Origin of the sequence: Phaeobacter sp. SYSU ZJ3003 (assembly GCF_041300735.1) — a bacterium.
In the GTDB taxonomy this organism is placed as follows: domain Bacteria; phylum Pseudomonadota; class Alphaproteobacteria; order Rhodobacterales; family Rhodobacteraceae; genus Phycobacter; species Phycobacter gallaeciensis_A.
Window position 1 is genome coordinate 1 of record NZ_PXNU01000027.1, and the last position, 48,013, is coordinate 48,013.

At 62.5% G+C, this 48,013-nt stretch carries 35 protein-coding genes and 1 pseudogene; 17 read left to right on the forward strand and 19 right to left on the reverse strand.

Features of this window, described 5'->3' with window-relative positions; all coding sequences use genetic code 11:
• Positions 1 to 872 precede the first annotated feature (872 nt).
• Together C6W91_RS10715 and C6W91_RS10720 are read right to left on the reverse strand one after the other, a co-directional pair.
• Positions 873 to 1,970: an AAA family ATPase gene (locus C6W91_RS10715; RefSeq protein WP_370570809.1), complete on the reverse strand. Its 1,098-nt coding sequence runs from the start codon at positions 1,968 to 1,970 to the stop codon at positions 873 to 875.
• Positions 1,971 to 2,291: 321 nt separating this feature from the next.
• The gene (locus C6W91_RS10720; RefSeq protein ID WP_370570810.1) at positions 2,292 to 4,586 is read right to left on the reverse strand and encodes an adenosylcobalamin-dependent ribonucleoside-diphosphate reductase; all 2,295 of its coding nucleotides are present in this window, start codon (positions 4,584 to 4,586) and stop codon (positions 2,292 to 2,294) included.
• Positions 4,587 to 4,936: 350 nt separating this feature from the next.
• Here C6W91_RS10720 and C6W91_RS10725 point away from each other — a divergent pair, with 350 nt between their 5' ends.
• Positions 4,937 to 5,368: a DUF1489 family protein gene (locus tag C6W91_RS10725; RefSeq protein WP_065271080.1), complete on the forward strand. Its 432-nt coding sequence runs from the start codon at positions 4,937 to 4,939 to the stop codon at positions 5,366 to 5,368.
• A gap of 53 nt (positions 5,369 to 5,421) precedes the next feature.
• On the opposite strand, the gene hisG is transcribed toward C6W91_RS10725, so the two are convergent.
• The 4 genes from hisG to C6W91_RS10745 form a co-directional block, all read right to left on the reverse strand.
• A complete protein-coding gene (gene hisG / locus C6W91_RS10730; protein ID WP_065271081.1) occupies positions 5,422 to 6,111 on the reverse strand; it encodes an ATP phosphoribosyltransferase in 690 nt (229 codons plus the stop codon).
• Positions 6,108 to 7,196, reverse strand: coding sequence for an ATP phosphoribosyltransferase regulatory subunit (locus tag C6W91_RS10735; RefSeq protein ID WP_347509252.1), 1,089 nt, complete (start codon positions 7,194 to 7,196; stop codon positions 6,108 to 6,110). The genes hisG and C6W91_RS10735 overlap by 4 nt, the downstream gene beginning before the upstream one ends.
• Before the next feature lie 4 nt (positions 7,197 to 7,200).
• Positions 7,201 to 8,688, reverse strand: a complete 1,488-nt coding sequence (gene hisS, locus C6W91_RS10740; RefSeq protein WP_065271083.1) for a histidine--tRNA ligase — start codon at positions 8,686 to 8,688, stop codon at positions 7,201 to 7,203.
• A gap of 140 nt (positions 8,689 to 8,828) precedes the next feature.
• Positions 8,829 to 9,632 (reverse strand): crotonase/enoyl-CoA hydratase family protein, encoded by an 804-nt coding sequence (locus tag C6W91_RS10745; protein WP_370570811.1) that lies wholly within the window; start codon positions 9,630 to 9,632, stop codon positions 8,829 to 8,831.
• Positions 9,633 to 9,781: 149 nt separating this feature from the next.
• Here C6W91_RS10745 and C6W91_RS10750 point away from each other — a divergent pair, with 149 nt between their 5' ends.
• Positions 9,782 to 9,976 carry a SlyX family protein gene (locus C6W91_RS10750; protein WP_065271085.1) on the forward strand — a complete coding sequence of 65 codons (195 nt, stop codon included), beginning with the start codon at positions 9,782 to 9,784 and terminating at the stop codon, positions 9,974 to 9,976.
• A gap of 95 nt (positions 9,977 to 10,071) precedes the next feature.
• Here the strand turns inward: C6W91_RS10750 and C6W91_RS10755 are convergent, their stop codons facing one another.
• Together C6W91_RS10755 and dnaE are read right to left on the reverse strand one after the other, a co-directional pair.
• Positions 10,072 to 11,670 (reverse strand): bifunctional diguanylate cyclase/phosphodiesterase, encoded by a 1,599-nt coding sequence (locus C6W91_RS10755; RefSeq protein ID WP_274836266.1) that lies wholly within the window; start codon positions 11,668 to 11,670, stop codon positions 10,072 to 10,074.
• 142 nt (positions 11,671 to 11,812) lie between these two features.
• On the reverse strand, positions 11,813 to 15,325 hold the full coding sequence (gene dnaE / locus C6W91_RS10760; protein WP_274832291.1) for a DNA polymerase III subunit alpha: 3,513 nt from the start codon (positions 15,323 to 15,325) through the stop codon (positions 11,813 to 11,815).
• Between the two features lie 393 nt (positions 15,326 to 15,718).
• Here dnaE and xdhA point away from each other — a divergent pair.
• The 8 genes and pseudogenes from xdhA (at position 15,719) to C6W91_RS10800 (ending at position 25,557) form a co-directional block, all read left to right on the forward strand.
• Positions 15,719 to 17,079, forward strand: a pseudogene (xdhA, locus tag C6W91_RS10765) (xanthine dehydrogenase small subunit).
• On the forward strand, positions 17,076 to 19,373 hold the full coding sequence (xdhB, locus tag C6W91_RS10770; protein WP_274837482.1) for a xanthine dehydrogenase molybdopterin binding subunit: 2,298 nt from the start codon (positions 17,076 to 17,078) through the stop codon (positions 19,371 to 19,373). The pseudogene xdhA and the gene xdhB overlap by 4 nt, the downstream one beginning before the upstream one ends.
• A complete protein-coding gene (gene xdhC, locus C6W91_RS10775; protein ID WP_274837481.1) occupies positions 19,363 to 20,325 on the forward strand; it encodes a xanthine dehydrogenase accessory protein XdhC in 963 nt (320 codons plus the stop codon). Before xdhB ends, xdhC begins: the two co-directional genes overlap by 11 nt.
• Positions 20,322 to 21,839, forward strand: coding sequence for an ABC transporter ATP-binding protein (locus C6W91_RS10780; RefSeq protein ID WP_065271091.1), 1,518 nt, complete (start codon positions 20,322 to 20,324; stop codon positions 21,837 to 21,839). Before xdhC ends, C6W91_RS10780 begins: the two co-directional genes overlap by 4 nt.
• Positions 21,840 to 21,878: 39 nt before the next feature.
• Positions 21,879 to 22,961, forward strand: a complete 1,083-nt coding sequence (locus C6W91_RS10785) for an ABC transporter permease (RefSeq protein ID WP_274837480.1) — start codon at positions 21,879 to 21,881, stop codon at positions 22,959 to 22,961.
• Position 22,962: 1 nt separating this feature from the next.
• Positions 22,963 to 23,883 (forward strand): ABC transporter permease, encoded by a 921-nt coding sequence (locus C6W91_RS10790; RefSeq protein ID WP_274832287.1) that lies wholly within the window; start codon positions 22,963 to 22,965, stop codon positions 23,881 to 23,883.
• A 71-nt stretch (positions 23,884 to 23,954) separates the two neighbouring features.
• Positions 23,955 to 25,028, forward strand: coding sequence for a BMP family ABC transporter substrate-binding protein (locus C6W91_RS10795; protein ID WP_065271094.1), 1,074 nt, complete (start codon positions 23,955 to 23,957; stop codon positions 25,026 to 25,028).
• 211 nt (positions 25,029 to 25,239) lie between these two features.
• On the forward strand, positions 25,240 to 25,557 hold the full coding sequence (locus C6W91_RS10800) for a hypothetical protein (RefSeq protein ID WP_274837479.1): 318 nt from the start codon (positions 25,240 to 25,242) through the stop codon (positions 25,555 to 25,557).
• Positions 25,558 to 25,602: 45 nt separating this feature from the next.
• On the opposite strand, the gene C6W91_RS10805 is transcribed toward C6W91_RS10800, so the two are convergent.
• Complete coding sequence (locus C6W91_RS10805; protein WP_274837478.1) at positions 25,603 to 26,217, reverse strand: CDP-alcohol phosphatidyltransferase family protein; 615 nt, start codon at positions 26,215 to 26,217, stop codon at positions 25,603 to 25,605.
• A gap of 129 nt (positions 26,218 to 26,346) precedes the next feature.
• Here C6W91_RS10805 and C6W91_RS10810 point away from each other — a divergent pair, with 129 nt between their 5' ends.
• The 5 genes from C6W91_RS10810 (at position 26,347) to C6W91_RS10830 (ending at position 30,117) form a co-directional block, all read left to right on the forward strand.
• Positions 26,347 to 27,303, forward strand: a complete 957-nt coding sequence (locus C6W91_RS10810; RefSeq protein ID WP_274837477.1) for an aldo/keto reductase — start codon at positions 26,347 to 26,349, stop codon at positions 27,301 to 27,303.
• Positions 27,300 to 28,376, forward strand: coding sequence for an FAD-binding oxidoreductase (locus tag C6W91_RS10815; protein WP_274837476.1), 1,077 nt, complete (start codon positions 27,300 to 27,302; stop codon positions 28,374 to 28,376). The genes C6W91_RS10810 and C6W91_RS10815 overlap by 4 nt, the downstream gene beginning before the upstream one ends.
• Positions 28,376 to 29,032: a DUF938 domain-containing protein gene (locus C6W91_RS10820; protein ID WP_274837475.1), complete on the forward strand. Its 657-nt coding sequence runs from the start codon at positions 28,376 to 28,378 to the stop codon at positions 29,030 to 29,032. The genes C6W91_RS10815 and C6W91_RS10820 overlap by 1 nt, the downstream gene beginning before the upstream one ends.
• Positions 29,033 to 29,102: 70 nt before the next feature.
• Entirely contained in the window at positions 29,103 to 29,441 is a 339-nt protein-coding gene (locus C6W91_RS10825) for a carboxymuconolactone decarboxylase family protein (RefSeq protein WP_065271100.1), read from the forward strand.
• 85 nt (positions 29,442 to 29,526) lie between these two features.
• Positions 29,527 to 30,117, forward strand: coding sequence for an HD domain-containing protein (locus C6W91_RS10830; RefSeq protein WP_065271101.1), 591 nt, complete (start codon positions 29,527 to 29,529; stop codon positions 30,115 to 30,117).
• A 6-nt stretch (positions 30,118 to 30,123) separates the two neighbouring features.
• On the opposite strand, the gene C6W91_RS10835 is transcribed toward C6W91_RS10830, so the two are convergent.
• The 7 genes from C6W91_RS10835 to C6W91_RS10865 form a co-directional block, all read right to left on the reverse strand.
• On the reverse strand, positions 30,124 to 30,855 hold the full coding sequence (locus tag C6W91_RS10835) for an LrgB family protein (RefSeq protein WP_274832279.1): 732 nt from the start codon (positions 30,853 to 30,855) through the stop codon (positions 30,124 to 30,126).
• Entirely contained in the window at positions 30,848 to 31,195 is a 348-nt protein-coding gene (locus C6W91_RS10840) for a CidA/LrgA family protein (RefSeq protein WP_274830849.1), read from the reverse strand. The genes C6W91_RS10835 and C6W91_RS10840 overlap by 8 nt, the downstream gene beginning before the upstream one ends.
• A 95-nt stretch (positions 31,196 to 31,290) precedes the next feature.
• Positions 31,291 to 32,529, reverse strand: a complete 1,239-nt coding sequence (locus C6W91_RS10845) for a sorbosone dehydrogenase family protein (RefSeq protein WP_274866612.1) — start codon at positions 32,527 to 32,529, stop codon at positions 31,291 to 31,293.
• A gap of 171 nt (positions 32,530 to 32,700) precedes the next feature.
• Entirely contained in the window at positions 32,701 to 35,208 is a 2,508-nt protein-coding gene (locus tag C6W91_RS10850; RefSeq protein WP_274866613.1) for an FAD-dependent oxidoreductase, read from the reverse strand.
• Between the two features lie 228 nt (positions 35,209 to 35,436).
• The gene (locus C6W91_RS10855; RefSeq protein WP_065271106.1) at positions 35,437 to 36,840 is read right to left on the reverse strand and encodes an FAD-binding oxidoreductase; all 1,404 of its coding nucleotides are present in this window, start codon (positions 36,838 to 36,840) and stop codon (positions 35,437 to 35,439) included.
• Between the two features lie 130 nt (positions 36,841 to 36,970).
• Positions 36,971 to 38,761 (reverse strand): gamma-glutamyltransferase, encoded by a 1,791-nt coding sequence (gene ggt / locus C6W91_RS10860; protein WP_274866614.1) that lies wholly within the window; start codon positions 38,759 to 38,761, stop codon positions 36,971 to 36,973.
• Between the two features lie 80 nt (positions 38,762 to 38,841).
• On the reverse strand, positions 38,842 to 39,828 hold the full coding sequence (locus tag C6W91_RS10865; protein ID WP_065273552.1) for a D-glycerate dehydrogenase: 987 nt from the start codon (positions 39,826 to 39,828) through the stop codon (positions 38,842 to 38,844).
• Between the two features lie 239 nt (positions 39,829 to 40,067).
• Between C6W91_RS10865 and C6W91_RS10870 the strand changes: the two genes are divergently transcribed.
• A complete protein-coding gene (locus C6W91_RS10870) occupies positions 40,068 to 40,583 on the forward strand; it encodes an SH3 domain-containing protein (protein WP_370570815.1) in 516 nt (171 codons plus the stop codon).
• Between the two features lie 30 nt (positions 40,584 to 40,613).
• On the opposite strand, the gene C6W91_RS10875 is transcribed toward C6W91_RS10870, so the two are convergent.
• Together C6W91_RS10875 and C6W91_RS10880 are read right to left on the reverse strand one after the other, a co-directional pair.
• On the reverse strand, positions 40,614 to 43,241 hold the full coding sequence (locus C6W91_RS10875) for an AAA family ATPase (RefSeq protein WP_370570816.1): 2,628 nt from the start codon (positions 43,239 to 43,241) through the stop codon (positions 40,614 to 40,616).
• Positions 43,238 to 44,398: an exonuclease SbcCD subunit D gene (locus C6W91_RS10880; RefSeq protein ID WP_370570818.1), complete on the reverse strand. Its 1,161-nt coding sequence runs from the start codon at positions 44,396 to 44,398 to the stop codon at positions 43,238 to 43,240. The genes C6W91_RS10875 and C6W91_RS10880 overlap by 4 nt, the downstream gene beginning before the upstream one ends.
• Before the next feature lie 398 nt (positions 44,399 to 44,796).
• On the opposite strand from C6W91_RS10880, the gene C6W91_RS10885 reads away from it, so the two are divergent.
• Positions 44,797 to 47,013, forward strand: coding sequence for an NADP-dependent isocitrate dehydrogenase (locus tag C6W91_RS10885; protein ID WP_274836278.1), 2,217 nt, complete (start codon positions 44,797 to 44,799; stop codon positions 47,011 to 47,013).
• A gap of 177 nt (positions 47,014 to 47,190) precedes the next feature.
• Here C6W91_RS10885 and C6W91_RS10890 read toward each other — a convergent pair.
• Positions 47,191 to 48,013, reverse strand: an 823-nt coding sequence (locus tag C6W91_RS10890) for a methyl-accepting chemotaxis protein (RefSeq protein ID WP_370570817.1), incomplete at its 5' end; no start/stop codon positions are given.

Consider the following 48,013-nt stretch of genomic DNA (forward strand, 5'->3'; position numbering starts at 1 on the left):
CGCGACGTGCTCGATATGGTCGCGTGAAATGAAGCTATAGGTCTCCGATGAAACCGGAGCGATTCAGTATGCCCCTCAAGGAAGAAGAATACATAGATAGGAGGGCAAAAAACGGGCATTGTTATATTCGGCGAGCATACGAATCCACATCGCCCTCTAAAGTGATGGGCCGACAGGAGCGAGAGACCCTGGCACTTCATCCATCCGAGTTGCCCCCAGCCCACGCCACCGTTTTTGCCAAGCGCCGCATCGATCTCCAAAAGAGAATTGCGGCGGATGCTATCCAGAACACATCGGCAAGGTCCTCGTTGCGTTTCCATCAGACTGATGCCTTGTCCAGATCTGCCCTCCCGAATGCCCCCAGCGCCCTCTATTCTTTGTGTCAGAATCTAAAAAGGGGACTTACCACACCTGCCAAGATCATGATTGTGGCAGCAAAGCGGCACATGCCTCGCATATGGTAGTCAGCCACCGCCAAGGTCTTTCTTCTTTGCTGGCTGAACGCCGCAATGCTCACAAGTCAGTGCCGCTTCTTTCTGGGCCTGAACTATCCGCTCGGAAGTACGGGCGTTCCCGCAATAGGCATACTACCGCAAACCTCCCAGCTTCTCCTTGACTTGTTGCAACTGAAAACGGCTCAAACCATCCTCGCAGATGATTGCGGCGAAGTCCACGCTCAGTCGCTCAATCAGAGGGTACCAGCCCTCGCCGCAGGTGAACCTCCACGCTAGGCTTGTGCTCCCAATGATCCAGCCCCCCATACACTTCAGGGAACCTCCCCATGATGCGTAATGCTTCCTCGGTGATATAGTGGTCTCGGTCCGGCATATGCGGCTCCTTTTCAGTGATGAAGTGGGCGCAGAACTGTGTGCTCAATGACGAATTCCAACCGCTTCCATCGCTTCCCCCCGTGTCAGCATTCGGATCACATGCCTCAGGTTCAACTCAGCACCTCGCCCAGCAATGTCCAACGCCTCGACCACGGCCTCTACCGAAGTTTGCGTTAGTCCACGCCTCCTGCCCTCGCGGTGGGCAAAATCGGTCAGCTCAGTAACAGGAATCGCTGGCAGGCGCATAACCTCCAGACGGCTCAGCAAAGGAGCAGGCAAAGTCGCCAATGTGTTGGAGGTCAGCACCCAGCTAATCCAGGACATGTCGAACCCCACCTGGTAAAAGGGGCACTGCCACAGGATCGCGGAAGATGGCTCCAAGAGGGACAACAACCCCTCGGTCAGGCCAAAGCTGGTCCCTTTGGTCGAGTTGGCAACCCCGGCCTTTTCAACTTCATCCACAACGACCACCGGGTTGGCAATCAGATGTTTCAGGATTGTCGTCAATGGGCGTCCCGGAATTGCGCTGGCCCAGCCGCGCTGCGCCCCCACGATGCTAAACGACGCCTGCTCTGCCGTCGCCTCCACACCACAACGTGGCACACCAAGTTCTGTGCTCAACTGGCGGGCCCACATGCTTTTTCCGATCCCCGGCGGTCCGTCGAGGAGAACCGGAGGAAGGCGGAAGCCCGCGTCACCATTGCGAACTGAGCGCCGCATCGACTTCCAGAGGAAATCTGTCGCGGGCGCCATCCAAGGCATGTTTTCGTGGATCCCGGCAGCGATTTCATCCGCCTGCTGCTCCGACCGGATCCGGATCAGCTCCGCACCGTTGCGCAAAACCTTCAGGGCCTTCAAGTCATCGTGCTTGAGATGGGAGAGGCCTGCGAGCGCGGCCCGCATTTCCACCATCCTACCAGCCCGGCGATCTATCCGCCCCTCAACTTCGCGCCCGATCTCAACAAAGGCCAAATCGCTCTCCCAACGCAGGAGATCACTCGGAGCATCCGGATCAGGCGGCGCGACCCCGAGCCCTGGAGCGCGGCGTACTTTCAGGAACCGTTCCAGGCGCCGCCGAATTGCTCGCTTGTCTGCATTGGCATCATAAAAATCCGCGTCAATGAATTTGATCTTAGTCATCATTGGTCCTTTCCCGACGCACCGCGCCGTTTGGTTCCCGAATACAAGGAAGTACGTTCGGGAAGTTTGGGGAAGAACCTGGCCAGGTATTGAGTTCAGTCCTGCTCAATACGGTTGCCTCGGTCAACAGGTGCCTTTGTTGCTCAAGGCAGTAAGGCCTCCTTCAGAAGGCAAATCGGGGGTCTCATCTAAGCCATTGTTTAAAAACAAAACCACCGACTGCGACGCAGCCGGTGGCAGTTTATCTCGTGCGGGAATGGCAAAAGACCCCCATCAATGGCAGTTTATTAGTGGTCCCGACAACTTTTGGTTACCCCACGCTCAGCCGCATTTGGAATGGCCACAGCTGCGGCAGGTCATGCAGCCTTCGACCATCTGCATTTCAAACTGGCCGCAGCTTGGGCAGGCCTTGCCGCGCGGGGTATTCAGAGTGACGACTTCCGCCTTAGGATCCGACTTCAGCCCCATACCCTCCCCTTCGAGGAACCCGGTTGCTACCATGTGGGTTTCGATCACGCCGCCGATGGCCGCCAGGATCGAGGGGATATATTTGCCCTGCACCCAGGCCCCCCCACGTGGGTCAAAGACGGCTTTCAGTTCCTCCACCACGAAGGATACGTTGCCACCACGGCGGAACACGGCCGAGATCATCCGCGTCAGCGCCAGCGTCCAGGCGTAATGCTCCATGTTCTTGGAGTTGATGAAGACCTCGAACGGGCGACGGTGGCCTCCAATGATGATGTCGTTGATGGTCAGGTAGATCGCGTGCTCGCTGTCGGGCCATTTAAGCTTGTAGGTATGGCCTTCCAGGCTTTGCGGACGGTCCAGCGGCTCGGACATATAGACCACTTCTGCGCCGTTCTCTGTGTCGCTTTCGTGCGGTGCATCCGCAGTTTCACCCGGCGCAGTATCGGCGCTTTCGCTGACCGACAGGACAGATCCTGTGACATCATTGGGGCGGTAGGTGGTGCAGCCCTTGCAGCCCTGGTCCCAGGCCTGCATGTAGACATCCTTGAAGTCATCGAACGAGATGTCTTCCGGGCAATTGATGGTCTTGGAAATGGAACTGTCGATCCACTTCTGCGCCGCTGCCTGCATCTTGACGTGATCCGCAGGCGCGAGGGTCTGGGCGTTGACGAAATAGTCGGGCAGTTCCGCATCGGCGCCGAACTTGTCGCGGTACATCTTGACCGCATAGTCCACCACTTCCTCTTCGGTGCGCGAGCCGTCCTTTTGCAGCACCTTGCGGGTATAGGCATAGGCAAAGACCGGCTCGATCCCCGAAGAGACATTACCCGCGTAAAGGCTGATGGTGCCGGTGGGCGCAATCGAGGTCAGCAGCGCGTTGCGGATGCCATGTTCACGGATCGCCTCGCGCACGTCCTCGTCCATGTTCATCATGTTGCCCGAGGCCAGATATTTCTCCGCATCGAACAGCGGGAAGGCGCCTTTTTCCTTGGCCAGATCCACCGAGGCCAGATAGGCGGCGCGGGCGATCTGGTGCAGCCACTCGTCGGTCTGACGCGCCGCCTCGTCCGAGCCATAGCGCAGGCCCAGCATCAGCAGCGCATCGGCCAGCCCGGTGACACCAAGGCCGATCCGGCGCTTGTTCTGGGCTTCGGCAGCCTGCGCGTCCAGCGGGAATTTGGAGACGTCGACGACGTTGTCCATCATCCGCACCGCCGTGGCGACCAGCTCCTGCATCGCATCAAGATTCAGCTCGGCATTGGCTTCAAACGGGTTCGACACCAGCCGCGCCATGTTGACGGAGCCCAGAAGGCAGGCCCCATAGGGCGGCAGGGGCTGCTCGCCGCAGGGGTTCGTGGCGCAGATTTCCTCGACGTAGGAGAGGTTGTTGGCCTTGTTGATCCGGTCGATGAAGATCACGCCCGGCTCGGCATAGTCATAGGTGGCCTGCATGATCTTGTTCCACAGATCGCGCGCCTCAACCGTGTGGTAGACCTTGTCGCCAAAGACCAGATCCCAGGAGCCGTCAGCCTTGACCGCATCCATGAAATCATCGGTGACCAGAACCGACATGTTGAACATACGCAGCCGCGCCGGGTCGGATTTGGCAGTGATGAACTGTTCGATATCCGGGTGATCGCAGCGCATGGTCGCCATCATGGCGCCGCGGCGCGAGCCTGCGGACATGATGGTGCGGCACATGGCGTCCCAGACATCCATGAAGGACAGGGGGCCGGATGCATCTGCCGCCACGCCTTTTACGTCGGCGCCGCGCGGGCGGATGGTCGAGAAGTCATAGCCGATGCCGCCGCCCTGCTGCATTGTCAGGGCTGCTTCTTTCAGCATGTCGAAGATACCCGCCATGCTGTCGGGCACTGTGCCCATCACAAAACAGTTGAACAGGGTCACCTGACGCGCGGTCCCCGCCCCTGCGGTGATGCGGCCTGCGGGCAGGTATTTGAAATCTTCCAGCGCCTCGAAGAACTTTTCCTCCCAGACATCGGGCTTGTCCTCGGCCCGAGCCAGATCGCGCGCAATCCGGCGCCAGCTGTCTTCGACAGTGACGTCAATCGGGGTCCCATCCGCCTGTTTAAAGCGGTATTTCATGTCCCAGATCTGCTCGGCAATGGGGGCGGCAAAGCGGCTCATACAGCGAATCCCTCGTGGCTGGTCGTTACGGCGTGGCGCTCTCGATACTACACGGTTTAGAGAAGCCTCAACGCAAATTTACGATTTCGACATAGATTTTTGCCCTTGACCCTACCACATATTGACGCCTGCCCCCAAACGAAACACTAGATGCTGTTGCCTGCGGGGAGAAACCTGTGGGCAGCCTGTGGATAACTGTGGGAGAATTTTCGAACGCCTCGCCCGGACCTGCACATGACAGCAGCGCAGGTGTCTCCCACGCAAAAGCGATTTGCAGTCGCTTGCCGTGCGCGGCAAAAGGCCTAGACTAACGAACCCTGTCACTATGACTGGGCACTTGGGGGACGACCTTGGAAAAACACATCAATCTGGTCAAACTTTCGGTCGGAACCGAAAGCGTGGAAACCCTTCAGGCCTGGCAGGAGCAGTACCGCCAGACGCTGCCCGAAGGCCTGCCCCGCCACGTGACCCGCATGTGGCCGAAACGCGAGGCCGAGCTGCTGAATGGCGGCTCGATCTTCTGGGTGATCAAGGGACTGATCCAATGCCGCCAGCGCATTCTGCGACTGGATGAAGTCACCGGCGAGGACGGAATTCGCCGCTGCGCTATCGTGCTGGACCGCGACCTGCATCGCACCAATACCGCGCCCAAACGTCCCTTTCAGGGCTGGCGCTATCTGAAGCCCGAGGACAGCCCCGCAGACCTGCCCGAGGGGCGCGAAGAGGAACAGCCCCTGCCCGCCGAATTGTCGCAAGCGCTGGCGGAGATCGGCGTCCTGTAACGCGCCCTGCCCCGGCCCCCGCGAACGCGGGAGCCAAGGGCCGACGTGAGAGTTTAACCAATCATGTCCAGCAGGGTATTCAGCGCGGCCTTTTCATCGGCGCTGTATTTTGCCTCGCGGCTGCGCCACAGGGTGGCCTGGGATTTCAGCACCAGACCGTCGCTCAGCAGCTTCAGGTGGTTGGCCCTGAGGGTTTCCCCGGTCGAGGTGATATCGGCGACCATTTCCGCGGTCTCGTTCTTCACCGTGCCTTCGGTGGCGCCTTGGCTGTCGACCAGCTGGTAATCGGCTACACCGGCCTCGGTCAGGAATTCACGCACCAGCCGGTGGTACTTCGTGGCGATCCGCAGCCGGTGTCCATGGGTCTGGCGAAACGCCGCCGCGACCGCGTCCAGATCATCAAGCGTATCCACGTCGATCCAGAACTGCGGCACCGCCAGCACCAGATCGGCAAACCCGAATCCCAGTGGCTCCAGCTCTTCGACCTGCTGTTCCCAGCGGGGCAGTTTTTCCTGCACCAGATCGGTGCCCGTCACCCCAAGGTGAATCCGCCCCGCCGCCAGTTCGCGCGGGATCTCTCCGGCGGACAGCAGCACCAGCTCCATCCCCGGCACGCCTTCGATTGCCCCGGCATATTCACGCTCTGACCCGGTGCGCGACAGGGTCACGCCCCGTTTCGCAAACCAGTCAAAGGTCTTTTCCATCAGCCGCCCCTTGGACGGCACGCCAAGCTTCAGGCTCATGACTGCACCTCCTCGAGCATCAGCATCAGATCGGGGCGCAGTACCCCGCCCACCGCCGGGATTTCATCTCCCTGCCCCAACTGCCGGGTCAGCGCATCATAGCGTCCGCCACTGGCGACCGGCGGCAATCCGGGTTTGGTTTCGGCATAAAAACCAAAGACGAAGCCGTCGTAATATTCCATCGAGGTGCGCCCGTAGGAGGCTTCGAAATCAAGGCTGTCGACATCGATGCCACGCGCCTTCATCGCGGCGCTGCGCGCCTCCAGCCGGTCCAGCGCGGGCAGGATCTGTGGCAGATCCACCGCGATATCGCGCATCTGCTCGATGGCATAGGGGATGGTTTCGCGCACGGCCATCAGCGCTTCCAACGCCAACAGCTCATGCTCGGAAATCGGCGGCATGGCGGCATCGGCGCGCAGCAGCTCAACCCGTGCGTCAACCTCGGCGGCGCGGCGTTTGCCAATCGCGGGGGCGGATCCGCTCAAGGAACCTTCGGTGGACAAGAGCTTCTTACGGCTTTCCGGCACGGTGCCCCGCCCGGCATAGCGTTCCAGCAGGCTCCGGAACCGGCGCGGCCGCCAGATATGCCGCATCAGCGCGGATTTACGCTTGTCGGTGGTGTTGAGCCCCTCTACCGCAGCCATCAGGATACCGATATCGCCAGTCGCGGCGCGCAGCGGCAGGCCCCGGAGCTGCAGGGCGATCAGGGCAAAAACCTCAGCATCAGCCCCGGCGGGATCAGCGCGGTCAAAGACCTCATAGCCGACCTGCACATATTCATTGGCGCGGTCCGGATCATGTTCCTGACGGCGAAACACCTCGCCCGAGTAGGTATAGCGGGCCGGATCTGCGCCTTGGCGCATATGCATCTGCACGACGGGCACGGTGAAATCGGGGCGCAGCATCTGTTCGCCGCGCAGCGCATCCGAGGTGATATAGGCGCGGGCACGGATGTCCTCGCCGTAAAGATCCAGCAGCGTTTCCGCAGGCTGCAACAGCGGCGGCTCGACTGCCTGGGCACCGGCCGCCTCGAAATTCATCCGCAACCGTGCGGCGCGGGCCAATATGTCTGAACGTGTGGGCATCGGACTATCCCTGACTTTCGAGGATCTCGCGCACCTTCGCGACAAGATCCGTGCGCGGCACTTCGAACTGGCTGGGCCGTTCTTTCCATTCTTCCAGCGTGGCGTTTTCGGCAATCTTTGCCCCAAGGATCAGGTCCTTGATCTGCACCACACCGTTTTCCTTTTCGTCGCCACCTTCGATCACGGCGACGGGGGAATGGCGTTTGTCCGCGTATTTCAGCTGGTTGCCGAAATTCTTGGGATTGCCCAGATAGACCTCGGCCCGGATGCCTGCGTTGCGCAGTTCGGTTACCATCGCCTGATAATCGGCCATGCGGTCGCGGTCCATCACGGTGACCACCACGGGCCCGGTCGGCTGGGTAGCAAGACGTCCCTTTTCGCGCAGCGCCGCCAGCAGACGGTCGACACCGATGGAGACCCCAACGGCCGGCACTTCCTGCCCGGTGAACCGTTTCACCAGCCCGTCATAACGACCGCCGCCCGCAACCGAGCCGAACTGCCGCTTGCGGCCCTTTTCATCAAGGATTTCAAAGGTCAGCTCGGCCTCGAACACCGGACCGGTGTAATAGCCAAGACCGCGCACCACCGAGGGGTCGATCTCGATCCGGTCGGGGCCATAGCCACCCGCCGCCAGCAACGCGCCAATCTGCTCCAGCTCGGCAATGCCTTCGGCGCCGATCTTGCTGTCGCCCACAGCAGCGCGCAGGTTTTCCAGCGTTCCAGCGGTGTCGGCAGCCTTGGAGGTCAGGAAGGCAAGAACCGGCGCGGCCTGTTCTTCGCTAAGGCCGACACCGTCGATATAGGCACCGGAGGCATCAAGCCGTCCCTTGGTCAGCAGCTGGCGCACGCCCTCTTCGCCGACCTTGTCGAACTTGTCGATGGTACGCAGCACGTCATCGCGGGAGGCAGCGCCTTCCTCAAGTCCCATGGCCTCAAGCACACCGTTCAGAACCTTGCGGTTGTTGACTCGCACCAGATAGTCGCCACGCGGAATGCCGACGGTTTCGAGCGTGTCAGACAGCATGGCGCAGATTTCGGCGTCCGCCGCCATCGAGGCGGTGCCGACGGTATCGGCATCGCATTGGTAGAACTGGCGATAGCGGCCCGGTCCCGGCTTTTCGTTGCGCCAGACCGGCCCCATCGCATAGCGGCGATAGGGGGTGGGCAGATCGTTGCGGTGCTGGGCATAGACCCGCGCCAGCGGCGCCGTCAGATCATAGCGCAGCGCCATCCAGTCGCCCTGGCCGCTTTCGTCTGTCTCCTGCCAGGCAAAGACACCCTCGTTCGGGCGGTCCACATCCGGCAGGAACTTGCCCAGCGCCTCCACCGTTTCCACGGCCGAGGATTCCAGCGCATCAAACCCGTATCGATGGTAAACCCCGGCGATCGCATGCAGCATCTCGGTGCGCTGGGTGACCTCGGCGCCGAAATAATCGCGGAAACCCTTGGGCGTGATGGCCTTGGGGCGGGGTTGTTTCTTGACTTTGGCCATTGTGGCCTCCTCACGGGTGTCGTTGGTCTGATACGTGCCGCGGGGTCTAGCCGATGCATGTAACAACGGCAAGGTAACGATACGCGCGAAGGCAATGTCGCGGCCTTTGCGCCTCAGCTGCGATTGAGTACGACAGCCTGTCAGATACTGGCAAAGTCTCCGCCACGACCCTTCCCTGCGGCAAAGCGCGCCGCACCGTCGCGCCCTTCGGCCACGAAACTGGCGCGCGATTGCCATTCGCGTTTCAGTGCCGCCGCCAGTTCCCCCGGTGCCATACGGGCGGAGAGGTGATCGGCCAGCATGCAGGCCTGCGGATAGCGCACCAGATCGGCGGCCAGCGCCTGCGCCACCTTCAGGGCGGCCCCCGGTGCGCAGACCCGACTTGCCAACCCCATCGACAGCGCTTCCGATGCCTGCACCGGGCGTCCGGTCAGGATCAGATCATTTGCGCGTCCCTGCCCCAGAATACGCGGCAGGCGCACCGTGCCGCCATCGATCAGCGGCACACCCCAGCGACGGCAGAATACACCTGCGGTCGCGTCGTCGGCCATCACGCGCAGATCGCACCATGCGGCCAGTTCCAGCCCCCCGGCGACGGCAGGTCCTTCGATGGCAGCGATCACCGGTTTGCGCAGCATCAGCCGCGAAGGTCCCATCGGTCCGGGCAGCGGATCGGCCATCGGATCAGACCACCCTTCAGGTTTATCCAGCCCGGCAATCCAGGCATCGGCAGCGCCCGATCCTGCGGATTTCAGGTCAAAGCCCGCACAGAAATAACCGCCTTGCCCGGTCAGCACCGCAACACGTGCATCGGGATCAGCGTCAAACGCCAAAAAGGCCTCGAACAGCGCGCGGGCCGTATCCGGATCTACCGCGTTGCGTACCTCGGGGCGGCAGATGGAGATGGTGGTGACCCCATCCCGTGTTTCGCTGCTGACTGTCATGACCTGTCCTCCCTGTCGATCCTGTGCCTAGTCGATCCTGTGCCAGACGGCCGTCTCCCGTCGGCCCACCGCGGTAGCAGGTTGGCGTTTCCCCCATGGACCGGCAAGCCCGGCGCGCGTATGACGTTGCGCAGCCAAGGAGACACATCATGCAGCACCTGGAAGAACAGATCGCGCATCTTACCCGCACCGTTGACGAGCTGAGCGATGTGATTGCCCGTCAGCAAACCGAACTGGATCGCCTAACCCACCGGGTTCAGATGCTGTTCGAACGCGAGGCAACCCGATCACAGGAAGGTACCGGCGGGGTGATTTTCGGAGATGAGCGGCCGCCGCATTACTGAGCTGCTATAGGATTGCAGGCAAGGCTGGAAAGCCCCTTCCCCGGCCACGGTCACCCGTTTCCGCCCCGCCGCTGCGGCGTTTCAGGCACGCGGCGCTAACCTGCCTTGGAGAACCGGTCCTGCTCCGGATCAGAACTGGAGCGCATGCGCCGCAGCGATGACCACTTTGTTTCCAGCATCCAAGCCACGTCTTCCCCCGACATGGGGCGGGCGAAATGATACCCTTGCCCCATTTCGCATTTCACCGACTGCAAGAAGTCGAAATCCGCATCGGTTTCCACTCCTTCCGCCGTCACTTCCAGATCCAGCCCATGCGCCAGGGCCAGGATCCCCGACACGATTCGCTGGTTTTCGGGCCGATCCTTGATGTCGGAAATGAAGCTGCCATCGATCTTGATACTGTCGAACGGCAATTGCCGCAGGTTTGACAGCGACGAGAACCCCGCCCCGAAATCATCCAGCGCCACTGTGACGCCCAGTGCATGCAGCTGTCTTAGAGTGGATTGCGCCATGGCAAAATCCGACATGATTGCGGTTTCCGTCAGCTCGATTTCCAACCGACGGGGATCAAAGCCCGTTTCCTCGAACACCTCTTTCATCCGCTCGACCAGATGACCGTCGCGGAACTGGGTCGGCGATACATTCACCGCCAGCCGCACCCGCGGATCCCAGCTGCGCGCCACAAGGCAGGCCTGGCGCAGGACGCTCCAGCCCAGCGGGGCAATCAGCCCGACATCCTCGGCGATTTCAATGAAAAGATCGGGCGGCACCACGCCGCGGGTGGCGTGGGTCCAGCGCGCAAGCACCTCAAAGCCGCGCAGCCTGTCGGTGGCAATGTCAAAGACGGGCTGAAAGAAGGGTGCGATTTCGTCATTCGCTACGGCCTCTTTCAGATCCAGCTCCAATGCGCGCCGCTCCCGCGCCTCCTGTTCCAACTCTGCGTCGAACCAGGCAAATTGCCCACGGCCGCCTTTCTTGGCCGAATAGAGCGCCTGATCCGCGTATTGCAGGGCGTCTGACGCCTTATGCCGGGGTGTCAGCAAGGCCAGTCCGACACTGGTGCCGACGGACAGCCGGATACCATCCACAAGAATCGGCTGTGAAATCGCAGTCAGCAAACGCCGGGCGACGCTTTCAGCGCGCGTCGCGGTGGTCTCTGGATCCAGCGCGATTGCAAATTCATCTCCGCCCAGACGCGCGACAAGATCATCCGCAGTGAGTTCTGCCCTCAGCCGCGCTGCACACTCCATCAGGACCAGATCGCCATAGGCATGTCCGTGGATGTCATTGACCGCCTTGAACCGATCAAGATCCAGCATCAGCACAACCCCGCCCGATGCCCCGTCTGCACTGTCGAGCGTAGCCAGGTGATCGACGAACGCACGCCGGTTCGGCAGGCCCGTCAGGGGATCATGCCACGCGAACTGCTGCGCCTCTTTCTCGGCCCGGTCCCGTTCCCCTGCAACGCGGGCCAACTGGCGGGACCTTACGATCAGCGCAACAAACGACCCGAAGGCCAGGTTGAGCACCAGAATGGCGATCTCGTCCAGCTCCCAGTCCTCATGCGCGCGACTATACTCGTAGAAGGTATCAAATGCATCGATTTCAACGCTGATCACAAAGGTTACCATCGTCCCTGCACAGATCAGCAGGTAGACCCAGTAGTCTTTCAATCTGGCGAAAAACAATGACACGAAGCAGCCCTAGTGCAAAAGGTTTCCCTTTGACTATGCCAGTTATCCTAAAAACACGTTCAGCAAGAAGAAGACGTTTATCTAAAGCTTTAACGGTTCCCTCCCCACATCCCGGCGCGGTGGTTTCCCGCCGGGTCTGGGGTTAGATTTCCTCGACGTCCAAAACACCTTCCAGCGACTTCAGCGCGCCCTTGATCTGCGGGTTGATCGGAAAGATCTGCCCCAGATCCATTTCCACATCGCCCGGAAGACCGGGATCCTGCAGATACATCAGCACCTCGCCCCGGCTGGCGTTGCGGGCGGCGGATTTTGCATCCTCCAGCACGCGGGCCACAGTGCCGATGGCGCTGGCATCACTGACATAGACCCTGAGCGAGCTTTTTCCGGCATCGGCAATGGCCGCATCCACTGGCCCGACCGAGCGCACCAACAGTTTCAGCTGGTCGCTTTCCATGGTCGCCTCGGCGGTGATCACCACCTTGGCACCGGTCTCAAGGAACTCGCGCGATTTTTCCAGAACTTCGGAGAACAGGGTCACCTCATAGGCGCCGCTGGTATCGCTGAGCTGGGCAAAGGCAAACCGGTTGCCGCGCGCCGATTTGCGCTCCTGCCGCCCGGCGACAACCCCGGCCATCTTGGCCATGAAGGGACCGCGCTCGGCCTTGGCGGTGACCTCATCCAGGGTCATCACGTCCTTGCGTTTCAGGGCGGGCATGTAATCGTCCAGCGGGTGACCGGACAGGTAGAAACCGATCGCCTTGAATTCCTCGCCCAGCCGTTCGGCAGGCAGCCAGTCCGGGGTGCCAGCAAGGCGCGGCTCGGGCAGATCGTCGCCCGCCTCACCAAAGAGCGAGACCTGATTTGAATTCTTCTGTTCGTGGATCGCGGCAGAATAATTGACCAGCCCCTCGAGGCTTTCGAACAGGCGTCGGCGGTTGCTGTCGAGCTGGTCAAAGGCTCCGGCCCGCACCAGCATTTCCAGCGGGCGCTTGCCCACCTTTTTCAAATTCACCCGGCGGGCAAAGTCGAAAATGCTGACAAAGGGCCGTTCCGTGCCATCCTCGCGCCGCGCCGCTGTCACCAGCCGCATGACATCGACGCCGACGTTCTTGAGCGCGCCCAGCGCATAGACCAGTTCGCCGTTCACCACGTTGAACGTCGCCTCTGACCGGTTCACGCAAGGCGGCACGTAGGGCAGGCTCAGCCCCTTTCGAACCTCTTCGAAATAGATCGCCAGCTTATCCGTGAGGTGAATATCGCAGTTCATGACACCGGCCATGAACTCGACCGGGTGGTTCGCCTTCAGCCAGGCGGTCTGGTAAGACACCACCGCATAGGCAGCCGCGTGCGATTTGTTGAAACCGTAGTTGGCGAATTTTTCCAGAAGGTCGAAAACCTCCGAGGCTTTCTTCTTGTCGACGCCATTCTCCGCCGCGCCCTTCTCGAATTTCGGGCGCTCGGCGTCCATCGCCTCCTTGATCTTCTTACCCATCGCGCGGCGCAACAGGTCCGCGCCGCCAAGCGAATAGCCCGCCATGACCTGGGCGATCTGCATCACCTGTTCCTGATAGACGATGATGCCTTGGGTTTCCTCAAGGATATGGTCGATCAGCGGATGTACCGAGGTGATCTTGCGCTGGCCGTTCTTCACCTCGCAATAGGTTGGAATATTCTCCATCGGACCGGGACGATACAGCGCCACCAGCGCAACGATATCCTCGATGCAGTTCGGCTTCATGCGCTTCAGCGCATCCATCATGCCGGTGGATTCCACCTGGAACACGGCAACCGTCTTGGCCGAGGAATAAAGCTTGTAAGAGGCCTCGTCATCCAGCGGGATGGCGTTGATCTCGTTCACCGCGCCTTCGGGCGGCTCATAAAGCTGGGTGCCATCGGCTGCGATGTGCAGATCGCGCCCGGACTGGTTGATAAGATCCACCGCGTTTTGAATTACGGTCAGCGTCTTCAGGCCCAGAAAGTCGAACTTCACCAGACCGGCCTGTTCCACCCATTTCATGTTGAACTGGGTCGCGGGCATGTCCGACCGCGGATCCTGATAAAGCGGCACCAGCGCATCCAGTGGCCGGTCGCCAATCACCACCCCCGCCGCGTGGGTCGAGGCATTCCTGAGCAGGCCTTCGACCTGTTGACCGTATGTCAGAAGCCGGTCCACCACAGGCTCATTGCGGGCTTCTTCCTTCAAGCGAGGTTCGTCCTGCAAGGCCTTTTCGATGGAGACAGGTTTCACCCCTTCCACCGGGATCATCTTGGACAGGCGGTCCACCTGGCCATAGGGCATCTGCAAGACACGCCCGATATCGCGCACCGCCGCCTTGGATAGCAATGCACCGAAGGTGATGATCTGGCCTACTTTGTCGCGGCCATATTTTTGCTGCACGTAGCGGATCGTCTCTTCACGCCGGTCCATACAAAAGTCGATGTCGAAGTCGGGCATCGACACCCGTTCCGGGTTGAGGAAGCGTTCGAACAGCAGGCTATAGCGCAGCGGGTCAAGGTCGGTGATGGTCAGCGCATAGGCCACCAGTGAGCCCGCACCCGAGCCACGGCCAGGCCCGACAGGGATATTGTTGTCCTTGGACCATTTGATGAAGTCCGCAACGATCAGGAAGTAACCGGGGAAACCCATACCCTCGATGATGTCCAACTCGAAATCGAGCCGTTTCTGGTATTCCTCGACGCTAACCGCATGCGGGATCACCGCAAGCCGGTTCTGCAGGCCCTCGTTCGCTTGTCGCCTGAGCTCCTGCACCTCGTCATCGGCAAATTTCGGTAGGATCGGGTCGCGCCGATAGGCCATGAAAGCGCAACGTTTGGCGATTTCCACCGTGTTCTCGACCGCCTCCGGCAGATCGGCAAACAGCGTCACCATCTCCTGCTGGCTTTTGAAATAATGCTGTGCGGTCAGGCGGCGGCGCGGCTCGGACTGGTCCACATAGGCGCCTTCCGCGATGCAGATCATGGCATCATGCGCCTCATACATCTCGGTCTTGGGGAAATAGACGTCATTGGTGGCGACCAGCGGCAGTTCCATCGCATAGGCCATTTCCACATGGCCGCGTTCGGTCAGCTTTTCCGCATCGGGCTGCCCGTCCTCGCCCGGATGGCGCTGCAATTCTACATACAGCCGATCCGGGTAGATCGCCTTCAACCGCTGCATCAGCGCTTCGGCCGCTGGGCGCTGTCCCTGCTGCAAAAGCTGTCCCACCGGCCCGTCCGGCCCGCCGGACAGACAGATCAGACCCGCCGAGTTGACCTCCAGATCCTCCAGCGTGACCTGCGGCAGCTGCCCACCCTTGTCCACGTAAAGACAGGAGGACAGCTTCATCAGATGCTCGTACCCCTCCTCGTTCTGGGCCAGCAAAACGATGGGGGCCGGCGCTTTGGGGCGCTCTCCCGGTTCGGTCTTCTCGAAAGTCAGATCCACCTGACAGCCGATGATGGGCTGGATCCCGGCGCCGGACAGGGTGACCGAGAACTCCAGCGCGGAAAACATCGCGTTGGTATCCGTCACCGCAATGGCAGGCATATCGTTTGCCTTGCACAGGTCCGGCAGCTTCTTCAGCCGCAGCGCCCCCTCCAGCAAAGAGTATTCGGTGTGGGTGCGCAGGTGAATGAATCGGGGAGCGTTGGTCATGGCTGCAAGCTATCCGATCCCACGCGCAGGAGAAAAGCGCATTCGTGCCGCGCCCGGCAGTTTGCGCGCTGCCGCCTGTCACCGCAGATTCTGTCTTTTCGCCTGAATAATGGGCTGTATTCTTCGCCTCTTTTTGAAAGTGTTTTCAACAGGCGCGGCAAGCCAGCGCTCTCAAATTCCCGCTACCGCACTAATAACAAATGGAAATCATTCGACCGGACGATTTCACGGCCAAAAGCTTTTGCCGCCCGTAGTGTCGCTTTTTCTTGCCAGAATCCGCTTGGGCTTTCTAGGCTATGCTTAACAAGCATGCATATATCCCGCTGGCTCTTCTACGTCGCATCGAAGGGTTGGCAGTACGGGAAAACAGGGTAAGGCGACGGGTTTCACAAGATGACAATCACCTTTCATCTGAACGGTGAGGAGGTAACGCTGAGCGATGCGAATTCGTCGGCGACGCTGCTCGATTGGCTGCGCGAAGAGCGCGGCCTGACCGGCACCAAGGAAGGCTGCAACGAGGGCGACTGCGGCGCCTGCACGGTGATGGTGACCGATGAACAGGGCGCAAAGCCGCTGAATGCCTGCTTCTGTTCCTGCCACAGCTGAACGGCAAATCGGTGCGCACCGTCGAAGGCGCTGCCGGGCCGGACGGCAGCCTGCACCCGGTCCAGGACGCAATGATCAAACATCACGGCAGCCAGTGCGGGTTCTGCACCCCCGGCTTCGTCATGTCGATGGTCACCGCACACAAGAACGGCGCCCACGATTTCGACGACCAATTGGCCGGAAACCTGTGCCGCTGCACCGGCTATGCGCCCATCATCCGCGCGGCCAAGGCGGCAGCCGACCAGCCAGTGCCCGACTGGATCGCATCCGAGGCCCCACCTGCGGCCACACCCCTTGATAACATGCCGACTTCATCCGACGATCTCGCCGCGCTCTTCGCCGCTAACCCCGAGGCAACGCTGGTGGCCGGGGCGACGGATGTCGGTCTCTGGGTGACCAAGGGCCTGCGCGATCTGGAGCACATGATTTTCCTAGACCGCTGCACCGACCTGAAACAGATCGAGATCAGCGAAGAGACCGTGCGCATCGGCGCCATGGTCGACATGAACCGGATGCGGGCCGCCATCGCCCCGCTGCACCCGTCCTATGCCGAGATGATCCGTCGCTATGCCTCGCAGCAGGTGCGCGCGGCTGCCACGGTCGGCGGCAATATCGCCAATGGCTCCCCCATCGGGGACAACCCGCCCGCGCTCATCGCGCTTGGCGCCACGCTGCATCTTCGCAAGGGCGACACCCGGCGCGATCTGCCGCTTGAAGACTTCTTCCTTGAATACGGCAAACAGGACCGTCAGCCGGGCGAATTCGTCGAGGCGGTTTCTTTCCCGCGTCGGCCCGATACCCTGCGCGTCTATAAGCTCTCCAAACGCTTTGACCAGGACATCTCGGCCGTGCTCGGCGCTTTCAATGTCACGGTCGAAGATGGCATCGTGCGTGCGGCGCGCATCGCCTTTGGCGGCATGGCAGGCATTCCCAAGCGCGCGTCCAATGTTGAGGCCGCTCTTATCGGGCAACCCTGGACACCGGCAACCATTGCCCTTGCCCAAGCGGAATTCGACAAGGACTTCACCCCGATGCGGGACATGCGCGCCTCGGATGAATACCGCCTCGACTGCGCCCGCAACATGCTGCAACGCTGTTTCGCGGATCTAGCGGGCGAAACCGTCAGCGTGCTGGAGGTGGGCCAATGAGCGTTGCAAAACCCCTGCCCCACGACGCCGCCCGCCTGCATGTGACCGGCGCCGCCCGCTATGTGGACGACACCCCGACGCCGCGCGGCACCCTACATCTGGCCTTCGGCTTGTCGCCCATCGCCAAGGGGCGCATCACCAAGATGGACCTGGAGCCCGCCCGCCAAAGCTCCGGCGTGGTCGCGGTGCTGAGCGCCGGTGATCTGCCCTTTGACAATGATGTCTCCCCATCGAACCATGATGAGCCACTACTGACATCCGGCGCGGTCAACTATGTCGGACAGCCGGTGTTTCTGGTGGTGGCAACCAGCCACCGGGCCGCGCGCATCGCCGCCCGCAAGGCCATGATAGACTACGCCGAGGAAACACCCCTGCTGACGCTGGAGGCCGCATTGGCCGCCGACAGCCGTTTCGAGGAAGGCCCGCGCATCTATCAAAAGGGCGATGCCGCCGCAGCCATCGCCGCCGCCCCGCGCATGGTCGAAGGCAGCTTTGACCTTGGCGGGCAGGAACATTTCTATCTGGAAGGCCAGGCCGCGCTGGCCCAGCCACAAGAGGATGGCGGCATGCTGGTCAATTCATCGACCCAGCACCCGACCGAGATCCAGCACAAGGTGGCCGAGGCCATCGGCCTGCCAATGCATGCGGTGCGGGTGGAAACCCGGCGCATGGGTGGCGGTTTTGGCGGCAAGGAAAGCCAGGGCAACGCGCTGGCCGTCGCCTGCGCCGTGGCCGCGCGCCACACCGGGCGCCCGTGCAAGATGCGTTATGACCGCGATGACGACATGGTCATCACCGGCAAACGTCATGCATTCCGCATTTCCTACCGGGCGGGTTTTGACACGGACGGCCGCCTGATGGGGGTGGAGTTCAACCATCTGGCGGATTGCGGCTGGGCGCAGGATCTGTCGCTGCCGGTTGCCGACCGCGCCATGCTGCACGCTGACAACGCTTATGCGATCCCCGCGATCCGCATCGAAAGTCATCGCCTCAAGACCAACCGGCAAAGCGCCACCGCCTATCGCGGCTTTGGCGGCCCTCAGGGCATGGTCGGGATCGAACGGGTGATGGATCATATCGCCCATGATCTGAAGCTGGACCCGGTCGAATTGCGGCAACGCAACTACTACGCCGCTCCCGGCACCGCCACGGGCGACAACACGACCCCCTATGGCATGGAGGTCAGCGATTTCGAATTGCACGAGATGACCGCGCAATTGCTGGAGAGCGCGGATTATGCCGCCCGCAAGGCAGAAATCGCCGACTGGAACCAGAGGCAGACACACCTCAAACGGGGGCTTGCCTTCTCTCCGGTCAAATTCGGTATTTCCTTCACCCTGACCCACCTCAATCAGGCCGGGGCACTGGTTCATGTCTATCAGGATGGCTCGGTCCACCTGAACCACGGCGGCACCGAGATGGGACAGGGATTGTTCCAGAAGGTCGCGCAGGTGGCCGCCAGCCGGTTTGGCATCCCACTGGAGAAGGTGAAGATCACCGCCACCGACACCGCCAAGGTGCCCAATACCTCCGCCACGGCGGCCTCTTCCGGGTCTGACCTCAACGGGATGGCTGTCAAGGCCGCCTGCGACACCATCCGTGCCCGCATGGCCGAACATCTGGCCAACCTGCATCAGGCAGCGCCTGCGGATGTGGTCTTTGCAGATGGCGTGGTTCGGATCGGCGACGCTCTGGAGCTCAGCTTCGATGCGGCGGCGAAACTATGCTACGAGGGGCGGATCAGCCTGTCGTCGACCGGCTTCTACAAGACCCCAAAACTGGAATGGGACCGGATCAAGGGACAGGGACGCCCCTTCTTCTACTTTGCCTATGGCGCCGCCCTGACCGAGGTTGTGGTGGACCGGCTGACTGGCGAAAACCGCATCTTGCGCGCCGATATCCTGCATGACGCAGGCGCCTCGCTGAACCCGGCGCTGGACATCGGCCAGGTCGAAGGCGGCTATGTGCAGGGCGCCGGATGGCTCACCACCGAGGAATTGGTCTGGGACGACAAGGGCGCTCTGCGCACCCATGCGCCTTCGACCTACAAGATCCCCGCCTGCTCTGACCGCCCGGATGTCTTCAACGTGGCGCTTTATGACGGGCAGAACCGCGAAGAGACCATCTACCGATCCAAGGCAGTGGGCGAGCCGCCCTTCATGCTGGGGATTTCGGCTTGGCTGGCGCTGTCGGATGCGGTGTCCGCCTTTGGCGCGACCTATCCTGCCCTTGATGCACCGGCCACCGCCGAAGAGATCTGGCGCGCGGCGCGGAGGACCAGTGATGGGGGTTGATCTGGACGGGCTCAAGGCCGCAGTAACAGCACACGGTCGTGTCACCCGCGTATTGATCGCCGCCATCCGCGGCTCCTCCCCGCGCGAAGTGGGCGCCGCCATGCTGGTCTGGCGCACAGAGGACGGTTTTGCCCAGTCCGGCACCATCGGCGGCGGAGCGCTTGAATATGAAGCAGCGCAAAAGGCCGTCGTGCAGGACCGGGCATCGGTTCTCAGCACCCACGCGCTTGGCCCCGATCTGGGCCAGTGCTGCGGCGGATCGGTAACGCTGCTGAGCGAAGTCTATCAGGCGGATGACCTAGAACGCCTCGACACCGAGGTGATCGCGCGTCCTGCGGGACAGGACAGCCCGATGCCGCTCACGGTGCGGCGTCTGCTGACCCGGCAGCGCAATCAGGGCCAGCGCCCGGCCCCACAGTTGATCGATGGCTGGATGATCGAAGCCAGGCACCAGCCAGAGCACCCGCTGTGGATCTGGGGCGCGGGCCATGTCGGGCGCGCGCTGGTCGATGTTCTGGCGCCCCTGCCCGATCACGACATCACCTGGGTCGACACCGCCCGAAACCGGTTTCCTGAGCATATTTCGGACACCATAACCCCCGTATGGGCTGAAAATCCGTCGCTTTTGGTGGCTCACGCGCCGTCAACTGCCCGACATCTGGTTCTGACCTATTCCCATGAGCTGGATCTGGCGCTATGCCACGCCCTGCTGAAACATGACTTTGCCTTTGCCGGGCTGATCGGCTCCGCGACCAAATGGGCGCGCTTCCGTTCCCGGCTTGCTGCCCTAGGCCACGCCCCCGCGCGGATCGACCGGATCACCTGCCCAATTGGGGATCCGGCCCTGGGCAAGCACCCGCAGGCAATCGCGGTCGGTGTGACGGCGCAGCTGCTGGCGCTGGATGCAAGAGGCAGCGCAGAACAGGAACTAAGAAAGGACCGGCACGCGTGACTGTACCCCTTCTGAGCCTCCAGGGCCTGACCAAGGCCTACCCGGGCGTCGTTGCCAACGATCAGGTGTCCTTCGACATCGGCGAAGGCGAGGTCCACGCCCTTCTGGGTGAAAACGGCGCCGGCAAATCCACCCTTGTGAAAATGATCTACGGGCTGGTGAAGCCGGACAGCGGCCAGATGCTGCTGCGCGGAGCGCCCTTTGCCCCGGCCGAGCCTCGCGCCGCCCGCGCCGATGGCATCGCCATGGTATTCCAGCATTTTTCCCTGTTCGATGCGTTGAACGTGGCGGAAAACATCGCCCTTGGCATGGAAAACCCGCCGCCGCTGCGCGATCTGGCCAGCCGCATCCGCGAAGTCTCTGAAACCTATGGTCTGCCGCTCGATCCATTCCGCACCGTGGGCGATCTCTCTGCCGGGGAACGCCAGCGGGTCGAGATCATCCGCTGCCTGCTGCAGGACCCGAAACTGCTGATTATGGACGAGCCAACCTCGGTGCTGACCCCGCAGGAGGTCGAGATCCTGTTCGAGACCCTGCAGAAACTGCGCAGCGAAGGCACCTCGATCCTTTATATCAGTCACAAGCTGGAAGAGATCCGCACCCTGTGCGATCACGCCACCATCCTGCGGCTGGGCAAGAATGTCGGCGAATGCACCCCATCCGAAACCTCGGCCCGCGACATGGCCGAGATGATGGTGGGTACCGCTCTCAAGACCCCGGAACGCGCTGGCCGGGATCTGGGCGACGTGGCGATGGACATCAGCGGCTTGTCGGTTCCCGCACCTTCGGCCTTTGGCACCGCGCTGAAAAATGTCCACCTGAGCGTGCGCAAGGGGGAGATCCTTGGCATCGGCGGTGTGGCCGGCAACGGGCAGGATGAACTCCTTGCAGTTCTGTCGGGCGAGACCCTGTCGGTTCCGGATGCTGTGAAACTTCACGGGAAGCCCATCGGCAAGCTGGGTCCGGTTGCGCGGCGCCGCCTTGGGCTACTGTCGGCCCCCGAAGAACGCCTTGGCCATGCGGCAGCGCCGGACATGAGCCTCACGGAAAATGCCATGCTGACCGCCGCCGTGCGCGAAGGCCTGGTCAGCCGCGGTTTCCTCAATTGGCCCGCCGCCAAGGCGTTTGCCAAACGCGTGATTTCCGAATTCGACGTGCGCACGCCGGGACCGGAAAACGCGGCGCGCTCCCTGTCCGGGGGCAACCTGCAGAAATTCGTCATCGGCCGCGAGGTGCTGCAACGCCCCGAGGTGCTGGTGGTGAACCAGCCCACATGGGGCGTCGATGCCTCTGCCGCCGCCGCGATCCGACAATCGCTGCTGGATCTGGCCGCAGGTGGCACCGCCGTCATCTGCATCAGTCAGGATCTGGACGAGTTGATGGAGATTTCCGACAGTTTCGCCGCTCTCAACGAAGGCCGCCTGAGCGCCCCGCGCCCGGCTGCGGGGCTGACAGTGGATGAAATCGGCCTGATGATGGGCGGCGCCCACGGCATGGAGGTGGCGCATGTCTGATCTCCGCCAGTATTTGACTATCAATGAAGGAGCCGACGCATGATCCGGCTTGAGAAACGGCCACAGCCGTCGCGCGCCTGGTCGATGGCCACGCCGCTGGTGGCGGTGCTCGCAACGATGATCGCGGGCGGGCTGTTGTTCGCAATCCTGGGCAAGGACCCGGTCGAGGCGATCCGCACCATCTTCTGGGAACCGCTGTTTGGCGAGTTTGCCTTCTACTACCGCCCGCAGTTGCTGATTAAAGGCGCGCCGCTGGTCTTGATCGCCATCGGGCTGTCCTTGGGCTTTCGCGCCGGGATCTGGAACATCGGCGCCGAAGGGCAGTACATCATGGGCGCGCTGTTCGGCGCCGGGATGGGGCTGGCCTTTTACCCACTCGAGGCCTGGTACATCTTCCCGCTTATGGTCCTCGCAGGGGCCTTTGGCGGCTGGATCTGGGCGATGATTCCGGCCTTTCTGAAGGTTCGCTTCGGCACCAATGAAATCCTTGTCTCCCTGATGCTGGTCTATGTGGCCGAGCAGTTCCTTGCCTCCATGTCGCTGGGATTGCTCAAGAACCCCGAAGGCTTTGGCTTTCCGGGCAGCCGCAACCTGCAGCAATACGAAAGCGCCCATAACGCCGATCTGATCGCCGGAACCGGTATGCACTGGGGCGTTGTGGCAGCATTGATCGCGGTGATCTTTGCCTATGTGCTGCTGAACCGGCACATGCTGGGCTATCAGATCCGCCTGACCGGCGAAGCCCCGCGCGCCGCGCGTTTTGCCGGCGTGAACCCGGCGCGGCTGGTGCTGTTCTGCCTTGGCACCTCCGGCATGCTGGCCGGCCTTGCGGGCCTGTTCGAGGTCTCCGGCCCGTCGGGTCAGGTTTCGATCGATTTCAACGTAGGCTATGGCTTCACCGCAATTATCGTGGCCTTTCTTGGTCGCCTGCATCCCGTCGGGATCCTGCTGGCAGGAGGGCTGATGGCGCTGACGTATATTGGCGGCGATATCGCGCAATCGAACATGGGCCTGCCCTCGGCAGCGATCCAGGTCTTCCAGGGGATGCTACTCTTCTTCCTCTTGGCCTTTGACCTGCTCACCAATTTCCGTATCGCAATCGGCAAGCCGGAGGTGGCGTAAGATGGATCTATCCGCAATCAACCCGGTCCTGCTGATCGCCTCCCTCATGGTGGCGGCTACGCCGCTGCTGCTGGCCGCCGTGGGCGAACTGGTGGTGGAAAAGGCAGGCGTTCTGAACCTTGGCGTCGAAGGCATGATGATCACCGGCGCCATCGCCGGCTTTGCCACCGCCGTCGAAAGCGGCTCACCGCTCTTCGGCTTTGTCATCGCCGCAGTGGCGGGGGCGACGCTGTCCACCCTCTTCGCCATCCTCACCCAGTTTGCCAAGGCCAACCAGGTCGCATCGGGCCTGTCACTCACGCTCTTCGGGCTCGGAATCTCGGCGCTGATGGGACAAAGCTATGTCGGCATCAAACCGCCGCAGATGCAGGACATCCACATCCCGGTGCTGAGCGATCTTCCCGTTGTCGGCCCGATCCTGTTTGGCCATGACATCATCCTCTATTTCGGCATTGTCCTGACAGCGGTGGTCTGGGTGGTACTGAAATACACCCGTGTGGGTCTGATCCTGCGCGCGGTCGGGGAAAACCACGATGCGGCCCATGCGCTTGGCTACAAGGTGCTGCGCATCCGGGTGCTGGCGATCCTGTTCGGCGGCGCCTGCGCAGGCATGGGCGGTGCCTATATCAGCCTGATCCGGGTCCCCCAGTGGACCGAAGGCATGACCGCCGGCATCGGCTGGATCGCCCTTGCGCTGGTGGTCTTTGCCAGCTGGAAACCCTGGCGGGTGCTGCTGGGCGCCTATCTTTTCGGCGGTGTTACCGTGGTGCAGCTTAATCTTCAGGCAGCAGGCGTTGCCATCCCGGTCGAGTATCTGGCAATGTCGCCCTATCTGATCACCATTGTGGTGCTTGTCATTCTATCCGCGGATAAGAGCAGCGCACCCGCTGCCCTTGGCCGCAATTTCCATGCCTCCCGTTAGGATCTGACGGCAGGCCAAACACCCTGCCCGGGCATCCGGGCATATTATAAACAACACGGGGGATCCCTTTGATGAAACTGACGACACTTCTGACCAGCGCCGCCATGGCGCTTGGCCTTGCGACCGGCGCGATGGCCGAAGACAAGACCAAGGTAGGCTTTGTCTATGTCGGTCCCGTCGGTGACGGTGGCTGGACCTATGAGCACAATCAGGGCCGTCTGGCCGTGGAAGAAGAATTCGGCGACAAGGTCGAAACCGTCTACGTTGAAAACGTCGCCGAAGGCCCCGACGCCGAGCGCGTGATCACCCAGATGGCGCTGCAGGGCGCCGACCTGATCTTCACCACCTCCTTTGGCTACATGGATCCGACCATCAACGTCGCCAAGAAGTTCCCGAACGTGAAGTTCGAGCACGCCACCGGCTATAAGCGCGCCGACAACGTCTCGACCTATTCTGCACGCTTCTATGAAGGCCGCGCCGTTCAGGGCACCATCGCGGGCAACATGACCGAGAGCAACATCGTCGGCTACATCGGCTCCTACCCGATCCCCGAAGTGATCCGCGGCATCAACTCTGCCTATATCCACGCCAAGAAAGTGAACCCCGACGTCACCTTCAAGATCGTCTGGGCCTTCACCTGGTTCGACCCGGCCAAAGAAGCCGACGCCGCTAAGGTTCTGATCGAACAGGGCGCCGACGTGATCCTGCAGCACACCGACTCCACCGCACCGCAGGCCGCCGCACAGGCCGCAGGCAACGTGATCACCTTTGGTCAGGCGTCCGACATGGCCGAGTATGCGCCGAAACCGCGCGTCTCCTCGATCATCGACAACTGGGCGCCCTATTACATCGCCCGTACCAAGGCCGTGATGGACGGCACCTGGACCTCGGTTGACACCTGGGACGGCATCGGCCCGGGCATGGTCGGCATCGGTGAAATCTCCGACGCGGTTCCCGCCGACGTGAAAGAAGCCGCGCTGGCGCTGAAAGCCTCCATCGCGGACGGTTCCTACCACCCGTTCACCGGCCCGCTGAACAAGCAGGACGGTTCGGCATGGCTGGCAGAGGGTGAAACCGCCGATGACGGCACCCTGGCCGGCATGAACTTCTTTGTGGAAGGCATCGAAGGCGATATCCCGCAGTAAGCGGCTTGCCCAGACGAGTTACGGAAAGGCCCGCCAGATTGGCGGGCCTTTTCTTTTGGTGGCTGCAGTTCTCCTCTGCACAGCCACTCCGCAAATCTTGGGCGACCCCAACTTCTGCAGCAAAGCAACCTTTTGCAGACCACGACCAACTCTCCTAATATACTCATCGCACCAGCATCGGCGGGCGCTAGACCGGGAGGCCTAGAAAAGGATGGAGTTTTTCGATTACGGCTATCTCTTGGCGGGCGACTGGCTCCCCTACTCCATCGCCCTTACCGTGGTCGCTTGCGCAGCGTCTATTCTCACGATCCGGCGTCTGCCGAACCAGCCATGGCGCGCATTTTTCCTGTCCTGCCTGATCGCCTTTTGCGTGGCGTTCCTGCTCTCCGGAACCAGGTTCGGTTTTTCGGGCGGCGCCGAGGCGCTGTTCTGGAACGTACTGGGCGCGGGTCTGCTTGCTCAGATCTGGCTTCCGGTCTGTGCGGTCACTCACATTATCGCACGACGGGATCGGATCAGACGCCGATAAGCTGGCGCATAGACAGCGCAGCCTCGACAGTAATCACCGGGGGGCTTAGCGCTTCTGCGAGAACACCCGATAGGCCAACAGCACGCGCGACGCAGCCGTCACGAAGCACAAGGCGCCGAACACCCAGGCCATCAGGGCAAAGGCCCCCGGAAACAGGCACAGCGCCACGAAGAACCCGATTGTCTCCGCCCCTTCCAGCAGCCCCCCGGTAAAGTAGAGCGTTTTGACGCCGCGCGCGGTGCTGGACATCTGGTGCCGCTCGGCCAGGACGGAATAACCAAGGAAGCTGGCACCGTTCACGTAGAAAGACATGAGCAGAAAGGCACCTGCCGCGCCATTGGCCCCAGGGTTCGCCAGCACGAATGCCAAGGGCACCGCGCCATAGAACAGGAAATCGCAGGTGATATCGAGATAACCGCCAAACCCCGTCGGCGCGCTGGCCCGCGCCACCGCCCCATCCAGCCCATCGGCAAGGCGTGACAGCAACAACGGCAGCAGCGCCCAGCCAAACATCCCGAGAGCAATCAGCGCAGCAGACAGAAGCCCCAGCGCCAGCCCTAATAGCGTCACCTGATTGGCACTGATCCCCCAGCGCGCAATGACCCTGCCCTGCGCGTTCAACGCAGGGTCGATCAACGGGCGGATACGGGCATCAAACATGGCTCTGTTGTGCCCTGCAAACGCTGCGCGCTCCAGTCACAATTGCGCGCGGCGGCGTTTTTGGCAGAAGCCTGTTGTTGCGTCATCTTCGCTCTTTTCCCTGTTCCCGCGACGTGGCAGGTTGCCGCCATGACACGCATCCTGACCACCCCCGACCACGCCCCCGTCAGCCGCTTTGCCTTTGGCACCATGCAGTTCGGAGGCCGCGCCGACGCAACGCAATCGGCCGAAATGTATCACGCCTGCCGCGCAGCCGGGATCACCCATTTCGACACCGCCTGGGTCTATAACGAGGGCGAAAGCGAGAAGATCCTCGGCCGCCTGATCAAGGGGGAGCGCGACAAGCTGCTGATCGCCACCAAGGTGGGCTATACCGGCGGCGCAGGGGTAGCCAACATGCGGGCGCAGTTCGACACCTGCCGGGCGCGGTTGGATCTGGATATGGTGGATGTCCTTTACCTGCACCGGTTCGATCCCGAAACCGACCTCAACGAAACGCTGGAATGTTTTGCATCCCTGAAACAACAGGGGCTGATCCGCTATGTGGGCCTGTCGAATTTCGCCGCCTGGCAGGTGGTCAAGGCGCAGATGATCGGCGCCAAATACGATCTGTCGATTGATATTCTGCAGCCGATGTATTCGCTGGTGAAACGCCAGGCCGAGGTCGAGATCCTGCCCATGTGCGCCGATCAGGACATCGCCATCGCGCCCTACTCTCCGCTGGGCGGCGGGCTGCTGACCGGCAAATACGCCGCGGGCAGTGGCGAAGGGCGCCTGCAGGAAGATCCCCGCTACAACAGCCGCTATGGGCAGGACTGGATGCATCGCGCCGCTGCCGATCTTGCCGCGCTTGCGCAGGAGCTTGGCACCGATCCGGCGACCCTTGCCGTGGCCTGGGTGGCGGCCCATTCCAGCTGCCCGATGCCGATCATCTCGGGACGCACCGCAGAACAGCTTGCGCCGTCGCTTGCGGCGTTGGATTTCGATATGAGTGCCGATCTTTATGCGCGGATTTCAGCGCTCAGCCCGCGCCCGGCGCCGGCGACAGACCGGCTGGAAGAACAGGACGAAGGTATTTCGGCATGAGTGATTTTATCGTCATTGGCGGCGGCATCGCAGGGATCAGCGCCGCAGCGCGGCTGTCGGATCTGGGCAGCGTCACGGTACTGGAGGCGGAAGAGGCGCTTGGCTATCACGCCTCGGGGCGCTCGGCCGCCATGTTCGAGGAAAGCTATGGCAACCCAGCCGTTGTCGCGCTCAACAAGGCCAGCGCCGACTACCATTACAATGCCAATGGCGGTTACCTGACACCGCGCGGTTTCATGCTGGTGGCAGGCCCCGGCGAAGAAGGCGGTTTTGCAGCAGATGTCGCAGAACTGGATCTGCACAAGATCCATATCGACGATGCCTATGCCCGGGTGCCGATCCTGAATCCGGCCTCCGTCACCATGGCCGCCCTACACGAGGACGCGCAGGATCTGGATACCGACCGGATGATCCAGGATTTTGCCCGCGTGGTGCGCGGTGCAGGCGGACAGGTGATCACACGGGCCGAGGTCACCGCGATCCAGCATAGCGGATCGGGCTGGCAGGTGACGGCAGGCGGTCAGACCTACGAGGGCAAGCAGCTGGTCAATGCCGCAGGGGCCTGGGCGGACCGTGTCGCCGCCCTTGCCGGTGTTGCGCCCATCGGGATCACTCCCAAGCGCCGCTCCATGGCGCGACTGCCCGCACCGGGCGGCCACGATGTCACAAAGTGGCCGATGATGATGGGTGTCGGGGAGTGTTGGTACGCCAAACCCGATGCAGGCAAGCTGCTGGTCTCCCCTGCGGATGCCGACCCGGTTGAGCCGCACGATGCCTTTGCCGACGATATGGTGCTGGCCGAAGGGCTGGCGCGTTATGAGGAAAAGGTAACCGAACCCGTCACACGGGTCGAAAGCAACTGGGCCGGTCTGCGCAGTTTCGTGAGCGATGGCGCGCTGGTGCTGGGCGCAGACCCTGACCGCCCCGATTTCATCTGGTGCGCGGCGCAGGGCGGCTATGGCTTTCAGACCGCACCAGCCGCCTCGCGCCTGCTGCGCGACCTGATCGGCGGCAAGACGCCGGAACTGGACCGCGATATCGTTGCCTCCCTGTCACCGGAAAGGCTGCGCTGATGCCCGTTCGCTCTGTTCCCGGCACCGCCTCTGTCGCCGCTGCGCAGGATGGCAAGCTCTTCGCCCCTTCCGCTGAGCGCAATATCGATCCCCTGTGCGATCTCTTGGCCGACATCGCCCCTGAAACCGGCAGCGCGCTGGAGATCGCCAGCGGCACCGGTCAACATGTGGTGGCCTATGCCCGGCGCCTGCCAGGGTTGATCTGGCAACCGACCGAGGTGGACGCAGCCCGGCGCGCCAGCATCGATGCCTATGTCGCAGAGGCGGGCCTTGATAACCTGCGCCCCGCCGCAGAACTGGATGCGACGGCGCCGGGCTGGGCCGCAACGGTCGGGCCAGTCGATTTCATCATCCTGTCGAATCTTCTGCACCTTATCACCGAGGAAGACGCCAAGACCCTGATCCGCGAAGCCGCACGCGCGCTGGCCCCGGCCGGAAGGATCGCGATCTATGGCCCCTTCATGCGCGCTGGTGAGCTTACAAGCGAAGGCGATCAGAGGTTCCACGCCTCTCTGACGGACCATGATCCGCTCATCGGCTACAAGGACGATTTCGACACCATCGACTGGCTGCAGGAGGCGGGCCTTGATCTGGCCGAGGTGATCGAAATGCCAGCAAACAATCTGGCCCTGGTGGCGCAAAAACCGGATTTCTGACCCAGATCAAAGCCGCAGTACTGCAGCCACCCTACTCCTTCAGGAAAATGAATATGATGAAGGACAGATCATGGGCTGGCACGAAAAACTGGACGGAACCCGCAACGGGCTGCGCAATCTGAACCGGGCGATCCCCGAGACCGCGCAGGCCTTTGGCGCCCTTGGCAAGGCGGTGAAGCAGGGTGGCACGCTGGAGTTCAAGCAGAAGGAATTCGTGGCGCTTGGCATCGCGGTCGCCCTGCGGTGTGAGGACTGTATCGGGCTGCACGTGGAAACCCTGATCAAGGCTGGCGCCACCCGCGAAGAAGTGGCCGACGTACTGGCGATGTCGATCCAGATGGGCGGCGGACCCGCGATGATGTACGCGGCCAAGGCGATGACCTGCTTTGACGAGCTAACCGCCGCCTGAGGCGTGGATCACTACACACAGAATGGCCTGTTCCATTCGAAAAACAGCGGCTAGGCTTCCGGAAAAGATCAACCGGGAGCCTGCCATGAAAGATCAACGTCACACCCCCACCTGGACCAGCTTTGAAGAGGCTGGGAAGGCAGACTGGGATGCGGTCATGGAGTATGAGGAGGCCTATAACGCCGCCCTGCCCGACCGTATTCTGGACGCGATCCGCTCGCTTGACGAGGACTGGACGCCCTACCCGGTGAACCGCTTCCAGCATTGTCTTCAGGCCGCCACCCGCGCCCATGCCGATGGCGCTGATGACGAAATCGTCGTTGCGGCGCTGGTGCATGATGTGGGCGATATCCTGTCGCCCTATAACCACGGCGAACTGGCCGCCGCGATGATGAAACCCTATGTCAGCGAACGCACCTGGTGGATCCTGAAACACCACTGCGTCTTTCAGGGGTATTACTACAATCACCACCTTGGCGGCGACCGCCACGCACGCGACAAATACCGCGACAGCCCCTATTGGGAAGACTGCCGCAAATTCTGTCACGACTATGATCAATGCGCCTTTGACCCGGATTACCCGACGAAACCGCTGGAATTCTTCGAACCGATCCTGCGCCGGGTGCTCGCGCGCGGCGAAGGCCACATGGAGCTGAACGAGACCAGCGACAGCTGATCCGGCTCAGCCGCCCATGATCCACAGGATGCCGCTCCAGATGATCGGCAGCAGCAGCGCGGTTGCGAGCGCGTTGAGCCCCATGGCAAGGCCGGAAAAGGCGCCTGCGGTTTCGTTCACCTGCAACGCCCGAGCGGTACCGATCCCGTGGCTGGCGGTGCCAATCGCCAGCCCCCGCGCGCGCCAGTCGACCACGCCGGTCACGTCCAGAACCTTCGGCCCCAGCATGGCGCCAAGGATGCCGGTCACGATCACCAGAACCGCGGTCAGCGACGGCAGGCCGCCCAGTTTCTCGGCAATGCCCATTGCCACGGGCGCCGTCACCGATTTCGGCGCCACCGATGCAAGAACCGCCTCGGAACTGCCTGCAAGCCAGGCCACCGCCAAGGCGGACAGGATGGCGGTCAGCGATCCGGCGACAAGGCTCACCACGATAGCCAGAGCCGAACGGCGCACCCGGTACCATTGCCGATAGAGCGGCACCGCAAGGGCTACCGTGGCAGGCCCCAGCAGGAAGTGCACGAACTGGGCGCCCTCGAAATAACTGCCATAATCCGTCCCGGTCAGCATCAGCACAGCCACAACGATCAGCACCGCCCCCAGCACCGGGTTCAGCAATGGGTTCCTGCCGGTTTTCTCAAACAGGAAACTGGCCAGCTGAAAGGCAACCAGCGTCAGGGTGAGATGAAACAGCGGCGATGCGCTGAGATAGACCCAGGTGTCCTGCAGGTTATCCATCGGCGGACCCCGCCCCCAGCCACTGCATCAAAAGCCCAGTCACCGCGATGGTCGCCAAAGTCGAGACCACCAGCGCCAGCCCCAGCGGCAACAGCGCCTGTCCCAGCAGCTGGAAATGCAGGATCACCCCGGTCCCGGCCGGCACGAACAGCAGCGACATCGAACGCAACAGGCCGTTTGCCGTCTGATCCAGCTGCGCGGGCACCCGGCCCAGCAGCATCAGAATGATGAACAGAAACACCATGCCCAGCACCGGCCCCGGTATGGGCAGCGCCAAGGCCCCGGTGATGAACTCCCCAGCCAGCTGACACACCAGTATAAGCGTAAGGAAACCCAGCATCTTATCCCTCCTGCACCTGATGAGGTGACTGTGGCATCCCTCTGGCATCCAAACAAGCGGTGTGCCCTCTCATCGGGTCGGACAAAGCAGCAGGCCTACGGGGAATAGGAAATCCGGTAGACGGCACCGGCAAAATCATCCGACACCAGAATGGAGCCATCCGGGTGCTGGATAACATCCACCGGGCGACCATCATATTCACCGTCTTGGTTCAGCCAGCCTTCGGCAAAGGGTTCGATGGCCGCGTTCCCCTGCGCGTCGATGAAGGTCACCATCACCCGTGCGCCGACCCGCTCGGAGCGGTTCCAGGACCCATGTTGGGCCGAAAAGATCGCGTTGCGGTATTTTTCGGGGAACATGTCCCCGGTGTAGAAACTCATACCCAGATCAGCCGCATGGGCGATGGTTTCGACTGCAGGCATGACAACCTCGACCGGAACCTCCTGCCCCGCATACTCGCGCGTTCGGGTTGATCCGCCACCGTACCAGGGAAAGCCGAAATGCTGACCCTTCTCGGTCTGGCGGTTAATTTCGCCGGGTGGAATGTCGTCGCCCATGCCGTCGACCTGATTGTCGGTCCACCACAGCTCTCCGGTTTCCGGGTGAAAGTCATGCCCTACGGAATTGCGCGCGCCATAGGTAAAGACTTCGCGCCCACTGCCATCACGGTTCATGCGGATGATCCCGCCAATCCCCGTCTCATTGTAAAGCGCCAGCTTTTCCGGCGGCGCCACGTTGTAGGGCTGACCCAGCGAGATATACAGCTTGTTGTCCGGCCCCAGTTTGATGACCCGCGCCGTGTGATAAGAGCTTTCCTCGGCCACGGGAATCAGGCTGCCCTGCGGCACGATTGGCACCGCGACCATGTCAGCGTTCTGGTCGAAGGCCTCGGCGCCCGCAATGCGCAAAACCCGGTTGCGTTCGGCGATGAACAGATCACCGTCCAGAGAAACCTCCACGCCATTAGGGATATCAAGGCTCAGGGAGGGCGCAAAATTCTTAACCTCGTCAACAATGCCGTCGCGGTCACGGTCCAGAACCGCCCAGACCTTGTCCCGCCGTGTGCCGACAAACAGAACTGTGCCCCCGGGGGTAAGCGCCATGTGGCGGGCACCGGGAACCATCGCATAGAGTTCGATCCTGAACCCCGTCGGCAAACGGATACCCTCCAGCACGCGCCGCAACGCATCGGCAGATGCCGTGTCTTGATCGACGTAGGTGTGTTCGGCGGATCCGGTTATCCTGATCGCGCCCGGTTCTCCGGGAGCGGACTGCGCCGAAGCAGACGCAGCAAGCATCAGGCACAAAGCTGCGCTGCTAAAGACCTGCTTCATCCTCTTCTCCCTGAAATCGCACATTCGATCACCAGCCCGCAGACGCCACAGCCATGCACGGGGCCTCGCAAAGGGTAGTCGGAAAAAGAAGCAGGACAACCGGCAGCAAAGCGCGACCGGTCCGTCATTCCAACAAAAAAGCCCCGGCACGGTGGCCGGGGCTTTGCTGTTTTATCCGTTCACACGGATCTTTTCGTTCTTAGGATCATAGGGGCTGTCGCAGGTGACAACCGCATCCCACAGTTGGTCCAGCATCTTGACCTTCAGCTTGGTGCCTTCCACCGCGAACTCGGGCTTCACATAGCCCATGCCAATGCTCTTCTCGAAGGCCACCGAATAGCCGCCGGTGGTCAGACGTCCGACGCGGGTGCCATCCTCGGCATAGAGCGCCTCGCGGCCCCAGGGATCGGTGTCGGACGGACCGTCGATCAGAATGGTGCAGCATTTGGAGCGGATGCCCTTGGCGACCATTTCGTCCTTGCCGTAGAAGTCCTTCTCCAGATCGACAAAGCGCGGCAGGTCTGCCTCAAGCGGGGTCGCGTCGCGGCCCAGCTCGTGCCCAAAGGCGCGGTAGCTCTTCTCCTGACGCAGCCAGTTCTGCGCGCGGGCGCCGACCAGCTTCATACCGTGCTTCTCGCCTGCCTTCTCCAAGAGGTCGAACAGGTAGTTCTGCATCTCGATCGGGTGGTGCAGCTCCCAGCCCAGCTCGCCCGTATAAGCCACGCGGATCGCGTTCACCGGGCACATGCCCAACTCTATCTGCTTGGCCGACAGCCAGGGGAAGCGCTTGTTGCTGAGCGCGGTCTCCGGATCAGCGTCCTTGATCACCTCTTTCAGCACATCGCGGGACTTCGGCCCGGCGATGGCGAAGACGCCCCACTGAGTGGTCACGTCCTGGATCTCGATATAGCCGAACTCCTCCATCTTGTCCTCGGCCGCTTTGCGCAGGTAATCCGCGTCATATTCGGTCCAGGCGCCAGCAGAGACGAGGTAATAGTTGTTCTCGCCGTTGCGCACGATGGTGTATTCGGTGCGGGTGGTCCCGGCCGAGGTCAGCGCATAGGTCAGGTTGATCCGGCCCACCTTGGGCAGCTTGTTGCAGGTGAACCAGTCGAGGAACTGGGTGGCACCGGGGCCCTTGACCACGTGTTTGGTGAAAGCGGTCGCGTCGATCAGGCCAACGCCTTCGCGGATCGCCTTGGCCTCTTCGACCGCGTATTGCCACCAGCCACCACGGCGGAACGAACGTGCATCGTGATCAAAGTTCTCCGGCGCGTCCAGCGGGCCGAAATAGTTCGGGCGTTCCCAGCCGTTGACCCAGCCGAATTGCGCACCGCGGGCCGCCTGGCGGTCATAGGCCGGCGAAGTCCGCAGGGGGCGGCAGGCCGGGCGCTCTTCGTCCGGGTGGTGCAGGATGTAGACGTGCTCGTAGGCTTCCTCGTTCTTGCGCGCGGCGAACTCGGTCGTCATCCAGTTGGAGGAGTACCGCTTGGGGTCGAGCGACGCCATGTCGATCTCGGCCTCGCCATCGACCATCATCTGCGCCAGGTAATAGCCGGTGCCGCCCGCAGCAGTGATGCCGAAGGAGAAGCCTTCGGCCAGCCACATGTTGCGCAGACCGGGCGCCGGACCGACCAGCGGGTTGCCGTCGGGCGTATAGCAGATCGGGCCGTTGAAATCGTCCTTGAGGCCGCTTTCGGCGCAGGAGGGCACGCGCTCTGCCATCGCCATGTATTGATCGGCGATCCGGTCCAGATCCAACGGGAACAGATCAGCGCGGAAGCTATCCGGCACGCCATGCTCGAACCGCGCGGGCGCGCCATGTTCATAGATGCCGAGGATCCAGCCGCCACGCTCTTCACGCGCGTAGGATTCATTGTCGGCATCACGCACGACGGGGTGCTCCGGGTTGCCCGCTTCACGCCATTTGACCAGCTCGGGGTCCTTGTCCATGACGATGAAGGTGTGCTCGACCGGGATCGCGGGCATCTTGATGCCCAGCATCTTGGCGGTGCGCTGCGCGTGGTTGCCGGAGGCGGTCACCACGTGCTCGGCGGTGATCACCACCTGCTCGTCGCTCTCGACGAGGTTGCCGCCCTTTTCGACCATCTTGGTGCAGGTGACTTCCCAGTGGGTGCCATTCCAGTGGAAGGCATCGGCCTGCAGTTTGCGCACGATCTCGACACCGCGCTGCCGGGCGCCCTTGGCCATCGCCTGGGTCACATCGGCAGGGTTAATGTAACCGTCCTCAGTGTGGTAGATCGCGCCCTTCAGGTCGCCGGTCTCGATCAGCGGCCAGCGTTTCTTGATCTGCTCCGGGGTCAGCCATTCGTAATCGACGTCGCAGGTCTCGGCGGTCGAGGCATAGAGCATGTATTCATCCATACGCTCCTGCGTCTGCGCCATACGCAGGTTGCCCACCACAGCAAACCCGGCGTTGAGCCCGGTTTCTTCTTCCAGCGTCTTGTAAAAATCGACCGAGTACTTGTGGATGTGGGTGGTCGCATAGGACATGTTGAACAGCGGCAACAGGCCGGCCGCGTGCCAGGTAGAGCCCGAGGTCAGCTCGTCCCGTTCGATCAGCATCACATCGTCCCAGCCCGCCTTGGCCAGATGATAGGCGATCGAGGTCCCGACGGCGCCACCGCCGACAACCAGTGCTTTGACTTGGGTTTTCATATTCCGCTTCTCCGGAAGAAATGACTAGGGTTTGGCAATGGTATGCCGGAATTCCGGAAATCACCGCGAAATCCATCCGACGCAAAAGTCGACAAAACCGACCTTTCGCGCCCTGCCGTGCGGAATCTTCGCTACGCGACAGAATCCCTGCCCCGCGCCGAACACAAAAGGGCGGCGCAGGTTCACGCCCGCACCGCCCTTCAAGGGTCGTGATTTTAATCCCTTTGATCAATCGGAAATGATCTTGCCCGGGTTCAGGATATTGTCCGGATCCAGTGCTGCCTTGACCGCCGCCATATAGCGGGTCGCGGCGCCAAGTTCCTTGGTCAGATAGGGGCGTTTACCCTGCCCGATGCCATGTTCACCTGTGCAGGTGCCATCCATGGAAATCGCCAGATCGTTGAGCCAGCCGACGTATTCATCCGCCTTGGCCCGTTCCTCAGCGCTGTCCATGTCGATCAGCAGCAGCGCGTGAAAGTTGCCGTCGCCTACATGGCCGACCATGGGCGCCATCAGTCCCATTTCCTCTGCCTTTTCGCGGGCGGTAGAGACGCATTCGGCCAGCCGCGAGATCGGCACGCAGACATCGGTTGAAATCCCCTTGGCACCGGGGCGCAGGCCGAGGCAGGCCCAGTACATATCGTGGCGCGCCTGCCAGAGCTTGTTGCGCTCTTCCGCGGTGGAGGTCGCCTCGAAATCGAAACCACCGAACTCTTCGGCGATGGAACTGAACATCTCGGCCTGCTCCACTACGCCCGCTTCGGAGCCGTGGAATTCCAGCAGCAGCAGCGGCACTTCGGGCAGGTCCAGCTTGGAATAGGTATTTGCGGCCTTGACGCTCATCGCGTCCAGCATTTCGATCCGGGCGACGGGAATGCCGTATTGGATGGTCATCATCACCGCGCGACAGGCATCATCCACCGAGCGGAAGGCGCAGCGGGCAGAGCGGATCGCCTCTGGGATGCCCTGCAGGCGCAGGGTGATTTCGGTGATCAGGCCAAGGGTGCCTTCGGAGCCAACCATCAGCCGGGTCATATCGTATCCGGCAGAGGATTTCTTGGCCCGCTGGGCGGTACGGATCACCTCGCCGTCAGCCATGACGACCTCAAGCGCGAGCACGTTGTCTTTCATCGTGCCATAGCGCACCGCGTTGGTTCCCGAGGCCCGCGTCGCAGCCATCCCGCCAAGCGAGGCATTGGCGCCGGGGTCGATGGGAAAGAACAGACCCTGATCGCGCAGAAAGGTGTTGAGCTGCTCGCGCGTCACCCCCGGCTGCACCACCACATCCAGATCCTCGGCATGCACGGCCAAAATCTTGTCCATACGCGCCATATCCACGGAAATGCCACCTGCAGGAGCGTTCACATGGCCCTCCAGCGAGGTGCCGGTGCCAAAGGGAATGACCGGCACGCCATATTCGGCGCAGGTCTTTACGATGGCGGCGACCTCTTCGGTCGAGGTGGGAAAGACAACCGCATCCGGCGCCTGGGTTTCGATCCAGGTGGTGGTGTGGCCATGCTGTTCACGGATGGCCTGCCCGGTCTGAAGCCGGTCACCGAATGTCTGTTTCAGAACGCCTATGGCGGCTTTGATCCCCGGCTCGTTCCGCGGCAGTGAAGTGGCTTGCACCATGGGTCGTCCTTTCTCCTCCATGCTCGTGTTGTCACGTCAACACGAGCGGCAATATAGTCTCAACACCTGCAGACGCAAGTGGGGCTGAAGGGGCGCGGTGATGGACCAATCGCGCCCCGGTCCGCATTATTTACTCCCCCAGGGCAATGCCTTCGCGGCGGGGATCGGCAGCGCCTTTCAGGCGTTCACCGATCTCAATCGCGTGCAGGCCTGAATTCAGCCCCCGGATATTGACCTTATATCCCATGTCCGTGAGCGGTGCTTCCAATCCAACCGCTGCCGAGCCCTCTTCCAGATCATAGGTGCCGAACCGGTTCACGGCATGCGGCAGGGACACGGATTTTTGAACATCCATGCCCCAATCAGCCCAGGCAATGATCGAGGAAGCGACATAGCCAATGATCCGGCTGCCGCCCGGCGATCCGATGGCCAGCACCGGTGCGCCATCCTTGGTCACGATGGTCGGCGCCATTGAGGAGCGCGGCCGTTTGCCCGGCTCCAGCCGGTTGGCAATCGGCACACCATCCCGGTGGGTGCGGAAGGAAAAATCGGTCAGCTCATTGTTGAGCAGGAAGCCGTTGGTCATCAGCCGCGAGCCAAAGCCGTTTTCGATGGTGGTGGTCATCGACAGCACATTGCCATAGCCATCCACGATCGAGATATGCGAGGTCGAGGGAAACTCGATCGAGGCATCATCGGCCAACTGCGGCGGCAGGCCCGCGTGATCGAATGCGGGCGCGCCGGGCGCCACCTCGGGCAAGGCATCGTCTCCCGCCAGCAGTTTCGCCCGCTCTGCCAGATAATCGGCATCGACCAGACCTTTGGTGGGCATCGGCACGAAATCACTATCCGCCATGTAGCGTCCCCGGTCGGCAAAGGCGAGACGCGAGGCATCGCCGATCAACCGCCAGGCCTCGGGGCTTTCGGCACCCAGCGCCGCCAGATCGTATTGCCCCAGCATGCCAAGGATCTGCCCCACGGTCAGCGCCCCAGAAGACGGTGGCCCCATGCCGCAGACCTCAAACGCGCGGTATTCGGCGCAGACCGCCGGGCGTTCCTTGACCTGATAAAGCGCCAGATCGACAGCGGAGAGAACGCCGGGATTGCCAACGGCTCCGGTCACCGTGCGCACGATATCCGCTGCAACCGGCCCGGTGTAGAACCCATCCGCGCCATCTGTTGCGAGGGTCCGCAGCACCTCGGCATAGGCCGGGTTGACCAGCCTGTCTCCCGCCTTCAGCGGCATGCCCCGGGGCAGGAAATACTCGGCGGTTGCGGAAAACCGCGACAGGCGCTCGGCGTCCCGTTCGATCAGCCCCGCCAGACGCTGCGACACCGCGAACCCATCCTCGGCCAGCGAAATCCCCGCTTCGAAAAGCGACGGCCAGTTGGCCTTGCCCCAGCGGCGATGGGCTGCTTCCAGCAGCGCGGGCGTGCCGGGAGTGCCCACAGAGCGGCCGCCGACAACAGCGTCGAAGAATTTCAGCGGCGCGCCGCTGTCATCCTGAAACAGCCGCGGCGTGGCTGCCAGCGGCGCGGTCTCACGCCCATCCAGCGTCGTGATCTCACCGGTTTCCGCATCGTACCAGACCAGAAAGGCACCACCGCCCAGCCCTGAGGATTGCGGTTCGACAAGCCCCAGAACCACCTGTACCGCAACCATGGCATCCGCCGCAGTGCCCCCGGCGCGCAGCACGGCCGCCCCGGCCTCCACCGCGTGAGGATTGGCTGCGGCCACCATCCAGTTGTCCGCCTCGACCGGCAGACCGGCGTCTTTGAACTTGAGCGCAGAAGCCACCTGGGGCGACAGCGCCTCGGCCCCGCCTTTTGCAGCCGGTTCCGGCGCCACCGCATCTGCAGCCTGCTGCGCGCTCACCGTGCCTGCGGACATGCACAGGCACATCAAAAAGATCTTCTTCATAATCGCCTCCTCCAAAACAATGCCTTGCCTCAAAATGCAAACGCGGGCCAATAGCCCGCGTCGCAAAGATCAATCCTGTGTTACAGCATCGCCGGAACCACCTGATCCGGCGGGCGATGGCCATCCTCGAATGTCTTGATATTCAAGAGCACCTTCTCGCCCATCTCGATCCGCCCTTCGATGGTGGCCGACCCCATATGCGGCAGCAACACCACATTGGGCAGCTCGCGCAGGCGCGGGTTTATGTCGGTGCCATGTTCATAGACATCCAGCCCCGCCCCGGCGATTTCCCCGGCGCGCAGCATCCGGGTCAGCGCGTGTTCGTCGATCACCTCGCCGCGCGATGTATTGACGATCACCGCATCCGGCTTCATCAGCTTCAGCCGCCGCGCGTTCATCAGGTGAAAGGTCGAGGGCGTGGACGGGCAATTGACCGAGATCACATCCATGCGCGCGACCATCTGATCGAGGCTCTCCCAGTAGGTGGCTTCCAGCTCTTCCTCGATCTCGGGGCGCAGGCGGCGGCGGTTGTGATAATGGATCTGCATGCCGAATGCCTTGGCCCGGCGGGCAACGGCCTGACCGATCCGGCCCATGCCCAGAATCCCCAGGCGACGGCCCGCCAGCCGCCCACCCAGCATCGCGGTCGGCGCCCAGCCGTCCCATTCGCCCTTTTGCATCAGGGCGAGACCTTCGGGAATCCGGCGTACCACCGCCATGATCAGCGCCATGGTCATATCCGCCGTATCATCGGTCAGCACGCCCGGCGTATTGGAGACTAGAATCCCGCGCTGCCGCGCCGTGGCCACGTCAATGTGATCGACACCGGCGCCATAATTCGCAATCAGTTTCAGCCGCGGCCCGGCCTGCGCCAGAAGCGCCGCGTCGATGGTGTCGGTCACCGTCGGAACCAGCACATCGGCCTCTTGCATCGCCTCGGCCATTTCGCTGCGCGTCATCGGTGTGTCATCGCTGCGCAGCCGCACGTTGAACAGCTCGCTCAGCCGTGTTTCGACCGGTTCCGGCAACCGTCGCGTAACGACAACAGTCAGACGTTCTCTTACCACTTGCGCTCTCCCATGGCTTTTCAGTTCCTGCACCTCCATGGCATCGTGGCGCAGGATGCAGGCAGGCACAAGAACCCTTCCGCCTCCTCGGTCCAAGTGACGCGACATTCGGGTCTTTCCCTCCAGATCATCTGATCCTATGACCTATGGACACGCGGACGCGACCGGACAAGAAACCGGGCTGACACGGCAGGCCAGCCCCCGGACCGGCGCCGGAACCGGCACAGAACGAGCAGGCGGTGAATATGACGGCTTTGAAATTGCGCCTTCTTGCGGTGGCCATTTGCGCGACTGTGGCAGCTGCGCATGGGGGAATGGCCAAGGACGCGCGTGGCCCGGTCACGAATCTACCCCTGCCCCGCTTCGTTTCGATGAAAGCCTCCGAGGCCAACATCCGGCGCGGCCCCTCGCTGACCCACCGGATCGACTGGGTGTTCAAACGGCGCGGCATGCCCCTGGAGGTGACCGCCGAATATGGCCACTGGCGCCGCGTGCGGGACCATGACAACGCCGGCGGCTGGGTGCACTACACACTGATTTCAGGTGTACGCATGGCGCTGGTGCAGCAAGATCTGCTGACCGTGCATTCCAGACCGGACAAGGCAGCGCCTGTGACCGCCGCCTTTGAACTGGGCGTGGTTGCGCGCCTGGGAGAATGCACCATCGACTGGTGCGAAATCTCAGCTGGCGGCTACAGCGGCTGGACGCCAAAGACCACGATCTGGGGCGTTTACCCCGAGGAAATTCGCGAATAACCCCAGCGAACCTTGGGCGGGTCCTGGTTGCTATTGGCTGCCCGGTTCCACGGGCCGGATCGTCAGTTGCGCCCCCCCGAGCCCGCGAAAGGCTTTCTGACGGCAGGAAAACACCAGGATCTGCAGTTCATCCGCCTGCAAGGTCAGCGCATCAAAGATCTTCTCGATCCGCGCATCATCGGTATAGACGATCGCATCGTCCAGAATGACCGGCGCAGGATGGCCTGAACGGGCCAGCAACCGGGCAAAAGCCAGGCGCACCAGCAGCGCGATCTGCTCCTGCGTGCCGCCGGACAGGCTGTCAAAGGCAGCCGTCTCACCGCCGCGCTGCAATTCTTCGGGCAGCACCTTGCCCGCATCAACAGACAGCTCCGCCTCAGGCCAGAGCATCCGCAACAGGGGGCGCAATTCCGCCATCACCGGCCCGACATAGTGCTCCTGCGCCTCGGATCTTGCACGTTCCAGTGCCACATCAAGACGGCGCAGCACCGCAACTTCGAATTCAACCGCCGCAAGACGCTTCTGTGCCCGATCCAATTGCCCCTCGGTGTCAGCCAGTTCTTCTTCGACTGCAGCGCTGGCATGGGTGGCGATCCGAGTTTCCAGCACCGCCAGATCCCGCGCCACCTCCTGCGCCCGCTGGCGTGCGGCCTCCTGCGCCGATTGTGCCCGCTGCAGAATGGCACGGGTCTGCGCCGGGTCCGGTGCGGCCTGGCGCAGGGCGGTTTCGGTGGCCTTGGCCTGTGACAGGTTCTGCCGCAGGGCGGGCAGGTCTTCCGACAGGCGCTGCAGCGCCTCTGCCGCCTGTTCCTGCCCCTCGATGACAGCAAGAGCGCGGTCCAGCCGCTGCACCGCTGCATCTGCGCGTGCCGAGGCGTTCTCCATCGCCAGACGGGAGTCTGCCGCCGCGCTGCGAATAGCCTCCAGCGCGTTTTCCGCCGCCTCGGCCTCCTGCTCGGCGGCGCGGAAGGCAGCTTCGGCCTCTGCCCGGTCCGGCAAGGGAGTCGTGCTTTCGTCCTGCGCGCCTGCCTCCGGTGCCTGTGGCAGCGCCTCCAACTGGCTGATCAGTACCTTGATTCCATCCGGGGCGAGTACCTTCAACAGGGTCTGCGCCTCCTGCCGCTGCTGTTGCGCCTCCTGCCGTGCCTTGTGCCGCGTGCGGGCCTCCTCGACGCTGGTGCAACCGGCCTGTTCCAAGAGCTGCGTCAGCGCGGCCTGTGCCTGCTCCAGCGCCGCGGCACCACCAGCCTGACCGGGGTGAATGTCAATCTCTGCTACCCCCGGCACAACCAGCCGCCCGCCGCCCGGAAGCGGCAACCGCTTCCCGTCCGGAACTCCGGCGCCTTCCAAGTGGATGCCGCCCTCCTGACCCGCCTGGTAGTGCACGGTCACCGCAGTCGCGGTTGCCTCCTGCGCCCGCCGGGCCAGATTATACGCCTCGCGCGCAGCCTCGATCCGGCGCAACACCGCTTCATCAGGTCCGCATGCGGCAGCCTTGGCCAGCCTGTCGATCTGTTCTGCCTGCGCCCGCGCCTGTTTCAGGCGGTCGCTCAGATCGCGACGCAGCCCCTCTGCCTGCGCCACTGAAATCGCCAGCTGCACCGCGTCCAGAGCGGCCCGCGCCTTTTTCGCGCCCGCGCGGGCCTGTGTGGCCGCCTCGGTCAGATGCCGCTTTTTCTCTTCTTGCGCATCGAACGTGACGTGCGCCCGCGCTGCGGCCTCTGATGTCTCGGCCACGGCTGCCTTCGCCGCGCTCGCCTCCTCCAGCCGCGCGGTCAGCTCCGCGATCTTGCGCTGATGGTTTTCCAGCACGGTTTCCGCCAGCTGCACCGCGTGGGAGGCCTGCGCCAGTTGCTCCTGATGCCGGTTGGCGGCCTCCATCGCAGCCTCTGCCGCCTCAAGCCGCGCCTGTAGTTCTGCGCGTTCCTCCGGGTCATTCAGCGCCGCCTGCTCGACCTGAAGAGCCCGCCGCTGATCCAGGAGCTGTCGCAGCTCCTGCACCTGCGCGCTCAGCTGATCCCGGCGCTGCACCAGATCGGCAACGGCGCGTTCGGCCAGATCCAACGCACCGCCTTTGCGGGCGCCGCGCGTGGTCATCAGTTGATCCAGCGCCTCGCGCACCTGCCGCCGGATCGCATCCATGCGCTGGCCGCCGGTCACCATCTCCACTTCACCCGCGACCGAGGACAAAAGATCCCGCCGCGCAGACAACGTTTCCTTGGCATCCTCGAACGAGGTCAGCCCCTGCCGCACCCACAACAGTCCCGACGGGCCATCCTCCTTGGGCGGTTTGATCAGCGCCTTCAGCCAGGCCTCTGCCGCGTCGGCCTGATGTAGCAGCGTCCCTTCGCGCCAGATCCGCACCTCGCCTTTGCCGGAGGTCTTGAAGAACTGCTTGGCGATGCGATAGCGGGAGCCTTTATGGTCCACCTCAACCTCGACCCGGGGATCGCCGCCCGCGTGCGGCACCAGCGCGCGGATCTCCTTGTCCCGGGCCTTGGCGTCCTTGAAGAAGAGCGCGTGCAGCGCATCAAAGATAGTGGATTTGCCCTGTTCGTTAGGCGCTGCCAGGACGTTCAGCCCGGGCCCGATGCCGGTGATTTCCACCGGATCGGTGAAACGGCGCAGGTTCTCAAGCCGGATGGAGCAGAGTTTCATGCGCGCTCTCCCCCGTCGCCATCACCCTGCGTATATGCAAAAAGGCGGTTGAGGGCCGCACTGGCGACCCTGCGATCCTGCTCGGCAAGGGCCGGATCCTCGGCCGCCTGCATCAGTTCCTGGGCCGCAACCCGCAGGGCGCCGCCCCGGGCGATAAGATCCAGATCCCCGGCCTGATGTTCGGTGCCCACTGCGGACAGATCCAGCTCCAGATGGCAGAATTCCGGCGCATAGCGCGCCACCGCCTGTTCCAGCGCCAGCCGCTGCGGCGGCGTGACCCAGCCCGACGCGCGGATCAGCATGAGATGATACCGCCAATCCGCCCGCTCCGGCGGCAGCAAGCTCGTGACCGCCGCCTCGGGATCCGTTTCAGGCGTCAGGTCCAGCGCCACCTCCTGCCAATGGTACTGGCCGGTTTCAATGGGCTGCACCAGCGGCGCCTGCCCGGGACCTGCAAGCTCGACCAGCAGGCACTGGCCACGCCCGGCGTGTTTGAACCGGTCCGGTTCGGGGCTGCCGCTGTACTGCGTGCGCGGATTGACCTCGAACCGGCCATGCCAGTCGCCAAGCGCCAGATAATCCAGCCGCGCCGCCTGGGCCCGTTGCGGTGAGATCGTCTCGGCGCTGTCGCCGCCGCCCGCCGCACTGCTGCCAAATTCCAGCACACCACCATGGGCCAGTCCGATCCGCAGCGCGTTATCCCCGGTTTCGCATTCGTCCATCCAGGCGGTTAGGTCCTGCCCCGGAAACCGATGGCTACAGGGCGCGGGCAGCAACATGACCCCGGGCGCCATCTGCACCGGCTCAGCCGTCATCAGCAGATGTACATTTTCCGGCAAATGACTGCGCAGCGACGCCCATAGCGGTTCTGCCGCGCCGCTGTCGTGGTTGCCCGGGATGATCCACCATTGCAGCTCCGGCGCCGCGCCCATGGCCGCAAGGGCCTGCCGCTGCACCCGGTCCGATGGTGTTTCGGTGTCGAACATGTCTCCGGCAATCAGCACATGCGTGGCGTCATGTGCCTGCGCCAGCTTTGCCAGCCGGGACAGGATCTCCTGCCGCGCCTGCAGCAATGCCATCCGCGTTTCCTCTGCGAACCGCCCGAACCGTTTGCCTAAGTGCAAATCAGAGGTGTGCAGGAAACGAATGGACGGCATTGAGGTCTCCGGACCGGGGCAGTGTTCACTGTCATAGGTGGCAGAGCCGACCGACAGGGTCAACGCGGCTTTGCAGCTCTGCAGCCTGCGGGCCGGGTCCACGATTCTGAGGCAGGCCAACGACAACCTCCGCACTACGATTGGTGCAGGCCGGCGTCCGAAAACCGGAAAAATGCCTCGCATTCGGGCGTTTCAGCCCAATATCCGCGGGAATTCGCGACCCCGCGTCAAACTGCGCCCTTGAAAATCCAAGCAGGCAATTGCGCCCCGGCGCCGCGTGTTTTACACGGGGGGCGATATGTACGGCAACGCGCCCGGGACATCACCAAAACCCGGGAGGTGAAGCGCCGCCGCCCAAAGTCAACAAAGCTTCCGATATCGCTGAAAGGTTGTGGAATATGACAGAAAATTCAAACCCCGACATTTTGTATACCATCGTAGACGAAGCGCCCGAGCTGGCCTCGGCGTCCTTCCTGCCGATCATCCGCAAGTTCGCCTCGGCTGCCGGTGTCTCTGTCGGAACCAAGGATATCTCGCTGGCCGGCCGCATCATCGCGACCTTCCCCGAAGGTCTGAGCGAAGAGCAGCGCCAGAGCGACGATCTGGCGGCCCTCGGTGAGCTGGTCAAAACCCCCGACGCCAATGTCATCAAGCTGCCGAACATCTCTGCTTCGGTGCCGCAGCTGACCGCTGCCATCGCCGAACTGCAGGCGCAGGGCTATGACATCCCGAACTACCCCGAAGACCCGCAGAGTGACGCCGAAAAGGCGATCCGCGCGCGTTACGATACCCTCAAAGGCTCTGCCGTGAACCCGGTCCTGCGTGAAGGCAACTCGGACCGTCGTTCGGCCAAGGCGGTGAAGAACTACGCCCAGAACAACCCGCATTCGATGGGCACATGGTCGGCAGACAGCAAGACCAAAGTCTCCTCGATGCCGGGCAACGATTTCTACGCGAACGAAAAATCCGCGACCATCACCGCCGCACAGGCCGGTGACGCGAAAATCGAATTCGTCGCCAAGGACGGCTCTGTCACCGTGCTGAAAGACGGCTGGTCGCTGGGCGAAGGCACCGTGACCGACGCGACCTTCATGTCTGCCAAGGCACTGTCCTCCTTCCTGGCCGATGCCATTGAGGACACCAAGGCCGACGGCACCATGTTCTCGCTGCACATGAAGGCGACCATGATGAAGGTCTCGGACCCGATCATCTTTGGCCACGCTGTCAAAGCCTGGCTGGGTCCGGTCTGGGACAAGCACGGCGCGGCGATCGCTGCTGCCGGTGGTTCGCCGAACTCGGGTCTGGGCGCTGTTCTGGCCGCCATCGACACGCTGCCCAACGCGGCTGAGATCAAATCCGAGATCGCAGCGCTCGACCGTCCTTCCATGTACATGGTCGACAGCGACAAGGGCATCACCAACCTGCACGTGCCGTCGGATGTGATCATCGACGCCTCCATGCCCGCGGTCATCCGTGCTGGCGGCAAAGGCTGGGACGAAGCAGGCAACAAGGGCGACACCAACTGCGTGATCCCCGACAACTGCTATGCGACCGTCTATGATGAGACGATCAACTACTTCAAAGAAAACGGCGCGCTCGACGTGACCAAGGCGGGTTCTGTCGCCAACGTCGGCCTGATGGCGCAGAAAGCCGAAGAATACGGCAGCCACCCCACCACCTTTGAAGCCCCGGCAGACGGCACCATCCGCATCGTGCTGGCCAATGGCGAAACCCTGCACAGCCACGACGTGGAGGCCGGTGACATCTGGCGCGCATGCACCGTCAACAAGGCGCCGATCGAGAACTGGATCCAACTGGCGATGGACCGTCAGCGCCTGACCGGCTCCGAAGCGATCTTCTGGCTGGACGCAAACCGCGCCCATGACGCCGAGCTGATCAAATACGTCAAACCGGCGCTGGAGGCTGCTGGCGTGGCCGACAAGTTCATGATCATGGCGCCGCGCGAAGCGACCCGCCAGTCGCTGGACACCATCACTGCGGGCAAGGACAGCATCGCCATCACCGGCAACGTGCTGCGCGACTACCTGACCGACCTGTTTCCGATCCTGGAACTGGGCACCTCGGCCAAGATGCTGTCGATCGTGAAGTTGATGAACGGCGGCGGGTTGTTCGAAACCGGCGCCGGTGGTTCGGCTCCGAAACACGTGCAGCAGCTGGTCGAAGAAAGCCACCTGCGCTGGGATTCGATGGGTGAATTCTGCGCATTGGGCGAGTCGCTGAACTTCCTTGCCGATGCCAAAGGCAACGCCAAAGCCGGCGTCCTGGGCAGCGCAGCCGAAGTGGCGACCCAGGGCATTCTGGACAACAACAAGTCGCCTTCCCGCAAAGTGGGTGAACCGGACAACCGCGACAGCCACTACTGGTTCGCACGCTACTGGGCCGAAGCCCTGGCCGCGCAGACCGAGGATGCGGATCTGGCAGCCGAGTTCAAGCCGATCGCCGAAGCTCTGGCTTCCAAGGAAGAGCAGATCCTGGCTGAATTCGCTGCTGCCCAGGGCAACCCGGCGGACATCGGCGGCTACTACCACCCCGATGCGGCGAAAAAAGCAGCCGTGATGCGCCCCAGCGCAACGCTGAACGCGATCATCGGCTAAGGGCCGGGACAGCGGGGGCGTCCGTCCCCGCTCAAAGGCACAGCAATACAAGAACGCCCGGCAGATCCTGCCGGGCGTTTTCTTTAGTCATTGTTCTGAGCCTTGCGCGCCACGTGAGCGGGAAAACCAGTTTATAAAGGCCCGGATCTCCCGCTCAGTGACAGGGATCGCGATCCCTTAGAAGTCCTGCCACTTGTCGATGGCGGCGTTTCCATCAGTTGCGGCGACGGGGGTCGGAGTAATTTCGTCCAGATCCCAATCATCTTCGCCATGAGCCGTCGGTGCGATGGGCGCCGAAGGCTGCGGCATTGCGGTGATATTGCTGCCGCCCGTGATCTTGAAGTGTGCGACCAGTTCGGCCAGCTTGGTGGCGTCGCTGTTCAGCATATGGCCCGCAGCGGTGGCCTCTTCCACCATGGCGGCGTTTTGCTGGGTAACCTGATCCAGCTGCACCACGCCAGTGTTGATTTCACCCAGACCGGTCGATTGCTCGGCCGCGCCCTCGGCGATATCGGTCACCAGTTTCGAGATGTGGTTAACCCGTTGCACAATATTCTGCAGCGCCTCGCCGGCCTTGCCGACAAGATCCACGCCACGTTCCACCTGTTTCGAGCTGTCGCCGATCAGGGTCTTGATCTCCATCGCCGCATCCGAGGACCGCTGCGCCAGCGCGCGCACTTCGGAGGCAACCACGGCAAAACCACGGCCTGCTTCGCCTGCGCGGGCAGCTTCGACGCCGGCGTTCAGCGCGAGCAGGTTGGTCTGGAAGGCGATATCGTCGATGACACTGATGATCTGGGCGATATGAGTCGAGGACTGCTCGATCTCGGTCATCGCCGAGACCGCGCTCTGAACCACGACGCCGCTGTTCTCGGCTTCCTGCTTGGCCTCATCCATGATGTTTTCGACGCTACGTGCGCCTTCGGCAGCGGATTTGACGGATGCTGTCAGTTCATCCAGCGCAGCAGCGGTTTCTTCGAGCGTTGCGGCCTGGCTTTCG

Bases quoted from the DNA above. Each gene is read 5' to 3' on its own strand.
- xdhB (WP_274837482.1), top strand. From the start codon at position 17,076: ATGAGCGTTGCAAAACCCCTGCCCCACGACGCCGCCCGCCTGCATGTG.
- C6W91_RS10840 (WP_274830849.1), bottom strand. From the start codon at position 31,195: ATGCTGGGTTTCCTTACGCTTATACTGGTGTGTCAGCTGGCTGGGGAG.
- C6W91_RS10745 (WP_370570811.1), bottom strand. From the start codon at position 9,632: ATGACAGTCAGCAGCGAAACACGGGATGGGGTCACCACCATCTCCATC.
- C6W91_RS10810 (WP_274837477.1), top strand. From the start codon at position 26,347: ATGACACGCATCCTGACCACCCCCGACCACGCCCCCGTCAGCCGCTTT.
- C6W91_RS10835 (WP_274832279.1), bottom strand. From the start codon at position 30,855: ATGGATAACCTGCAGGACACCTGGGTCTATCTCAGCGCATCGCCGCTG.
- C6W91_RS10845 (WP_274866612.1), bottom strand. From the start codon at position 32,529: ATGAAGCAGGTCTTTAGCAGCGCAGCTTTGTGCCTGATGCTTGCTGCG.
- hisS (WP_065271083.1), bottom strand. From the start codon at position 8,688: ATGGCCAAAGTCAAGAAACAACCCCGCCCCAAGGCCATCACGCCCAAG.
- C6W91_RS10805 (WP_274837478.1), bottom strand. From the start codon at position 26,217: ATGTTTGATGCCCGTATCCGCCCGTTGATCGACCCTGCGTTGAACGCG.
- C6W91_RS10735 (WP_347509252.1), bottom strand. From the start codon at position 7,196: ATGCCCACACGTTCAGACATATTGGCCCGCGCCGCACGGTTGCGGATG.
- ggt (WP_274866614.1), bottom strand. From the start codon at position 38,761: ATGAAGAAGATCTTTTTGATGTGCCTGTGCATGTCCGCAGGCACGGTG.
- C6W91_RS10785 (WP_274837480.1), top strand. From the start codon at position 21,879: ATGATCCGGCTTGAGAAACGGCCACAGCCGTCGCGCGCCTGGTCGATG.
- C6W91_RS10830 (WP_065271101.1), top strand. From the start codon at position 29,527: ATGAAAGATCAACGTCACACCCCCACCTGGACCAGCTTTGAAGAGGCT.
- C6W91_RS10825 (WP_065271100.1), top strand. From the start codon at position 29,103: ATGGGCTGGCACGAAAAACTGGACGGAACCCGCAACGGGCTGCGCAAT.
- C6W91_RS10795 (WP_065271094.1), top strand. From the start codon at position 23,955: ATGAAACTGACGACACTTCTGACCAGCGCCGCCATGGCGCTTGGCCTT.
- C6W91_RS10790 (WP_274832287.1), top strand. From the start codon at position 22,963: ATGGATCTATCCGCAATCAACCCGGTCCTGCTGATCGCCTCCCTCATG.
- C6W91_RS10855 (WP_065271106.1), bottom strand. From the start codon at position 36,840: ATGGTGCAAGCCACTTCACTGCCGCGGAACGAGCCGGGGATCAAAGCC.
- hisG (WP_065271081.1), bottom strand. From the start codon at position 6,111: ATGAGCCTGAAGCTTGGCGTGCCGTCCAAGGGGCGGCTGATGGAAAAG.
- dnaE (WP_274832291.1), bottom strand. From the start codon at position 15,325: ATGACCAACGCTCCCCGATTCATTCACCTGCGCACCCACACCGAATAC.
- C6W91_RS10880 (WP_370570818.1), bottom strand. From the start codon at position 44,398: ATGCCGTCCATTCGTTTCCTGCACACCTCTGATTTGCACTTAGGCAAA.
- C6W91_RS10875 (WP_370570816.1), bottom strand. From the start codon at position 43,241: ATGAAACTCTGCTCCATCCGGCTTGAGAACCTGCGCCGTTTCACCGAT.
- xdhC (WP_274837481.1), top strand. From the start codon at position 19,363: ATGGGGGTTGATCTGGACGGGCTCAAGGCCGCAGTAACAGCACACGGT.
- C6W91_RS10815 (WP_274837476.1), top strand. From the start codon at position 27,300: ATGAGTGATTTTATCGTCATTGGCGGCGGCATCGCAGGGATCAGCGCC.
- C6W91_RS10885 (WP_274836278.1), top strand. From the start codon at position 44,797: ATGACAGAAAATTCAAACCCCGACATTTTGTATACCATCGTAGACGAA.
- C6W91_RS10850 (WP_274866613.1), bottom strand. From the start codon at position 35,208: ATGAAAACCCAAGTCAAAGCACTGGTTGTCGGCGGTGGCGCCGTCGGG.
- C6W91_RS10820 (WP_274837475.1), top strand. From the start codon at position 28,376: ATGCCCGTTCGCTCTGTTCCCGGCACCGCCTCTGTCGCCGCTGCGCAG.
- C6W91_RS10720 (WP_370570810.1), bottom strand. From the start codon at position 4,586: ATGAGCCGCTTTGCCGCCCCCATTGCCGAGCAGATCTGGGACATGAAA.
- C6W91_RS10715 (WP_370570809.1), bottom strand. From the start codon at position 1,970: ATGACTAAGATCAAATTCATTGACGCGGATTTTTATGATGCCAATGCA.
- C6W91_RS10750 (WP_065271085.1), top strand. From the start codon at position 9,782: ATGCAGCACCTGGAAGAACAGATCGCGCATCTTACCCGCACCGTTGAC.
- C6W91_RS10800 (WP_274837479.1), top strand. From the start codon at position 25,240: ATGGAGTTTTTCGATTACGGCTATCTCTTGGCGGGCGACTGGCTCCCC.